Origin of the sequence: Paenirhizobium naphthalenivorans (assembly GCF_007992095.1) — a bacterium.
In the GTDB taxonomy this organism is placed as follows: Bacteria; Pseudomonadota; Alphaproteobacteria; order Rhizobiales; family Rhizobiaceae; genus Allorhizobium; species Allorhizobium naphthalenivorans.
Genome location: NZ_BJZP01000023.1, coordinates 1 through 56,848, shown reverse-complemented (window position 1 = coordinate 56,848; position 56,848 = coordinate 1). Strand labels below are relative to the sequence as shown.

General features: G+C 58.7%; 53 protein-coding genes and 3 pseudogenes (1 of these 56 cut by a window edge). 25 read left to right on the top strand and 31 right to left on the bottom strand.

What is annotated here, in order from left to right:
- A protein-coding gene (locus RNA01_RS18360) for a nucleotidyl transferase AbiEii/AbiGii toxin family protein (RefSeq protein WP_147181628.1) crosses the window boundary here: on the bottom strand, positions 1–289 show its start. The gene continues 629 nt to the left of window position 1, outside the view; only the first 289 of its 918 coding nucleotides appear in the window; the start codon lies at positions 287–289; the stop codon falls past the left edge of the window.
- Positions 279–1,124 carry a type IV toxin-antitoxin system AbiEi family antitoxin domain-containing protein gene (locus RNA01_RS18355; RefSeq protein ID WP_147181627.1) on the bottom strand — a complete coding sequence of 282 codons (846 nt, stop codon included), beginning with the start codon at positions 1,122–1,124 and terminating at the stop codon, positions 279–281. Before RNA01_RS18355 ends, RNA01_RS18360 begins: the two co-directional genes overlap by 11 nt.
- A 542-nt stretch (positions 1,125–1,666) precedes the next feature.
- On the opposite strand from RNA01_RS18355, the gene RNA01_RS18350 reads away from it, so the two are divergent.
- The 4 genes from RNA01_RS18350 to RNA01_RS18335 all read left to right on the top strand — a co-directional run bounded on the left by RNA01_RS18350 (position 1,667) and on the right by RNA01_RS18335 (position 8,870).
- Entirely contained in the window at positions 1,667–1,846 is a 180-nt protein-coding gene (locus RNA01_RS18350; protein ID WP_113552888.1) for a hypothetical protein, read from the top strand.
- Between the two features lie 174 nt (positions 1,847–2,020).
- Positions 2,021–2,956: a DUF3991 and toprim domain-containing protein gene (locus RNA01_RS18345; RefSeq protein WP_147181626.1), complete on the top strand. Its 936-nt coding sequence runs from the start codon at positions 2,021–2,023 to the stop codon at positions 2,954–2,956.
- A gap of 129 nt (positions 2,957–3,085) precedes the next feature.
- Complete coding sequence (locus tag RNA01_RS18340) at positions 3,086–3,691, top strand: DUF1419 domain-containing protein (RefSeq protein ID WP_147181625.1); 606 nt, start codon at positions 3,086–3,088, stop codon at positions 3,689–3,691.
- A gap of 97 nt (positions 3,692–3,788) precedes the next feature.
- The gene (locus RNA01_RS18335) at positions 3,789–8,870 is read left to right on the top strand and encodes a helicase-like domain-containing protein (RefSeq protein WP_147181624.1); all 5,082 of its coding nucleotides are present in this window, start codon (positions 3,789–3,791) and stop codon (positions 8,868–8,870) included.
- 210 nt (positions 8,871–9,080) lie between these two features.
- Here the strand turns inward: RNA01_RS18335 and RNA01_RS18330 are convergent, their stop codons facing one another.
- From RNA01_RS18330 to ligD, 3 genes are all read right to left on the bottom strand, one after another.
- Positions 9,081–9,458: an XRE family transcriptional regulator gene (locus tag RNA01_RS18330; protein WP_147181623.1), complete on the bottom strand. Its 378-nt coding sequence runs from the start codon at positions 9,456–9,458 to the stop codon at positions 9,081–9,083.
- Positions 9,451–9,822, bottom strand: coding sequence for a type II toxin-antitoxin system RelE/ParE family toxin (locus RNA01_RS18325; RefSeq protein ID WP_147181622.1), 372 nt, complete (start codon positions 9,820–9,822; stop codon positions 9,451–9,453). Before RNA01_RS18325 ends, RNA01_RS18330 begins: the two co-directional genes overlap by 8 nt.
- Before the next feature lie 241 nt (positions 9,823–10,063).
- Positions 10,064–11,110 (bottom strand): non-homologous end-joining DNA ligase, encoded by a 1,047-nt coding sequence (gene ligD / locus RNA01_RS18320; protein ID WP_147181621.1) that lies wholly within the window; start codon positions 11,108–11,110, stop codon positions 10,064–10,066.
- Between the two features lie 316 nt (positions 11,111–11,426).
- Here ligD and RNA01_RS18315 point away from each other — a divergent pair, with 316 nt between their 5' ends.
- A complete protein-coding gene (locus RNA01_RS18315; protein WP_235916758.1) occupies positions 11,427–11,744 on the top strand; it encodes a ParB N-terminal domain-containing protein in 318 nt (105 codons plus the stop codon).
- A 47-nt stretch (positions 11,745–11,791) separates the two neighbouring features.
- Here the strand turns inward: RNA01_RS18315 and RNA01_RS18310 are convergent, their stop codons facing one another.
- The gene (locus tag RNA01_RS18310; protein WP_147181620.1) at positions 11,792–12,493 is read right to left on the bottom strand and encodes an IS6 family transposase; all 702 of its coding nucleotides are present in this window, start codon (positions 12,491–12,493) and stop codon (positions 11,792–11,794) included.
- 44 nt (positions 12,494–12,537) lie between these two features.
- On the opposite strand from RNA01_RS18310, the gene RNA01_RS18305 reads away from it, so the two are divergent.
- The 6 genes from RNA01_RS18305 to RNA01_RS18280 are packed head-to-tail and all read left to right on the top strand — an operon-like array spanning position 12,538 to position 19,224.
- Positions 12,538–13,392: a branched-chain amino acid ABC transporter permease gene (locus tag RNA01_RS18305; protein WP_147181641.1), complete on the top strand. Its 855-nt coding sequence runs from the start codon at positions 12,538–12,540 to the stop codon at positions 13,390–13,392.
- Between the two features lie 7 nt (positions 13,393–13,399).
- Positions 13,400–14,383 (top strand): branched-chain amino acid ABC transporter permease, encoded by a 984-nt coding sequence (locus RNA01_RS18300; protein ID WP_082186308.1) that lies wholly within the window; start codon positions 13,400–13,402, stop codon positions 14,381–14,383.
- 24 nt (positions 14,384–14,407) lie between these two features.
- Positions 14,408–15,841, top strand: coding sequence for an aldehyde dehydrogenase family protein (locus RNA01_RS18295; RefSeq protein WP_046802312.1), 1,434 nt, complete (start codon positions 14,408–14,410; stop codon positions 15,839–15,841).
- Between the two features lie 12 nt (positions 15,842–15,853).
- On the top strand, positions 15,854–16,600 hold the full coding sequence (locus RNA01_RS18290) for an electron transfer flavoprotein subunit beta/FixA family protein (protein ID WP_082186144.1): 747 nt from the start codon (positions 15,854–15,856) through the stop codon (positions 16,598–16,600).
- Between the two features lie 24 nt (positions 16,601–16,624).
- The gene (locus RNA01_RS18285; protein WP_062654024.1) at positions 16,625–17,563 is read left to right on the top strand and encodes an electron transfer flavoprotein subunit alpha/FixB family protein; all 939 of its coding nucleotides are present in this window, start codon (positions 16,625–16,627) and stop codon (positions 17,561–17,563) included.
- Complete coding sequence (locus RNA01_RS18280; RefSeq protein ID WP_082186145.1) at positions 17,560–19,224, top strand: electron transfer flavoprotein-ubiquinone oxidoreductase; 1,665 nt, start codon at positions 17,560–17,562, stop codon at positions 19,222–19,224. The genes RNA01_RS18285 and RNA01_RS18280 overlap by 4 nt, the downstream gene beginning before the upstream one ends.
- Before the next feature lie 30 nt (positions 19,225–19,254).
- Here the strand turns inward: RNA01_RS18280 and RNA01_RS18275 are convergent.
- Positions 19,255–19,695 (bottom strand): annotated as a pseudogene (locus RNA01_RS18275) (hypothetical protein); the annotation flags it as partial.
- Between the two features lie 330 nt (positions 19,696–20,025).
- Between RNA01_RS18275 and RNA01_RS18270 the strand changes: the two are divergent.
- Positions 20,026–21,384, top strand: coding sequence for an ISNCY family transposase (locus RNA01_RS18270; RefSeq protein WP_147181619.1), 1,359 nt, complete (start codon positions 20,026–20,028; stop codon positions 21,382–21,384).
- Positions 21,385–21,579: 195 nt separating this feature from the next.
- Complete coding sequence (locus RNA01_RS18265; protein ID WP_062653207.1) at positions 21,580–22,326, top strand: helix-turn-helix transcriptional regulator; 747 nt, start codon at positions 21,580–21,582, stop codon at positions 22,324–22,326.
- Between the two features lie 12 nt (positions 22,327–22,338).
- Here RNA01_RS18265 and RNA01_RS18260 read toward each other — a convergent pair whose 3' ends face one another.
- Positions 22,339–22,815 (bottom strand): Lrp/AsnC family transcriptional regulator, encoded by a 477-nt coding sequence (locus RNA01_RS18260; protein WP_055971936.1) that lies wholly within the window; start codon positions 22,813–22,815, stop codon positions 22,339–22,341.
- A 154-nt stretch (positions 22,816–22,969) separates the two neighbouring features.
- On the opposite strand from RNA01_RS18260, the pseudogene RNA01_RS18255 reads away from it, so the two are divergent.
- The 4 genes and pseudogenes from RNA01_RS18255 to RNA01_RS18240 all read left to right on the top strand — a co-directional run bounded on the left by RNA01_RS18255 (position 22,970) and on the right by RNA01_RS18240 (position 27,987).
- A pseudogene (locus tag RNA01_RS18255) lies at positions 22,970–23,988 on the top strand (1-aminocyclopropane-1-carboxylate deaminase).
- Between the two features lie 46 nt (positions 23,989–24,034).
- Positions 24,035–26,426, top strand: a pseudogene (locus RNA01_RS18250) (thiamine pyrophosphate-binding protein).
- A gap of 166 nt (positions 26,427–26,592) precedes the next feature.
- On the top strand, positions 26,593–27,258 hold the full coding sequence (locus RNA01_RS18245; protein WP_055972026.1) for an acyl-homoserine-lactone synthase: 666 nt from the start codon (positions 26,593–26,595) through the stop codon (positions 27,256–27,258).
- 96 nt (positions 27,259–27,354) lie between these two features.
- A complete protein-coding gene (locus RNA01_RS18240) occupies positions 27,355–27,987 on the top strand; it encodes a hypothetical protein (protein ID WP_055971933.1) in 633 nt (210 codons plus the stop codon).
- Positions 27,988–28,006: 19 nt separating this feature from the next.
- Here RNA01_RS18240 and RNA01_RS18235 read toward each other — a convergent pair whose 3' ends face one another.
- From RNA01_RS18235 to RNA01_RS18215, 5 genes are all read right to left on the bottom strand, one after another.
- Positions 28,007–30,013: a relaxase/mobilization nuclease domain-containing protein gene (locus RNA01_RS18235; protein WP_235916756.1), complete on the bottom strand. Its 2,007-nt coding sequence runs from the start codon at positions 30,011–30,013 to the stop codon at positions 28,007–28,009.
- Positions 29,979–30,371: a hypothetical protein gene (locus RNA01_RS18230; RefSeq protein ID WP_055971929.1), complete on the bottom strand. Its 393-nt coding sequence runs from the start codon at positions 30,369–30,371 to the stop codon at positions 29,979–29,981. Before RNA01_RS18230 ends, RNA01_RS18235 begins: the two co-directional genes overlap by 35 nt.
- A 5-nt stretch (positions 30,372–30,376) precedes the next feature.
- Positions 30,377–30,778 (bottom strand): hypothetical protein, encoded by a 402-nt coding sequence (locus RNA01_RS18225; RefSeq protein WP_055971927.1) that lies wholly within the window; start codon positions 30,776–30,778, stop codon positions 30,377–30,379.
- 3 nt (positions 30,779–30,781) lie between these two features.
- Positions 30,782–31,567, bottom strand: coding sequence for a ParA family protein (locus tag RNA01_RS18220; protein ID WP_235916754.1), 786 nt, complete (start codon positions 31,565–31,567; stop codon positions 30,782–30,784).
- Between the two features lie 103 nt (positions 31,568–31,670).
- A complete protein-coding gene (locus RNA01_RS18215) occupies positions 31,671–32,066 on the bottom strand; it encodes a hypothetical protein (protein WP_235916752.1) in 396 nt (131 codons plus the stop codon).
- Here RNA01_RS18215 and RNA01_RS18210 point away from each other — a divergent pair.
- The 6 genes from RNA01_RS18210 to RNA01_RS18185 are packed head-to-tail and all read left to right on the top strand — an operon-like array spanning position 32,038 to position 35,373.
- The gene (locus RNA01_RS18210) at positions 32,038–32,880 is read left to right on the top strand and encodes a thermonuclease family protein (protein ID WP_235916750.1); all 843 of its coding nucleotides are present in this window, start codon (positions 32,038–32,040) and stop codon (positions 32,878–32,880) included. The two genes, RNA01_RS18215 and RNA01_RS18210, sit on opposite strands and share 29 nt — an antisense overlap.
- A 17-nt stretch (positions 32,881–32,897) precedes the next feature.
- Entirely contained in the window at positions 32,898–33,533 is a 636-nt protein-coding gene (locus RNA01_RS18205; RefSeq protein ID WP_055972016.1) for a thermonuclease family protein, read from the top strand.
- Positions 33,530–34,153: a thermonuclease family protein gene (locus tag RNA01_RS18200; RefSeq protein ID WP_055971916.1), complete on the top strand. Its 624-nt coding sequence runs from the start codon at positions 33,530–33,532 to the stop codon at positions 34,151–34,153. Before RNA01_RS18205 ends, RNA01_RS18200 begins: the two co-directional genes overlap by 4 nt.
- Positions 34,154–34,468, top strand: coding sequence for a hypothetical protein (locus RNA01_RS18195; protein WP_055971913.1), 315 nt, complete (start codon positions 34,154–34,156; stop codon positions 34,466–34,468).
- 8 nt (positions 34,469–34,476) lie between these two features.
- Positions 34,477–34,848 carry a lactonase family protein gene (locus RNA01_RS18190; protein ID WP_055972013.1) on the top strand — a complete coding sequence of 124 codons (372 nt, stop codon included), beginning with the start codon at positions 34,477–34,479 and terminating at the stop codon, positions 34,846–34,848.
- Positions 34,849–34,881: 33 nt separating this feature from the next.
- The gene (locus tag RNA01_RS18185; protein ID WP_055971910.1) at positions 34,882–35,373 is read left to right on the top strand and encodes a hypothetical protein; all 492 of its coding nucleotides are present in this window, start codon (positions 34,882–34,884) and stop codon (positions 35,371–35,373) included.
- A 3-nt stretch (positions 35,374–35,376) separates the two neighbouring features.
- On the opposite strand, the gene RNA01_RS18180 is transcribed toward RNA01_RS18185, so the two are convergent.
- Positions 35,377–35,718 (bottom strand): helix-turn-helix domain-containing protein, encoded by a 342-nt coding sequence (locus RNA01_RS18180; RefSeq protein ID WP_055971907.1) that lies wholly within the window; start codon positions 35,716–35,718, stop codon positions 35,377–35,379.
- A 300-nt stretch (positions 35,719–36,018) separates the two neighbouring features.
- On the opposite strand from RNA01_RS18180, the gene RNA01_RS18175 reads away from it, so the two are divergent.
- The gene (locus RNA01_RS18175) at positions 36,019–37,365 is read left to right on the top strand and encodes a DUF8535 domain-containing protein (RefSeq protein ID WP_055971904.1); all 1,347 of its coding nucleotides are present in this window, start codon (positions 36,019–36,021) and stop codon (positions 37,363–37,365) included.
- 29 nt (positions 37,366–37,394) lie between these two features.
- On the opposite strand, the gene RNA01_RS18170 is transcribed toward RNA01_RS18175, so the two are convergent.
- From RNA01_RS18170 to RNA01_RS18095, 16 genes are all read right to left on the bottom strand, one after another.
- Positions 37,395–37,730 carry a hypothetical protein gene (locus RNA01_RS18170; protein ID WP_055971903.1) on the bottom strand — a complete coding sequence of 112 codons (336 nt, stop codon included), beginning with the start codon at positions 37,728–37,730 and terminating at the stop codon, positions 37,395–37,397.
- An 82-nt stretch (positions 37,731–37,812) separates the two neighbouring features.
- Positions 37,813–40,599, bottom strand: coding sequence for a type IV secretory system conjugative DNA transfer family protein (locus RNA01_RS18165; RefSeq protein ID WP_055971900.1), 2,787 nt, complete (start codon positions 40,597–40,599; stop codon positions 37,813–37,815).
- Positions 40,568–41,617: a P-type DNA transfer ATPase VirB11 gene (gene virB11, locus RNA01_RS18160; protein ID WP_055971897.1), complete on the bottom strand. Its 1,050-nt coding sequence runs from the start codon at positions 41,615–41,617 to the stop codon at positions 40,568–40,570. The genes RNA01_RS18165 and virB11 overlap by 32 nt, the downstream gene beginning before the upstream one ends.
- Positions 41,614–42,948 (bottom strand): type IV secretion system protein VirB10, encoded by a 1,335-nt coding sequence (gene virB10 / locus RNA01_RS18155; protein ID WP_055971895.1) that lies wholly within the window; start codon positions 42,946–42,948, stop codon positions 41,614–41,616. Before virB10 ends, virB11 begins: the two co-directional genes overlap by 4 nt.
- Before the next feature lie 9 nt (positions 42,949–42,957).
- Complete coding sequence (locus RNA01_RS18150; protein ID WP_055971892.1) at positions 42,958–43,791, bottom strand: TrbG/VirB9 family P-type conjugative transfer protein; 834 nt, start codon at positions 43,789–43,791, stop codon at positions 42,958–42,960.
- Positions 43,788–44,522 (bottom strand): VirB8 family type IV secretion system protein, encoded by a 735-nt coding sequence (locus tag RNA01_RS18145; protein WP_055972011.1) that lies wholly within the window; start codon positions 44,520–44,522, stop codon positions 43,788–43,790. The genes RNA01_RS18150 and RNA01_RS18145 overlap by 4 nt, the downstream gene beginning before the upstream one ends.
- Positions 44,523–44,628: 106 nt before the next feature.
- The gene (locus tag RNA01_RS18140; protein WP_055971886.1) at positions 44,629–45,702 is read right to left on the bottom strand and encodes a TrbL/VirB6 family protein; all 1,074 of its coding nucleotides are present in this window, start codon (positions 45,700–45,702) and stop codon (positions 44,629–44,631) included.
- Positions 45,702–45,920, bottom strand: a complete 219-nt coding sequence (locus RNA01_RS18135; RefSeq protein ID WP_055971883.1) for a hypothetical protein — start codon at positions 45,918–45,920, stop codon at positions 45,702–45,704. Before RNA01_RS18135 ends, RNA01_RS18140 begins: the two co-directional genes overlap by 1 nt.
- Complete coding sequence (locus RNA01_RS18130) at positions 45,917–46,708, bottom strand: hypothetical protein (RefSeq protein ID WP_055971880.1); 792 nt, start codon at positions 46,706–46,708, stop codon at positions 45,917–45,919. The genes RNA01_RS18135 and RNA01_RS18130 overlap by 4 nt, the downstream gene beginning before the upstream one ends.
- Positions 46,709–46,733: 25 nt before the next feature.
- A complete protein-coding gene (locus RNA01_RS18125; protein ID WP_055971878.1) occupies positions 46,734–47,906 on the bottom strand; it encodes a lytic transglycosylase domain-containing protein in 1,173 nt (390 codons plus the stop codon).
- Positions 47,884–50,403: a VirB4 family type IV secretion/conjugal transfer ATPase gene (locus RNA01_RS18120; RefSeq protein ID WP_147181617.1), complete on the bottom strand. Its 2,520-nt coding sequence runs from the start codon at positions 50,401–50,403 to the stop codon at positions 47,884–47,886. The genes RNA01_RS18125 and RNA01_RS18120 overlap by 23 nt, the downstream gene beginning before the upstream one ends.
- 3 nt (positions 50,404–50,406) lie before the next feature.
- A complete protein-coding gene (locus tag RNA01_RS18115; protein ID WP_052820915.1) occupies positions 50,407–50,733 on the bottom strand; it encodes a VirB3 family type IV secretion system protein in 327 nt (108 codons plus the stop codon).
- A 2-nt stretch (positions 50,734–50,735) separates the two neighbouring features.
- The gene (locus tag RNA01_RS18110) at positions 50,736–51,095 is read right to left on the bottom strand and encodes a TrbC/VirB2 family protein (RefSeq protein ID WP_051517880.1); all 360 of its coding nucleotides are present in this window, start codon (positions 51,093–51,095) and stop codon (positions 50,736–50,738) included.
- Positions 51,092–52,231, bottom strand: coding sequence for a lytic transglycosylase domain-containing protein (locus RNA01_RS18105; protein WP_147181616.1), 1,140 nt, complete (start codon positions 52,229–52,231; stop codon positions 51,092–51,094). Before RNA01_RS18105 ends, RNA01_RS18110 begins: the two co-directional genes overlap by 4 nt.
- A 135-nt stretch (positions 52,232–52,366) precedes the next feature.
- A complete protein-coding gene (locus tag RNA01_RS18100; RefSeq protein ID WP_147181615.1) occupies positions 52,367–52,828 on the bottom strand; it encodes a hypothetical protein in 462 nt (153 codons plus the stop codon).
- A gap of 10 nt (positions 52,829–52,838) precedes the next feature.
- A complete protein-coding gene (locus RNA01_RS18095) occupies positions 52,839–53,711 on the bottom strand; it encodes a hypothetical protein (protein ID WP_235916748.1) in 873 nt (290 codons plus the stop codon).
- Positions 53,712–54,243: 532 nt separating this feature from the next.
- Here RNA01_RS18095 and RNA01_RS18085 point away from each other — a divergent pair.
- A protein-coding gene (locus tag RNA01_RS18085) for an IS5-like element ISKpn12 family transposase (protein ID WP_085947932.1) occupies positions 54,244–55,004 on the top strand; the annotation gives its coding sequence in 2 pieces (ribosomal slippage) (positions 54,244–54,568 and positions 54,568–55,004; 762 coding nt in all).
- Between the two features lie 1,380 nt (positions 55,005–56,384).
- Here RNA01_RS18085 and RNA01_RS18080 read toward each other — a convergent pair.
- Entirely contained in the window at positions 56,385–56,708 is a 324-nt protein-coding gene (locus RNA01_RS18080; RefSeq protein WP_055971852.1) for a hypothetical protein, read from the bottom strand.
- Positions 56,709–56,848 lie beyond the last annotated feature (140 nt).

Here is a 56,848-nt window from a genome sequence, read left to right as displayed (position 1 = left end):
GCGTGTCATTGTTGCCGCCACCGGCGATACGCTGGACTTCGACGCCGCGCAGATTTTTCAGCAGGTCGTCGCGAATGCGGTCAAGCGCGGCGTCGATACCGCTGAGCGTCGTGTCGCGATCCTGGATGGGAAGGTAGGTGAGGTCGATATCGACCGACAAGCGAGGCATATCCCTGTAGAACAGATTGATGGCCGTTCCCCCCTTGAGGGCGAAGACATCCTGCCGAGCGATGTAGGGCAACGTCCGAACAAGCAGCTCGACCTGCCGCATATAGCGATCACGCGCCATCCATACTCTCCTTTGGCAACAGGTCTGCAGGGACCGTTACGCGATAAATCGGGTGAAGCCTGCCGCCTGGGGCAAGTGCCCGATCGCCGCGTCCCATATCGATCTCCGATCTGTCTATATGCTTCAGCCACGCATGCGCGTGCTTGTCGGCATAGACGAAAAAAAGGCGCTTAACCTTTACGCTGCGGCACTGGCTCAACAGCGTCGTCAACATTTTCGGGCGCAGATTGACCATTCCCTCAAACACCATGTCGATGTTGTGAAAGCTCTCGTTCTTCGGAAGTTCATCGAGAATCTCCAGTATAGCCCGCTCTGCAGACGACATTTTGATGGGCCAGCGCCACGGGCTCATCGCCAGTTCCTCATCTGGACTATCGGAGAGGCTGAATTCGCTGTCCTCGACGCCGTTGTTCTCGTCGAGGAACAGTCCATGACCTCGTCGGACGAACCTGGCATCGGTTGTCAATGTCATAAGCCAGTCAGGAATATCGGAGCCATAGAGGTACACGCGTGTATCACCGCCAAGCTGCACGTAGTGAGAATGGCCCCGCAATCCAAGCGCGGTCAGACCTCCGACATGAAATGCATGTCCCATGATCCATTGCGCGGATAACAAGGGAATCTTCCAGCCCGTGGCGGCTTCCGACGTTTCTCTTGCCGAAAATGGGCGTCGGTAGACGCCTGTCGCGATCCGCTGGAGCCAGCCCTGCTTGATATACGCCGATACGGATTGGCGTGAAATCGCATGACGTGCCGTCCAGGCCGCATCGACGATGAAGCCCGGTGGGACTGATTGGATCAGGTACTTTAGCTTCGGCGTTGTCTGTTCATCCATAATGGACATTATGGCCAGAGTTCAAAGTAAATATCAAGATGACTTTAAAAACTATTGAATTTGTCAACTTGTAATTGACAAAAATCGATAGTGTCAAAGTCCCGTGTCGGTCCAATATGACAGCGCCCTGTTCGTCGGGTTTTAACCCTCCACGCCAAGGGTTCAACCTGCGCGCCGTCGCACTGATGCGATCGATGATCACCTGGCCGACAAAGCGAACGCTGTTCCTGTGCCGAAGTCTCCCATTGGAAGACAAAGCCGTTCCTTATTTTCACGTCATTCCGGTTGATGGCAGTCCGGATGATCTGGACGAAGGTCAGTGCGGCGAGATCGAATACCAATCTGCTCCAACCATTGGCGTTGCCAACCCAGCTCTCTTGTCTGGCATCCCTAATCCAATCCCGACCTTGGACGGTCAACCCACAAGGGGTTCGCAGTTCCTGCGACCTCTCTGTCTGCGCCGCCGAGGTGACCGCGGCCGGGTCCGGATCAAACGGACGCCATCGAGCGGGGATTGGCCCCGCCACCGGATGGAGCCTCACATGTCGGATCTCAGCCTCGCACAAAACCACGCATTCGATCTTGCCCGGACCCTAATGGTCCCGGTCACCCTCTTCGAAATCGATGGCGAGATCGGCGTCATGCCTTCCGCCGAGTATGACGGCGATGAAGACGCCATCATCAACGAATATGACCCCTTTGCCTATGGATCGGCTCATTGAGCCGATCACCCCTTCGACGGGAAGGCGTGCCGCTTGCGCTGATGCGCGCGCAAGGGAGGCTTCGCCGCGAGCTTGTCCGGCAGATCTGCACATTGCGAACCGCGCCCTTGCACGCTTCCATCTTCGCGGCCTGGGCGCTGCCAGTCCGAAAAGTCAGAAAGCAGAGGAAGCGAAATGAATAAGAATGACATTGAGGAACTGCGAGCCCGGGTGGGCTGCGCAGCCGTCCTTGACCATGAGGGCTTCGCGATAGACCGGAAAGAGAGCACACGCCGGGCGGTCAAATTCCGGCGCGACGACGACATCGTCATTGTGATCCACGATGACAGGGGATGGTTCGACGCCCGATCCGAAGCCAAGGGCGACGTTTTCGCGCTCGCAAGCTATCTCCACGGGATCGGCTTTGCCGAGGCCTTGGCGGTGGTCGGCGATCTCGTCGCGTTTCAGCCCACCGCACCGACCTGGGAGAAGCCTCTCCGTCAAACACAAACGATGGCTTCGATCGCTGACCGCTGGAACCACAGGAAAGGGCCGTGGCGCGCATCGGCGACATGGAACTACCTTCGAGAGGGCCGGGCGTTGCCATGGCAGGTTATCTCCGTGGCAATCGAAGCGGATTTGTTGAGGGAAGGGCCTTACGGCTCTATGTGGGCAAAGCATGTCGATGAGGCGGGCACCGTCATCGGCTGGGAGGAGCGCGGTCCGGACTGGCGCGGGTTTTCCACTGGAGGGGCCAAGGCGCTGTTCCGTTTCGGCAGTGACACAGCACGTCGGATTTGTGTGACGGAGGCGGCGATCGATGCGCTCAGCCTGACCGCAATCGAGCAGACACGATCCGACACACTTTATGTCAGTACAGGCGGCGGCTGGTCGCCGCTGACCGCGCAGGCGTTGGAAAACTTAGCGGCGGGGGAGGGCGCGTGGCTTGTGGCCGCAACCGACAACAATGTTCAGGGTGAGGTTTTTGCCGATCGTCTGCGCCAGATGGCAGATCGCGCTGCTTGCGATTTCTCGCGGCTACGGCCGGAAGCTGAGGATTGGAATGAGGAATTGAAGGAGAGGAGGGAGAGAGGAGAGCTGCCGCATACGCGGACAGCGCATCAAGGGTGAAGCTGCCGCCCGCCTGACGGCGGCCCTTGACCCGCTGCCCGCGAAGCGCCGGCTGAGGAGGGGTGATCAAAGGACTGAACAGAGAGGTCGATCAGGCTTCGCTTCAGTCGCAACCCCAAGGAGCCGCAGATGTTTAATCCTCCCACCATCCGCAAAGTATTCGAAGGCGTCGCCACCCGCCACGAGATGTACGCCCTGTTCAACCGCCACAGCCAGTCGCCATTCGACGATGACCGTATTTCCGGCAGGCGCTATGTCGGCGAATGGTTCGAAATCACAGAAGCGGACCACGATCATATGTTCGAGATCTTGCCGCCGCTTTTCTATCGCGGGGACATGTTCGCCATGCGCGAGTTTCTGGCCGCCAGCGTCACCAGCGTGTTCTTTGCGCTGACGATCGACGATCGCTCCCGCTGGTTTCACGGCTATTGCGACCTGGGCGATCGCCAGTCGCCCGCCCGGATGCGCGCCGAGATCATCGCCCGCGAATCCCGCCCGGTGCGCGCCATGAACCGACAGGAAAAGCTCGATCATATTTGGAGTGCGACAGGTCCGGATTTCCGCGGCTATGCCGACAAGCGCTTTCCAGCCGATCTGCGCAATCGCCAGATCGTGCTCGTTTACCCCTCTGCTGAAGGCAAGATCTGGAAACTGCTCGACGATCTGACCGACGAGGAGATCGCTGCCAAGCTGCCTGTACAATTCCGTCTTTTGCCGGAAACCATCGCTGCCTGACGGCAGCCTTCACTTCCAAACCTCCACCATCCGCAGCCTGGCAACACCGCTTCTTCCCGCGAGTGTGCCTCGGCGCGCCCACTCACAGGAGTTTCCAATGGCGCATAGTGATCCTTTCACCATCGACCTGTTCGGCAATACAGCTCTCGCATCCGGTTTCGATCTCTGCCTGCCGGGTTTCGCAGCAGAGTTCGGGGCCGATATCGACCCGCCGCCGTCGACGCCGGCGCTGACCGCACATGTTCGCAAAGAACCAAAGTCCAAAGCGCAGACGCGGGCGAAGGTCGATTTTCGGCTGGAGGGTTCTCGCGGTCTCGCAAAATCGTGGCGCGACCGGGCACGAGACAATATTGCCGCCATCCTGCTGGCCAACGAGATCGAGCGTCAGGGCCTGCCGGCTCGTCCTGACCAGCAGGCCAGATTGATCAAGTTCACCGGCTTCGGCGCGTCGGACCTGGCCAACGGCATATTCCGGCGTCCGGGCGACGAGGCATTTCGCAAAGGCTGGGAGGAGCTCGGCGGCAATCTGGAAAGCGCCGTCGCGGCAGGGGACTACGCATCTCTGGCGCGCTGCACCCAATATGCCCACTTCACGCCGGAGTTTATCGTTCGTGCCATCTGGTCGGGCCTGGTCCGCATGGGGTTCGATGGTGGACGGATCCTGGAGCCGGGTATCGGCACGGGCATGTTTCCGGCGCTGATGCCGGATGCTCTCTCCAAGGTAAGCCATGTCACCGGTATCGAGCTTGATCCGGTCACCGCCCGCATTGTCCGCCTGCTGCAACCACGGGCCAGGATCATGTCAGGCGATTTCGCCCGGACGGAGTTGCCGGCGCATTTCGATCTGGCGATCGGCAACCCGCCGTTTTCCGACCGAACGGTGAAGAGTGACCCGGCCTTCCGCTCTCTCGGCTTGCGGCTGCATGACTATTTCATCACCAAGTCCATCCACCGGCTGAAGCCTGGCGGGCTTGCCGCCTTTGCGACGTCGTCCGGCACCATGGACAAGGCCGACGCCCGTGCCCGCGACCACATCGCCGGCATGGCCGATCTTGTCGGAGCAATCCGCCTGCCCGAGGGCAGTTTTCGTGCAGACGCGGGCACGGATGTTGTCGTTGATATCCTCTTCTTCCGGAAGCGCCGCGCCGACGAGCAGGTTGGAGACGACAGATGGGTCGATCTCGCGGATGTAAAGGTGGAAGGTGAGGGCGACAGCGTCCGTATCAACAGGTGGTTCGCCGATCATCCCGAGATGGTGCTGGGACGCCATGCGATTACGACAGGTCCCTTCGGCGAAACATACACATGCCTCCCGATTGGTGATGATCTTGAAACGAACCTGAACGCCGCAATCAGTCAGCTCCCGGCCGGGGTCTATGACGGTGAGGCTTCCACAATCGACTTCGCCCTTGAGGATGAAGTCGCGGAAGCCATGACAGAGCGCCCGGATGATCCCAAGGTTCGCGAAGGCAGCTATTTCATCGGCAAGGCCACGGCGCTGATGCAGGTGGTGGACGGGCTCGCTGTTCCGGTCGAAGTCAGGAAAGGCCGCAGCACCGACGGCATCTTCGCCAAGCACGCCCTGATCATCCGAAAGCTCATCCCGATCCGCGATGCGGTCCGGCTCATCCTCAAGCTTCAGGAGCGCGACCAGCCCTGGCAAAAGGCGCAGGTCGCGCTGCGCATCGCCTGGTCGAGTTTCGTGCGCGAATTCGGCCCGATCAACTTCACCTCCGTTTCGACATCGGAGGATCCGGAAACCGGTGAGGTCAGGGAGGTCCATCGCCGGCCAAATATCGCGCCTTTCCTCGACGATCCCGATTGCTGGCTGGTGGCCTCGATCGAGGACTACGATCTCGAGACCAACACCGCCAAGCCCGGGCCGATCTTTACCGAACGCGTCATCGCTCCGCCTCCGGCACCTATCATTACTTCGGCGCTTGATTCGCTCGCCGTGGTGCTCAACGAGCGCGGCCATGTCGATCTCGATCATGTCGCCGAGCTGCTGCACCTCCACGTTGAGGATGTTATCAGCGAGCTGGCGGACGCAATCTTCCGCGATCCGTCCAATGGCTCCTGGCAGATGTCAGATGCCTATTTGTCCGGCGCAGTCCGCTCGAAACTGGTAACTGCACGCGCCGCCGCGGACCTAGATCCGGCCTTTCAGCGCAACGTCGCAGCGCTGGAGCGCGTCCAGCCCGCCGATCTCAGGCCCTCGGATATCACCGCACGCCTCGGTGCGCCCTGGATCCCGTCCGGTGACGTCGTGGCCTTCGTCAAACAGACGATGGACGCCGACATCTCCATCCACCACCTGCCGGAACTGGCGACCTGGACGGTCAATGCCCGTCAACTCGAATGGTCGGCTGCTGGCACGACGGAATGGGGCACGCACCGCCGCCATGCCGGCCAGCTTCTCTCCGACGCCCTGAACTCGTCTGTCCCGCAGATCTTCGACACCGTCCGCGACGGCGAGACCGAGCGACGAGTGCTGAACACGGTGGAGACGGAAGCCGCCAAGGAAAAGCTCGCCAAGATCAAGACCGCTTTCCAATCCTGGATCTGGTCGGATCCAGATCGCACCGACCGGCTGGCGCGCGTCTATAACGACACCTTCAACAATATCGCGCCGCGATCTTTCAACGGTGATCACCTGCAACTCCCCGGCGCCTCAGGCGCCTTTTCTCTTTATAGGCATCAGAAACGCGGCATCTGGCGGGTTATTTCGGCAGGCGCCACCTATCTCGCCCATGCCGTCGGTGCCGGAAAGACGCTGACCATGGCGGCTGCGATCATCGAGCAGCGCCGGCTCGGGCTGATTTCGAAGGCCATGCTGGTCGTGCCCGGCCATTGCCTCGCCCAGGCGGCGCGTGAATTCCTGGCGCTTTATCCGAATGCCCGCATCCTGGTCGCCGACGAGACGAATTTCGTCAAGGACAAGCGCCAACGCTTCCTGTCGCGGGCAGCGACCGCCAACTGGGACGCCATCATCATCACCCATTCGGCGTTCCGATTTATATCGGTGCCCTCGGCCTTTGAAGCGCAGATGATCCAGGATGAGCTCGAGCTCTACGAGGACCTGCTGGTCAAGGTCGATAGCCAGGATCGGCTGTCGCGCAAGCGCATCGAGCGCATGAAAGAGGGCCACAAGGAACGGCTCGAAGCGCTGGCAACGCGCAAGGACGACCTGCTGACCGTCTCGGAGCTCGGGATCGACCAGATCATCGTCGACGAGGCGCAGGAATTTCGAAAGCTGTCCTTTGCCACCAATATGTCGACGCTGCGCGGTGTGGATCCGAACGGCTCGCAGCGGGCCTGGGACCTGTTCGTCAAATCCCGCTTCATCGAGACGAAAAACCCCGGCAGGGCGCTGGTGCTGGCGTCGGGCACGCCGATCACCAACACGCTCGGCGAAATGTTCTCCGTGCAGCGGATGATGGATCCGGCAGCATTGTCGGAACGTGGTCTGCATGAGTTCGATGCCTGGGCCTCGACCTTCGGCGATACCTCGACCGAACTCGAACTGCAGCCGTCGGGCAAATACAAGCCGGTCACCCGCTTCAGCCAGTTCGTCAATGTGCCGGAACTGATCGCCATGTTCCGGTCGTTTGCCGACGTTGTGCTGTCAGCGGATCTCAGGACCTATGTGAAGGTGCCCGACGTCTCCGGCGGCAAGCGCCAGATCGTTACCGCCGAGCCGACGGCCGCTTTCAAGTCCTACCAGAAACAGCTGGACGCTCGGATCAAGGCGATCGAGATGCGCGATGGCCCGGCCAAGCCCGGCGACGACATCCTGCTGTCGGTCATAACCGACGGCCGCCATGCGGCGATCGATCTGCGGCTGGTCGATCAGGCGATGGGCAACGAGACCGCCAACAAGCTGAACGCGCTGGTCACGAACACCCACCGGATCTGGCAGGAAACCGGAGAGGCGGAGTATCGTCGCAAGGACGGCAAGCCGTTCGAACGGCCGGGCGCCGGCCAGTTGATCTTCTCCGATCTCGGCACGATCAATGTCGAGGCGACGCGGGGCTTTTCCGCCTATCGCTGGATGCGCGATGAACTCGTGCGGCTTGGCGTGCCGGCCTCTGAGATTGCCTTCATGCAGGACTACAAGAAGTCGGACGCCAAGCAGCGGCTGTTTAACAACTTCAATGCCGGAAAGGTGCGCGTGCTGATCGGCTCGTCGGAAACCATGGGCACCGGCGTCAATGTCCAGGCTCGTTTGAAAGCCCTGCATCACCTTGATGTGCCATGGCTGCCATCGCAGATCGAGCAGCGCGAGGGCCGCATCATCCGCCAGGGCAACCAGCACGATGAGGTCGACGTCTTCGCCTACGCAACGCTCGGCAGTCTCGACGCCACCATGTGGCAGAACAATGAGCGCAAGGCTCGTTTCATCGCCGCCGCCCTGTCAGGCGACACCAGCGTTCGACGGCTTGAGGATATGGGCGAGGGGCAGGCCAACCAGTTTGCCATGGCCAAGGCCATCGCGTCCGGCGACGAGCGGCTGATGCAGAAGGCGGGACTGGAGGCCGAGATTGCCCGTCTCGACCGACTGCGGGCCGCCCATATCGACGATCAGCACGCGATCCGCCGACAGATCCGTGACGCCGAACGGGACATCGAGCTTTCCAGCCGCCGGATCGAGGATGTGGGCAAGGACATAGAGCGGCTGGTCCCGACAACTGGCGACGCCTTTGTCATGCAAGTCGGTGAAGACACATTCGACGAGCGCAAACTCGCTGGCCGCGCGCTGATGAAAGAGATTCTGACGCTGGTTCAGCTTCAGGAGGAGAAAGAGGTGATCATCGCCACGATCGGCGGCTTCGATCTTGCCTATCATGGCGAGAGGTTTGGCAAGGATGGTTATCGCTATGACACCCTGCTCCAACGCACAGGTGGAGACTACGAGATCGATTTGGCCGTCACCACCACGCCGATCGGCGCGATCTCGCGGCTCGAACATGCGCTTGGCGGGTTTGAACAGGAACGCGAGAACCATCGCAATAGGCTCGTCGATGCGAAACGACGTCTCGCCTCCTATACGCCGCGTTTGGGAGAGAGCTTCTCATTCGAAGCCGAGCTCGAACTCAAACTGAGCCATCTGGACGAGATCGAAAGGGATCTTGCGGCAACCGCCGATGAAACAGAGGAGGATCGCCAGGAAGCCGCATAGAAAACGGCATATTCACCGTCACTTGAAACGGGGTCGGACCATACACATCTATCGGTCATCACCCGTTTCGATGGTTTCCTGCAGTGGCGATTGCCGCGCGTTTGAAACTGTCCGGGTCGGAAAGGGCGCTCCCCGAAAGGGTCGAGCGCCCTTTCGGTTTCAAGTGCGTGGGCACTTTTTGCCATTGGACCTCAATTCTTTAGCCGCCAGTCAGGCAGCAGAGCGCTGTTTTTTGGCACGAGATCTTGCCGGGTTTTTTGTGACAGGCCCTGCATCATCATCGAACAAGGAGGACAGGACGACCGGATGCCTATCCGGGAAACGGGCGACAAGTTCCAGGGTGCCGCCCATGGCCCCGACATAACTGCGCAACGTGGACAGAAGCAGATCGCTTCGCTTTTCCAGACGCGAAATATTTTCCTGTTTTACACCGAGCGTTTCGGCCATACGGACCTGGGTGAGGTCGCGCGCCTTGCGCAGATCCTGCAGCGTCCGGTATTCCTCAAGCCGCTCATTACCCAGCTGTTCGAGCCGTTCGCGACGTTTCGCAGGAAGGCCCTGAAGGACGTCATCCAATGATCTAGCCATTCTTTTTCTCCTTCATTGCGTCGAGGTGCTGTGTCAATCGCTGATCAGCTTTTGCGATCAGCACTTTGTAGAACCGCGTCTGGCTACGGCCCGATTTATTGCCTGCGACCAGAAGGATTGCCCGGCGCTCGGGATCGAACGCGTAAGCCAGTCGCCAGACACCGTCTGCAGCCTTGAACCGCAATTCCTTCATATTCGCGTGTGCCGATCCCTTGAGCGTATCGGCGTATGGACGACCCAGCTGCGGACCATAAGCTTTCAGAAGCGGCAGTGCCGCGAAGATTTCGTCCTGGACTTCCTCAGGCAGCGCCGAAAATTCCGGGTCGAACTCGTCGTGGAGCAGAACTGCCCATTCCTTTGTCATAATATGATCTCAGAGTTATATGCTGTCAAGGTTATACCCGCGGTTAGTTGTGAGGTCCAGCCTCATACCCCAACTGCCGCGAACATCCAATCCTGCAGGTATCATCACACCTTTGTCCCAATAGGCCGCATGACCACCAGTCCCGTGTCGGGTGAGATATTCAGCGTCCGACACCTGCTTCTACGCTTCGAATTTGTGGTTGTGCACAAGTCTGCTGCGACACGGACGCTCCGAGCTGATGCTAATCCGCGAGTTTGTAGATCGCCGCGTTGTCCTGCAGCTTCCGCAGGCCCTTGTACGAGCCATGTCGCAATTTGCCGTCGTCGGTCCAGGCGCGGTATTCGATCTCGGCAATCAGTGTCGGTTGAACGAAGACGACCCCCTTCTTGTCGACCGCAATCGGAGCACGCCTGGTCTTCAGCGTGTCCAGCATCCGGCGCAGTTCCATTGCCTCTTTCTCTTTGAAGCCAGTCCCGACCGACCCGACATAGACGAACGCAGCACCCTGGTAGGCCGCGAGCAGCAGGCTGCCGATCCCGCCGCGTGCCGCGGTGGATGGTTCGTATCCGACAATCACGAAACTGTCGCTCTGGATGCATTTGATCTTCAGCCAGTCGCCCAGGCGACCCGAGCGGTAGGTGCTGTCGCGGTGCTTGGCGATGATGCCTTCCAGACCGTGTTCGCGCGCGGCCGCCAGAAGTGTCGCGCCATCGGCTTCGAGCACCTCGGAGACGCGGATCGCTCCTTTGCTTTCGCCAATCAGGTGTTCCAGCAGGTGACGACGTCCAGAAAGCTCCATCTTCGTCAGGTCATGGCCATCGAAATACAACAGGTCGAATGCGTAGAGGATAGCATCGCCCAACGCTTGTCTGCCCCCGCGCCCGCCCAGTGAACGCTGCAGCGCCACAAAATCCGAACGCCTCTCTGGATCAAGGACGACGGCTTCCCCATCGAGAATGGCGGTCCCGACGCCAAGCTTGCGCGCAGCGGCGGCGATTGCCGGAAACCTATCGGTCCAGTCATGACCGCCACGTGTGATGATCCGCACCGAGTTCGGCTCAATGTGAACAGCCACACGATAGCCGTCCCATTTGATCTCATAGATCCAGTCCGGTCCCGGTGGCGGTTTTGCTTTCAAGAGCGCCAGGCACGGTTCGATGCGATCGGGCATCGGGTCGAAGGGAAGCTGCGGCTGCGCTGGGTCGCGTGGTTTGCGCGGTCGCGAGCGGATCGGAGCGTCCGTCTCCCGCAAAAGCGGCTGGGATTTTTTGCGCGGCGGCTTTGTCATGGCCAGAGTTCAGCAGCAATTGCTTAAAATCGTATGACATCGTCGGGGAATGGAGAAGGGGAGGAAAAGATGGGGGGAAAAGGAGACGGAAACCGGTTCGCAAGGACGGTCCAACGGCTGACGGTTCCCTCAATCGCGTCGGTCGCCGAGACCGGGCCAGCGTGCTTCGCAAGGCAGGTGTGCCTCGCTTGCGCGCAAGCCAGGTCTGCTCCGGCGCAATTGCAGCCGCCGTCCCGCCCTGCGGTTCGGGAAATGTCTTCGAAAAGAAGATGAGGCAAGGACAGTCCGTCCGCCCGAAGCTCAAGAGGTAATTCCCATGCAGTTGACTACAGCCGATCCGCGCAGCCTGAAGGACAATCCTGACCGGTCCCGTCATTCGAAATCATCACCCCAGTCCGACGCGCTGTTGTGCGCATCGATCAGGGCCATCGGCGTCGTTCAGCCACCGATCGTCAAACTCGATCCGGAGGGCGGCAACAGCTATATCATCGTCTTCGGACATCGCCGCGCCGCCCAGGCTATCGCCGCGGATCTCTTGGAAATTCCGCTGCTGCTGGCCGATCCCTCCGACGATCTGGGTGCCATGCAGTCGTTTGCGGAAAACATCGCCCGCGAGCCGTTAAAGGCGTCGTAAACTTAACGGCAACGAGGGCAAACCATGGCGCCGGTCGAGTTCGTCGGTCATGCTCGGGCGATTTTCGCCCACAGGTTCATCGCCGCTGAACGCAATTCGCGATAATGGTTGGAAGGGATGTCGTGGCGCGGGATGTGGAATAGGTTGGCGATCGGGTCATGGATAGAGACGAAACGTTGTAGATGTCGCTGTGACTTGAAGCGCTTCATGATCCGTTCTCGCCGCCGGACTGGCTGGTGAGAATTCTCCGCCCGATTATTCAACCCTTTGTGGGAGCGATGCTCGACACCCGGCATGATCTCCCGCTTCGCCGCGGCGTAGGATCGCAGCTTGTCTGTGATCATCACCCGCGGCGATCGTCCCTGGCCCTTCAAGAGCTTGCGCATCAGGCGCTTGGCGGCCTTGGCATTTCGGCGGCTTTGCACCAGCACCTCCAGAACAAATCCGTCCTGGTCAACGGCGCGCCACAGCCAGTGCTTCTTGCCTCGAATCGAAATGACGACCTCATCGAGGTGCCACTTGTCTCCAAGCTGGCCGGATGAGCGACGACGGATGTCTTTGGCGAAATGCCGGCCGAACTTCTCCGCCCACAGCCGGACCGTCTGATGCGAGACAATGATCCCACGGGCAGCCAGCAAGTCCTCAACCATCCGCAGGCTAAGAGGGAAACGGAAATACAGCCAAACGGCGTGGGCAATGATTTCAGCCGGAAAGCGATGGCGGCGATAGAGTGGATCACGGTCTGTCATCGCCCGTCATCGCACATCGAATTCCACATTCCGTTAAGTTGACGATGCCCGGGCAACTGTTACTTGGTCTGATTAACGGGGCCTTCTACGCGACTTTGAGCCTTGGTTTGGCAATCATATTTGGATTGCTAAACATCATCAACTTTGCCCATGGCGCACAATACATGATGGGTGCGTTCATGGCGTGGCTGTTGTTGAATTATCTTGGGATTGGCTACTGGCCGTCCCTGATCATAGCGCCGTTGATCGTAGCTGTTCTGGGCATGATTATTGAGCGGTTGTTGCTCTCAAGACTTTACAAACTGGATCACCTTTACGGTCTCCTTCTCACGTTTGGTCTCGCATTGATAATAGAGGGCCTGTTCAGAAACGCATACGGCGTGTCGGGCTTGTCATATCAAGTTCCCGCAATGTTGAGTGGGGGCGTAAATCTCGGTTTTATATACCTGCCGTACTACCGCGGTTGGATAGTTGTCGCCTCATTGTTGGTATGTATCGCGACGTGGCTCGTGATCGAGAAGACCAGACTTGGGTCGTTCCTTCGCGCGGCTACTGAAAACCCGGAGCTCGTGCAGGCGTTCGGTATCAATGTACCGTTGATCATAACGCTCACCTACGGTCTTGGAGTGGCGTTGGCTGCTTTCGCAGGTGTGTTGGCCGCACCTGTATATGCCGTAAATCCCAACATGGGCGCGAACCTGATTATCGTTGTATTCGCGGTGGTGGTTATCGGTGGAATGGGGTCGATTTTCGGCGCGATTATTACTGGCTTGAGCCTGGGAATTATCGAAGGTCTTACCAAGGTTTTCTATCCCGAAGCTGCATCTACGGTGATCTTTGTGATCATGGCTATTGTCCTGATGATCAAACCATCAGGTTTGTTTGGCAGGAGCGTTTGAGATGGCTATGAACATCATTTCACAGGAAAATGCAGGCTCTAAAAATTGGCTTCAAACGAGCTCATCCACGCTTATCAAGTTTGGAATACTACTCGTTCTGCTCTTGATGGCACCGCTTGTCGTATATCCAATATTCGCGATGAAGATCCTATGCTTCGCATTGTTCGCAGCGGCATTTAACCTTCTCCTCGGCTACGGAGGACTCTTGTCCTTCGGCCATGCCGCCTTTTTCGGATCGGCGAGCTATATCACCGCATATTCTGCAAAGGTTTGGGGGATGTCTCCCGAAGTTTCAATCCTCATCGGCGCAATAGCGGCGGGGGGGCTGGGCCTAGTCTTTGGTAGCTTGGCTATCCGCCGACAGGGCATCTACTTCGCGATGGTTACCCTCGCCCTAGCGCAAATGGTTTACTTTGTCGCTCTACAGGCTCCGTTCACCGGAGGAGAAGACGGTATCCAGGCTATACCCCGCGGAGCGCTCTTCGGCATCGTTGATCTAAGCAGTGACGCATCGATGTACGCCCTGGTAGCAACGATATTTTTCGGTTCTCTACTCGTCATCCATAGGATCGTGAATTCGCCGTTTGGACGAGTGCTGCATGCAGTCCGTGAAAACGAGGCACGCGCGATCTCGATGGGGTACGAGGTGCAGAAGCATAAGCTAACTCTGTTCGTCCTTTCGGCAGTTCTGTCCGGCTTGGCGGGGGGAATGAAGGCGATCGTCTTCCAGTTGGCTTCTTTGACCGATGTTTTCTGGACTATGTCCGGCGAGGTGGTGCTCATGACGCTGATAGGCGGAGTCGCGACATTCTTTGGACCACTGGTCGGAGCGGCTCTTATTGTCGCACTTCAAAATTATTTAGCCGACTTTGGAAGCTGGGTGACGATCACCCAAGGTGCCATCTTCGTCGCCTGCGTGCTTCTGTTTCGCAAGGGTATTGTCGGATTGGCTATCGAACGGTGGACGAAGCGCTCTTCCACAGCGTCTTAACTTTCAGTCATATCGGAGAATATCGTGACTTTTTTCCAGAACTTAGTCGGTGGCGCATGGGTCGGCAACGAAGCGTCCAAAAACGTGAACCCATCCGATATCAATGACGTAGTTGGCGAGTTTGCTCGCGGCTCCGCCGAGGACACCCGGGATGCTATAGCTGCGGCGAAGGCTGCCTTTCCGGCATGGTCTCGTTCCGGCATTCTAGAGCGCCACGCGATCCTTCGAAAGACATCAGATGAGATCCTCTCGCGAAAGGACGAGCTCGGCCGCCTGCTTTCGCGCGAGGAAGGCAAGACCCTGGCGGAAGGAATTGGCGAAACAGTGCGGGCCAGCCAGATATTTGATTTCTTCGCGGGTGAATGCTTGCGGCTTGCGGGGGAGGTGCTTCCCTCGGTGCGCCCGGGCGTCGGAGTGGAAGTCACGCGCGAGCCGATTGGGGTCGTCGGAATAATCACGCCCTGGAACTTTCCGATCGCAATCCCTGCATGGAAAATTGCTCCGGCGCTCTGCTACGGCAACACCGTTGTCTTGAAACCAGCCGACCTCGTACCAGGCTGCTCTTGGGCCATAGTCGACATTCTGATGCGGGCCGGGTTGCCTGAAGGCGTTTTGAACCTTGTTATGGGGCGTGGGTCAGTGGTGGGGCAGGCCATGCTCGACAGCTCAGATGTGGATGCATTGAGTTTTACCGGATCTACCGCGACGGGTAAGCGTGTGGCGCTCGCTTCTATTGAGCATAACCGAAAGTTTCAGCTTGAGATGGGCGGGAAGAATCCCTTCGTTGTGCTCGACGATGCAGATCTCGATGTTGCGGTGGAGGCTACCGTCAATTCGGCGTTCTTTTCCACCGGTCAGCGGTGCACAGCCTCGTCTCGCATCATCGTGACGGAAGGCATCCATGATCGCTTTGTCGCTGCCGTCTGCGAGCGACTGAAGAGGGTGGTTGTGGGTGATGCGCTAAATACAGGAACTCATATCGGCCCTGTTGTCGATGAGAACCAGCTTAAACAAGACACTGATTACATCGAGATCGGCAAGGCAGAAGGGGCGAAGCTTGCTTTCGGTGGCGAGCTACTGAAACGAGAAACGCCTGGCTTCTACCTATCACCAGCCCTTTTCACAGAAGCGACGAATGAGATGCGCATCTCGCGCGAAGAAATCTTTGGGCCTGTGGCCGCAGTTATCCGCGTCAAGGATTACGAGGAAGCACTCGCAGTAGCTAACGACACGTCCTTCGGACTGTCCTCGGGCATCGCGACCAAGAGCCTTAAGCATGCGATGCATTTCAAGCGAAATGCGGAAGCAGGCATGGTCATGGTGAATTTGCCGACAGCTGGCGTAGACTTCCATGTTCCGTTCGGCGGTCGCAAGGGATCGTCTTTTGGTCCCCGCGAGCAAGGCCGTCACGCCGCCGAGTTCTACACAACGGTGAAGACCGCCTACACGCTGGCCTGAGGAGAACCCACTATGAAAGTATTGGTCGCAGTTAAACGAGTTGTCGACTACAACGTGAAAATCCGCGTGAAAGCAGATGGCACGGGCGTTGAACTTGCCAACGTGAAAATGTCGATGAACCCGTTCGACGAAATCTCCGTCGAAGAGGCTCTTCGCCTGAAGGAGGCTGGCAAGGCCGAAGAAGTGGTTGTTGTGTCGATTGGTCCGGCCAAGGCGGAAGAAACGTTGCGTACGGCGCTCGCCATGGGTGCTGACCGCGCCATCTTGATTGAAACCGATGAAACGGTTGAGCCGCTGGCGGTTGCCAAGCTGTTGAAGGGCGTGGTTGACGCTGAAACGCCGGATCTGGTGATCCTCGGCAAGCAGGCAATCGATGACGACAGCAACCAGACCGGCCAGATGCTGGCAGCATTGCTCGGCTGGGGTCAGGGCACCTTTGCCTCCAAGGTCGAGATCGCGGACGGTTCCGTTGCGGTCACCCGCGAAGTCGATGGCGGTCTGCAGACCGTTTCCCTGAAACTGCCTGCCATCGTCACCACCGACCTTCGTTTGAACGAGCCACGTTACGCGTCGCTGCCAAACATCATGAAGGCCAAGAAGAAGCCGCTGGACAAGAAGACCCCGGCTGATCTCGGTGTTGATATTGCACCGCGCCTCAAGGTTTTGAAGACCGAAGAACCGGCTGGCCGCAAGGCTGGCGTCAAGGTTGGCTCGGTCGCAGAGCTGGTATCGAAACTCAAGGCCGACGGCGTATTGTAAGAGACGGATAAGGGAGATTTTATTATGGCCATTCTTCTTCTGGCAGAACACGACAACGCAACCCTTTCCGACCAGACAGCAAAGACGCTGACCGCAGCTGCCAAGATCGGCGGAGACGTGCATGTGCTGGTGGCTGGTTCCGGTGCCAAGGCTGCAGCCGATGAAGCAGCAAAGCTTTCCGGCGTTGCCAAGGTACTTCTTGCTGATGACGCATCCTACGCAAACCAGCTGGCAGAACCGCTTGCTGCATTGATCGTATCGCTGAGCGGTTCCTACGATGTCATCATCGCACCTGCGACGGCATCGGCCAAGAATGTTGCGCCACGCGTTGCAGCCCTGCTCGACGTTGCACAGGTTTCGGAAATCACCGAAGTGGTGTCCGCTGACACCTTCAAGCGTCCGATCTATGCTGGCAACGCCATCCAGACCGTACAGGCAACTGACGCCAAGAAGGTCGTCACCGTGCGTACGGCCTCGTTCGCTGCGGCTGCTGCCGGTGGTTCTGCTGCCGTTGAAGCGGTTGCTGCTGCTGCCAACCCGGGCGTTTCGTCCTTCGTATCGGATGCGCTGGCATCGTCTGACCGTCCTGAACTGACATCTGCCAAGATCATCATTTCCGGTGGCCGTGCACTCGGTTCGTCGGAAAAGTTCAAGGAAGTTCTTCTGCCGGTTGCTGACAAGCTGGGCGCTGCCGTTGGTGCATCGCGTGCGGCTGTTGACGCCGGTTACGCACCAAACGACTGGCAGGTTGGCCAGACCGGCAAGGTGGTTGCACCGCAGCTTTATATTGCCGCTGGCATTTCCGGTGCCATCCAGCACCTGGCCGGCATGAAGGACAGTAAGGTCATCGTGGCCATCAACAAGGACGAAGAAGCACCGATCTTCCAGGTTGCTGACTACGGCCTGGTCGGGGACTTGTTTGACATTTTGCCCAAGCTAGAACAGGCGGTCACAGCCTCATGACAGATCAAGCTGTCCGCTTTCCTGAACGCGAGTCGATGGAATTCGACGTTGTGATTGTGGGTGCCGGTCCTGCGGGTTTGTCAGCGGCGATCCGGCTGAAGCAGATCAATCCTGAGCTTTCAGTTGTCGTTCTGGAAAAGGGCGGCGAGGTCGGCGCGCATATCCTGTCGGGTGCGGTGGTCGATCCTGTCGGTATCGATCGCCTGCTGCCCGGCTGGCGTGAGGAAGAAGGCCATCCCTTCAAGACTGAAGTCAAGGACGACCAGTTCCTGTTTTTAGGCCCTGCCGGCTCGATCCGCCTGCCGAACTTCGCCATGCCGCCCTTGATGAACAATCACGGCAATTATATCGTCTCGCTCGGCAATGTCTGCCGCTGGCTGGCGGGCCACGCAGAAGCACTTGGCGTCGAGATCTATCCGGGCTTTGCCGCCAGTGAAGTGCTTTATAATGATGAGGGTGCCGTCATCGGTGTCGCCACCGGCGACATGGGCATCGAGAAAAACGGCGAGCCCGGCCCGAACTATACACGCGGCATGGAACTGCTTGGTAAGTACGTGCTGATCGGTGAAGGCGTGCGCGGGTCGCTGGCCAAGCAGCTGATTGCCAAGTTCAACCTGTCGAAAGACTCGGATGTCCAGAAGTTCGGCATTGGCCTGAAGGAACTCTGGCAGGTGAAGCCGGAGAACCACAAGCCGGGTCTGGTGCAGCACTCCTTCGGCTGGCCGCTGGGCATGAAGACCGGTGGCGGCTCGTTCCTCTATCATCTGGAGGACAATCTGGTGGCCGTCGGTTTCGTGGTGCACCTGAACTACAAGAACCCCTATCTGTTTCCGTTCGAGGAATTCCAGCGCTACAAGACGCATCCGGCGATTGCGCCAACCTTCGAAGGCGGCAAGCGCTTGTCCTATGGCGCCCGCGCCATCACCGAAGGCGGGTATCAGTCCGTGCCGAAACTGACCTTCCCGGGCGGTGCGCTGATCGGCTGTTCGGCCGGTCTGGTCAATGTGCCGCGCATCAAGGGCAGCCACAATGCGGTTCTGTCCGGCATGCTGGCGGCAGACAAGATCGCCGAGGCGATTGCCAGCGGCCGCGCCAATGACGAGGTGATCGAGATCGAAAACGAATGGCGCGCCAGCGATATCGGCAAGGATCTGAAGCGCGTTCGCAACGTCAAGCCGCTGTGGTCGCGGTTCGGCACGGCAATCGGCGTCGGGCTTGGTGCTCTGGATATGTGGATCAACCAGATATTCGGCACATCACCCATCACGCTGAAACACGGCAAGACGGATGCTGAGAGCCTTGAGCCTGCGGCAAAACACAAAGAGATCGATTATCCGCGCCCGGATGGTGTTCTGACCTTCGACCGCCTGTCATCGGTGTTCCTGTCGGGCACCAACCATGAGGAAGACCAGCCGGTGCATCTTCATGTCAGGGACATGGATCTGCAGAAGCGCTGCGAGCATGATGTCTATGCCGGCCCGTCGACACGTTACTGTCCGGCCGGGGTTTACGAGTGGGTGGAGAAGGACGGTCAGGACGTCTTCATCATCAACGCGCAGAACTGCGTGCACTGTAAGACCTGCGACATCAAGGACCCCAACCAGAACATCAACTGGGTGCCGCCACAAGGCGGCGAAGGGCCGGTCTACGCCAATATGTGAACCCTAAAAACGAGATGGTGGCGGTTCTGCGCGCCACCAGCGTAGCCGTGCTCGGACCTCCTCTTCCCGTTCGGCGTCGTGGACATAGGAATAGAGATAATCCGTGGCGATCAGATCAAAGAAGGCGTTCGGGTCCAGCAGAAACTCCCGGCCGCGTTTGGTTGGCAGCAGCACATCCTTTTTCCGACGCAACAGCTTCAGATGACGGGTCATGTCGCGCACGACCCAGAGTGGCGGCATGTCGCGTTCATTGAGCACCTTGTGCATGCTGTAGAGATCTTCGGCTGTAAAGTCGGGCCAGAGGAAGTTAACAGCGGCCCAATGCACGAACTTGCGGTTCATGGCGCCGGTTGCCGTCAATCCTATGCCCCCCTCACCGTCAGCATAGGCAACCGAAAGAAGCATGCCGCGAAGAAGTGGTGACAGCGCGGCGACATCGACGTCACCATGCAGCTTGATTTCCGGAAGCATCATGTCGCTTTGATCCCTACCCGCCTGATGCAGGTGCAAAACGATTATCCGCTGGCAATGAGATAATTGCTACTGAGGAAGCTAAAGCCGAAGAGGGAGTTCCATCACCCGCCCCCTCCCTACCCTTGCAACCCGGCCCAGCCGGTACGGTCGGGGGCTGATTGTCGGAGCCAGTGTCGCATTTCTAACGGGCTAGCGGCGTCGCATCTCTAATCAGCTTTGACAAGGATTGTAGCCGCAAAGTTAAAGTGTCCTGTTTCTGCAAAGTTGGAATGTCACACTCCCCGGGTCTGATTGGCATCTGGGAGATTGCAGAAGGGATTGATAGCGATGAGCGAGCGCGATCTTCAGCGGATCGAGGTTTTGTCGAAGGTTGTTTCCGGTCGGATGACGACTGTGTCAGCGGCGCATGTTCTTGATCTGAGCGAGCGCCAGGTGCGTCGGCTGCTGGAGCGTATGCGGACTGGCGGCGCGGCGTCGATCCGGCACAAGGCGATCGGCCGACCCTCTAACAACCGGATCAGTGACGGTGTTCGTGATTATGCGGTGGCGCTGGTTCATGAGCGTTATGCGGATTTCGGGCCGACATTGGCGACGGAGAAGCTGGCTGAGCGCGATGGCTTGTTTGTGTCGCGCGAGACGGTGCGCAACTGGATGGTCGATGCTGGCATTTGGCTGTCGCGCAAGCAGCGCCGGACGTTTCATCGGCCACGGTTGCGGCGCGAGGCCTATGGCGAACTGGTGCAGATTGATGGTTCGGAGCATCGTTGGTTTGAGGATCGCGGACCACCCTGCTCACTGCTGGTGTTCGTTGATGACGCGACCGGCAAGCTGATGCAATTGCGCTTTGTGCGGTCCGAAAGTGCCTTCACTTACTTCGAGGCATTGGAGCTCTATCTCCAGTGCCACGGCGCGCCGATTGCCTTTTACTCAGACAAACATTCGGTGTTTCGGGTGGCAAAGAAGGATGCCAGAGGTGGTCAGGGCATGACGCAGTTCGGGCGAGCGCTTTGCGAGCTAAGCATAGAGATTCTCTGTGCAAATTCCAGCCAGGCCAAGGGTCGTGTCGAGCGGATGAACCGGACGCTGCAGGACCGCTTGGTCAAGGAATTGCGGCTGGCCGGCATCGACAGCATGGAGGCTGGCAATGCTTTTTTGTCCGGCTTCATGGAGGACTACAATGCCCGTTTTGCGGTTTGCCCTGCCCGATCCGAGGATTTGCATCGACCGGTGAACCTGGCACCGGATCGATTGAAGGAGATCCTGTGCAAGCGAGAACAGCGTTATGTCGGATCGCAGCTGACATTTTCGTATGAGCGACAGCGGATCATGCTGGAGGAAACCGACGTCACGCGTGGCCTTGTTGGCAAATATGTCGAGACCTACGCTTATGCCGACGGTCGATTGGATGTGCGCTGGAAAGGGCATCGCCTGCCCTACACGGTGTTTGCCAAGGATCAACGTGTGACACACGCGGCGATCACCGAGAACAAGCGGTTGGGTGATGTTCTTGCCTATATCAAGGAACGCCAGGAGCAGCAGGACAAGCCGAAGGTGAAGAGCAACAGCGACAAGAATGGTTATGTCAAACGCGCTCGTGGGCCTGGTCGCCGCAAAGACTTCACCAACGATCCGGCTGTGATTGCGCGGCGAAAGAAGGCGCTGTCGCGGCAGCAGGCTGCTGAGTGAGGCGTCTCAAAGCCAAAGCCGAAGAAGTGGTCCCTCACCCGCCCCGATCTGATCTTGCAACCGGTATCAGCCGCTCAGATCGGGGCTGATCGGACAGTTCTACTTTGCAAACCGGCGGACGTTTCAACTTCCCCGCCACAAGGATTGTTTGTTAAATGTAATACCTTTAATGATTGCTCACAAGGGGGAAGATTGATGGGAGTGCAACAACCAAACAGGGTGGAAAAACTTCTTGCAGACGTCGGAGCGGCACCGACCGTCGAAGATGCCCTACCAATCTTCCAGCGCGCCTATGGTCTGGACTTCGTAACCTACCATCTCGCATTAACGGTGGCCGATGTTGTCGACACCCCGTTCGTCCGGACCACCTACGGGCCGACATGGGTTTCCCGCTATCTGCTGCGCGATTATGTCAAAATCGACCCGATACTTCGTGAGGGCCTCATCAGGCAAATACCGTTCGACTGGCGTGAAGTTGAAGTGCCGATAAATGCCCGAGACTTCCTGCTGGATGCCTATAATCACGGGATCGGTCCCAACGGCTATTCCATTCCCATACTCGACAAGGCGCGCAGAGCACTCTTCTCGATCAATTCACACCAGTCTACATATCAATGGAGCGAGACCGTCAGCCGATACCGGAGTGAATGGGCAGATGTCGCCTTTCTCATCCATCATAAAGCTATCTTTCAGCTACACGGCGAACACGATCCGGTTCCGCAACTCTCGAGCCGTGAAATCGAGTGCCTGCATTGGACGGCCTTGGGCAAAGACAGCATCGACATCGCGGTCATGTTAAAATTGTCGGAGCATACTATCCGCGCCTATATCAAGTCAGCCCGCCACAAACTCGGAGGCGGCTCCATAACCTTTACCATCGCGCGGGCGATACAGATGCGCCTGATCAAACCTTTTGGGGGTGCGGCGCCGCCATACCTGTGAAGTGACCCAACCTTAGAATGGAAGGCGCGCATTGTCCTTGACTTTCTTCATGACAAAAAACGTCCGTGTCTGTCGGACACCGGGCAGTGCGATCAGCTTGTTGCCGTGCAGTTTGTTGAAATCCGCCATGTCGCGCACGCGGATCTTCAAAAGATAGTCGAAGTCACCAGCCACCAGATTGCAGTCCAGCACTTCCTTCAGTTCGAGGACCGCCCCCTCGAATGCGGCAAAGCTGTCCGGGGTCGATCGATCCAATACGACGCCGACCATAACGAGTGCCCCGAGGCCAACCGACGCCGGTGCGATTTCGGCACGAACGCCGGTAATGTAGCCCTCTTCGAATAGGCGCTGGGTGCGTCGATGGCAGGTTGCTGCGCTGGCATTGACCCGGGTCGCCAGTTCCGCATTGGTCAGTCGTCCTTCGGCCTGAAGCGTTCGCAGGATGCGCAAATCCGCGCGGTCCAATAAGCCCTTGAGAGATTCTTCCATATTTTTACCTATGATGAGATCATTCTCTTCATTAATTCGCCCGTTCATACAATAGGCTACATAAGTAGGGCTGATTTCGGAAGCACCTTTCAGCAAAGGTCCATTACTCTGTGGGTGACGTGCAAACACCGATCCACCCTTTCCGGAGCCCCCGATGTCCCTTCTCGCAAGTTTTGAACGCTACCCCCTCACCTTCGGGCCGACTCCGATCGAGCATCTGCCACGCCTGACCGAAGCGCTGGGTGGAAAGGTGCAGATTTACGCCAAGCGTGACGACTGCAATTCGGGCCTCGCCATGGGGGGAACAAGCTGCGCAAACTGGAATATACCGTGCCGGACGCAATCGCCTCGGGTGCGGACACGCTTGTCTCGATCGGTGGGGTGCAGTCGAACCACACACGAATGGTCGCCGCGACCGCCGCCAAGATCGGCATGAAATGCGTGGTGATCCAGGAGAATTGGGTGCCACACTATGACGCCGTTTATGATCGCGTCGGCAACATCCTGATGACCCGCCTGATGGGCGCCGACAGCCGCCTTGTCGACGACGGCTTCGACATTGGCATCCGCAAGAGCTGGGAGGACGCTATCCAGTCCGTCAAGGATCAAGGCGGCAAGCCCTACCCGATCCCCGCCGGTGCATCGGTGCACAAATACGGTGCGCTCGGCTATATCGGTTTCGCCGAAGAGGTCGCGGAACAGGAAGAGGCGCTCGGCTTCAAATTCGACTACATCGTCGTGTGCGTCGTCGCGGGCTCCACCCAGGCCGGCATGATCGTCGGTTTCGCCGCGCAGGACCGCGCCGACCGGGTGATCGGGATCGATGCCTCCGGTACGCTCGACCAGACCCGGGCGCAGGTGCGGGCGATCGTCGACAATACATCGGAACTGGTCGGCCTGGGGCGCAAGGTTCGCGAAGACGAGATCGTCATAAATCCGGACTTCGCCTATCCGGCCTATGGCGTTCCCTCGGAGGAGACGAACGACGCCATCCGCCTCGCCGCTCGCACCGAGGCAATGATCACCGATCCGGTATACGAGGGCAAGTCGATGCAGGGAATGATCGACCTGACGCGCAAGGGCTTTTTCCCGGAGGGATCGAGAGTGCTCTATGCCCATCTCGGCGGCGCGCCGGCGCTCAACGGCTACAGCTATTACTACAGGGAGGGCTGAGCCCTCTTTCCGAGCCCGACCCCTCACCGCAGTTGTGGACGCACCGATGATAGATTTCCGACGCCTGCACCTCAAGACCATCGAACAGCGACTGCTATGGTTGTCGCACTGGATGATCCACAACGCCAATCATGTCCGGCCCAAGGTCGACGGCATCAAGATCGGCGGCCATCAGGCCAGTTCGGCCTCAATGGTGTCGATCATGACGGCGCTCTACTTTTCGGCGCTCCGGCCCGAGGACAGGGTCGCCGTCAAGCCGCATGCCTCGCCGGTCTTCCATGCCATACACTATCTCATGGGAAACCAGACGCGGGAGAAGATGGAAAACTTCCGTGGCTTGGGCGGCGTGCAGAGCTACCCCAGCCGAACCAAGGATATAGACGATGTCGATTTCTCGACGGGTTCGGTCGGGCTTGGCGTCGGCATCACGGCGCTGGCCTCCATCGTCCAGGACTTCATTCGGGCGAAGGAGTGGGGGGACGATCTGGCATGCGGCCACATGGTTGCCTTGATGGGCGATGCCGAGCTCGATGAGGGGAATATCTACGAGACCCTGCAGGAGGGCTGGAAGAACGACCTACGCAATTGCTGGTGGATCATCGACTACAATCGCCAATCCCTCGACGGCATCGTTCGCGAGGGACTGTTCGAGCGCATCGAGAAAATTTTCGATGCCTTCGGCTGGGATGTCGTTCGCGTCAAATACGGCGCCCTGCAGCGCACAGCCTTTGAGGAGCCGGGTGGAGACCGGCTGCGGGACTGGATAGACCGGTGCCCCAACCAGGACTACGCGGCGCTGACCTTCATGGGCGGCGCGGTGTGGCGGAAACGCCTGATGGACGACCTCGGCGACCAGGGCGACATATCCTCTCTCATCGACCGCCGCAGCGACTCCGAGCTTGCCGCCTTGATGGAAAATCTCGGCGGCAACTGCGTGGAGACGATGGCAGATGCCTTCGCCCGGATTGATCCCGATCGCCCGACCTGCTTTCTCGCCTATACGATCAAGGGCTGGGGCACGCCGATAGCCGGTCACAAGGACAACCACGGCGGGCTGATGAACAGCAAGCAGTTCGCCGACTGGCAGGCGCATATGGGCATTGCCGCCGGGCAGGAGTGGGAACCGTTCGCCAGTGTCGGCGACATTCCCGGCCTGAAGCAGTTTCTTGCGAACGTGCCTTTCTTCTCGAAGGGACCCCGGCGCCACGATGACGCGCACATCGACGTCCCGCCGATCGAAATCGACAGCGCGCGCGAGATATCGACCCAAGCCGCCTTCGGCAAGATCCTCGACGATCTCGCCAAGGGCGAAAGCAAACTGGCCGCTCGCATATTAACGACGTCGCCGGACGTCACCGGCACGACCAGTCTTGGTCCTTGGGTCAACCGGCGCAAGCTCTTTGCCCGCGAGGCCATGGCGGATGCCTTCATCGAGTACCGCATCCCCTCGACCGCGAAATGGGAATTTACGCCGAAGGGGCAGCATGTGGAACTGGGCATCGCCGAGATGAACCTCTTCCTGCTGCTCGGCGCGGCCGGCCTCAGCCACTCCCTATTCGGCAAGCGGCTGATACCGATCGGCACAGTCTACGATCCCTTCGTGTGCCGCGGCCTCGATGCGCTCAACTACGCCTGTTATCAGGATGCGCGCTTCATCATCGTCGGCACGCCCTCGGGCATAACACTGGCTCCCGAGGGCGGTGCGCACCAGTCCATCGGAACGCCCTTGATCGGCATGAGCCAGGATGGGCTGGCGGCGTTCGAGCCCGCCTTTGCCGACGAACTTGCCGTCATCATGGAATGGGCTTTCGACTATCTACAGCGCGACGGTGAAGGACAGAGGGACGAGCGCACATGGCTGCGCGACGAGACCGGCGGGTCGGTGTATCTGCGCCTCACCACCAAGCCGCTCGAGCAACCGGCAAAGCGCGTCGACGACGACTTCCGGCAGGGCGCCATCGATGGCGCCTATTGGCTGCGCAAGCCGGGGCCGAACTGCGCTGTCGTCATCGCCTATCAGGGCGCGGTCGCCGACGAGGCTATCGCCGCTGCTGGTGTGATCGGCGAAGCGAGACGGGACATCGGCGTGCTCGCCGTAACGTCGGCCGACCGTCTCAATGCCGGGTGGACGGCCGCGCAGAGGGAGCGCGCGCGGCAATCCGAGAGCGCGGAGTCATATCGAGACGCTGCTCGATCCCCTGCCTCGCGACTGCGACATCGTTACCGTCATCGACGGACACCCGGCGACCTTGTCTTGGCTGGGCGCCGTTGCGGGGCACCGGACGATCTCCCACGGCGTCGAGCATTTTGGACAAACCGGAACGATCCGCGATCTATACCGCCATTTCCGCGTCGACAGGCAGTCGCTGATGCAGTCAGTCAACCAGTTGACTGCTGGGAAACGGCTTCCGGACGGTCTAACACTCATTTTCCCTTAGCAGGCACGAAACGCTCGCGGATGAAAGACACATTTGCTGGCTTTGCGACGGCCGTTATCGAATATGGGCGTTTTCGCAATACCCCTAGTTGGGGGTACCATCTTGGGGTATTTATCGTTATCCGAGCAATCTTCATGTTGCTTACCATCAAACGATGGAGGCAAAGATGTATCTTCTTGTGCAAGCCCACGAATTCGACAGGTACCGGCATCTGCTTGATCAATCGTTTCGACTGCGCAAGAGAGTGTTTGCGGATCAATTATGCTGGAAGGTTAGCGTATCCGGCGCTTGCGAGCGCGACCAATATGACGATCTGCATCCTGCCTATCTGTTCTGGTGTGATGACAGCACAGAGAAACTCTACGGATCGGTCCGCCTCATGCCGACGACGGGTCCCACACTTTTATACGACGTCTTCCGTGAGACATTCCCCAATGCATGCGATCTCATCGCACCGGGAATCTGGGAAGGGACACGTATGTGCATAGACGAAGAGGCAATAGACCGCGATCTCCTTGACCTACGTCCTGATCGTGCCTTTTGTCTGCTCCTTCTGGCGCTTTGCGAAGTTGCCCTCGATAACGGCATCGATACCCTGATCTCGAACTATGAACCGCAAATGCGGAGATTGTACAAGCGCGCCGGAGCTGAGTTCGATGAGCTCGGTCGCGCAGATGGCTATGGCAGATTTCCGGTGTGCTGTGGAGTGTTCGAGGTCTCACAGCGCGTGCGGGCGCAAATGCAACAGAGCCTGCAGGTCAGCGTCCCCCTGTATTCGGGCCGTTCGTTTTCCAAGCGGGAAGTCGAAATGCCAGCGCTCATGACCGCTTGACCGGTATTACTGGAAGCCAACCAGAACCGGGAGGGACGGACTGAAGTTTTTCGTTTCAAGAAGGCAAAGCTGGCGGCCAGCTTTGATCGCCAGGCAATGAACATCAGCGACAGCATTTTGCGAAGAATTGGTTCAACGGGCCTTGTCATCTTTGAAAGAGATGGCACCCTTTTGCGACTGAATAATTCCACCCGCGACTTTATGTTGGGGGATGTCAGCAACGTGTTTGTCCAGATGCTGCAGCAGCTTCGTGAGGCGGGGGTTCGTTTCGGCTTTATTTCGGACACAAGGGGCATGGACGGCGGAACCCACGGCAGCTCTGAATTCGTGGCTCTGACCCGGATACTCGACGATCTATTGAAGACTCGAGGCGCCGTACCGGACTTCTGGATGCGATGGGGCACTTTTTTGCAAGAACCCGCGCTCCTTCAAGTTCGAGATGGGCGGCGCCGCAGGGTTACCGCTAATACGGTGTTGCGTGCGATCGAGTGGTACGGTGTCGAAAAGAAGGAGACCATATTGGTCAGTAGCACCGCCGCGGGACTGCTTGCAGCAAGTGAGGCGGGCATAACCGGCATCCACTATTTTGGGGTGCAAGGTGATCAACCTGTTCCTTCTCCGCTCGAAACGAATCCGCAATTTCCCTATCCCTCTGAAACCATGGAAGCCCGATGGCTCAACGACGAGATCCAAAGAATCTTGAGTTCGAACCGGCGTCGCTCAGCCTAGATGCAGGGTGGAGAACGTTTCAGCGACTGCGGTCCCGATCTTTTTCCTGAGGAGCGCGAAGCTTGACCGATTTTTGCGCCTCTCGCGTACGTTGTTGGGTCTTGTCACGGTCGCGATCGGCTTCGGGCCTGTCGTGCTCGGCATTGGACCGGGCAATGCGCGTTTGATCGATCGTCCGGTTGTTCGAACTCTTGTTGACGACACCCTGCTCTGCAACGTGATCTCGACCGGCCGCAGATTTCGTCGCCAAACTATCAAGGCCGCTTTTGTCTTTCCCGACTTCACCGAGATCGCGGTTTTTGGCCACGCGTGAGTCGAGTTGGAGCCCAACGACTTTCCCAATGATCTTGGTTGCCTGCTCGAAGATCAGCCGATCGGATGGATTGGCAATCTTTGTAGCCAGGCTAACGGCGGTGCTCGCCAGAGTCTCCTTCGCGGCCTTCGCCTGGGCGGCGCTTATAGGTGTGGATCTCAGCATGTGCTCTGCTCCTTTTTCGTTTGTTGGGTCACGACCGGCACGGACGGCTGTTTCAAGCCGCTGGTATTCACGTTGGAGCCCTATAGACAGGTCCTGACTAAGTTCGCGCGCCGTGCTGGGAGCGGATCGGTCCTTTGCTATCCCGTCCAGCATCTTCAGAACAAGTCCGACTGAGCGCCGGCTCTGATCGAGCCGCTTTTGAGCATCCTGCAATCTGGGAGAAGTCGGTGTATCTCGAATCTTTGCCAGGACTTTGTCGACGACGTTGCTCGGAGCCGTGGCTCCCATCCGCCGGAACATCTCCCATTCCCAACGCTTCACGGGAGGCGGGCCGGCCCGCTCGAGGCGCTTTTGACGATCGATCGGGATGCCACGTTCACGGGCCTTGTCGGCGAAACGGAGCCGCCATTCGGTAAAATCGCGGATGTTCGGATTGAGCATTTTGCCATTGGAGTTACGCAGGGCGACAATCACATGCATGTGTGGATGCTTGTCGAGATCGCTGCGATTGTGGACTGCCGAGGCATAGCGGTGCCCTGAAAATTGCTCTCTCAGGAAATCACGGCCAGCGTCAATAAGCTTTTCGCGATCGACATTTGCCGGTCCTGACAGCAACAGGTGCATGAAATCCCGCGGCTGTCGGGTCTGCATCAGAGCGCCAACGACTTTCCCTTCTGCCGCAAGCTGCTTGTGATCAGCAGTGGTGATTTCGCGCCGCTCAGTGCCATGGAGATAACGTCCGCTCCTGCCAGGGCGCTCCTCGACATGCGTCGTCGTCGAAAGCGTCACCTCCGCGCCCTTGCGCTGCATGGCGTGCAGCGTCGCCGTTAGCCCTTTCGGGCCTGACGAGAACTCGGCGGGGTATCGCGAGATCGGGGTGAGCCCCTCTTTCCGGAAAGCTTCATCCAGGCGTGCATCGATCGCATGCGCCACATCGAGTTCTCCTGGAATGCGATTGCCGGTGCTTCGATCCGACCTGTCCTTCTTTTCATGAGCAATAACGAGTGCGAAATGCAATCTTGTTTGCCCGTTTACGCCGTCGCTCACACTGAAGGCGTAGGTTCTTGCAGGGTCGCCGGCTTTATGAAAACCGTCGGCGGCGAGTGAAGCAAGTGCGCGGGCTACGCCTTCCCGGCGGGTGTTTTCAAGCTCGTAAGTCAGACGCAGCACGTCGCTGCTCCCCTTGCGATTGCCGAAATCCCTTTCCCATGAACGCACCGCTTCGTTCAGATCCGATACTTCGCGACCGTCCTGATCCTGAGCCTTTTCTTCCTTGCTCTGGTAGGCAAGCACGTTACGGGCGGAACCAGCACCGGCACCATAGGACAGGACCTTGACCACCACAGCATTGTTGCCCGCGGCCCGGCTAATCGCCGAGGCCGCGCCGGCATGCTTGGTCGACGGTCTCTTGCTCTGGCCGGCCGGCGATGGTTTTCCGCCTCCGCCGCCGCCACGTCGGCGCAGATCGTCTTCGATCAAATCAAGATAGCTCGGCAGTCGCCGACCTTCAGGTCTAGACTTCGAGGGATTTCTGGAGACCTTGTTCATCGTGTTTCCTGATGAGCTCGACAATGTAAGACGACGGCCGAACAAAGGCGGCATCGCGGATGGCGTCGATGGACCCCATCACCTCATCCAGCTTCTGTGCAATCAATCTGGTGCCCTCGGCGTGTCCGACCTCTTGCGCTAAAAATGCCTCATTGCGCCAGGCAAGTTCGCGGAGAAACTGATGCATGTTCGCCATTTGCCGATCATGTTCCTCGAGCATTGCGGGAACGTGCATGATCTCCCTGGTGACGATCAGCTTGGCGACGATGTTGACGGAGACGTCGAGCCGCCCGGCGAGAGCGTCGACATTCCTCAGGACGTGATCTGGTAGGCGAAACATGATGGGCGGCTGTCGCATGCGATCTACAGCCCCCTCGCCTTCAGCGCCTCCAGGATGAGCCTGTGCGTTGCCGACGACAGTTGCTCATGGCTCTCCAACGAAACCCTGAAAATCTTCGTCAACACGTCGTCTTCGAGATAGAGCGATATCCGTTTTCGTTTGCTGGACACGCCATCCGCCTTGGCCGGCGCCGGCGCCACAGGTCGCCCCTTGCGTTCTTGCCTGGCTGGCGTGTGGGCCTTAGGCACATCGGCCTCAGAAGACGCTGTTTCCTCTCGTTGTGCATCACCATCGGGCATGAGTGTGTCGAGGTCGATGGTCGTCGGCATATACGATGTCGCGGCCTCCTCCACGTCCTTAACCTGCTCTTCACGGGATCGGGCAAGGGCGAGAATGTTTCCGGCAGGCGTTCTTTCCCTCGACATCGTTTAGGCGGCCTCCGCCTGCAGAAGTCCGATGAACTCGTTGTTGATCCTCTTCACCAGATCGATTGCGTCGAGCACGCTTTCTGACGCCCGCTGTTTGGCCGACGGCGTCAACGACGGATTGTCTGCGATACCCGCAAGCTTGGAGTAGAGGGAACCATAACCCGCCCCGACATCGCTGAAATGGTTGCTCTTGCGGATGACTGTCTCAACCATCGGAATCCGGCCGCTCGCCAGGATGGCATGAACCTCGGGAAGGGATCGATTATGTTTGAGCGCAATCATGTCCACGTAGTTCCAGATCGCCGCGTAGGGGATCGGCCCACGATCCCGCTTCCGGCCTATCTCCGTCAAAATTGTAGCGACTTTGATTGCCGATGTTGCAGCCGTCGGCTCAGGAATGACCGGAATGAGGATTGCATCGCACTCGTGGTAAACCTCGATCGCACGTTGATGCACATAACCGCCGACATCATAGATCCGGATATCTGCCTCCGGAGCCTTGTCGAGTCGCTCACGGAATCTGTCTCCCGGCGCTACGCGCAAATGTAACAATGTTCCGTCGGTCGGTAACAGCCCCCGCTTCATGGATACATTAAACCAGCGCGTCGACGATTCCTGCTCGTCGCAATCGATCAGAAGCGTCCTGTGACCTTGCTGGGCGAACTCCGCAGCAAGATTGACGTTCAGGGTCGACTTTCCGGCCCCGCCTTTGAAGGTCGATATGGCGAGCGAGAGAGGTTTGACTATCATTGGATTTCTCACCCTTTGAGCCGAAACCGATGTCACGATCAACCGATCCCGCCCACACGTTCGCATGCGGAAGATCGAAATCCATCCGATTCGGCAAGTTGCCTTCGCTCCCCACCTGACACGAGGGAAACGCTTTCTCTTATCGGCCGCGAAGCTTTGCTCTTACTTCTTCCTGTAGTCGGGCTGCGACTACGCCCTCCTGAAACCGCCTCATGTCGCGCTCACGTAACGCCTCGACAATCGGATCTCCGCCCGGCCAAAACCGAAGGATCGGGAGGATGAGCAGCAAGAACGCGGCGATTGTCGCCGCCTTGAACCAAGCCAATCGATCATAGAGATTGGAAGCCCACGCCCAAATGTTCTCGGTCGTTTCAAGCGGCAGAAAAGCATAGGAAACCGTCAGGACGATCCAGTAGCCGACGAAGGCCGCAACCAGAAGGCATGCCGCTGACACCAGCAAAAAGCCTGCAATCTTGATCAACAACCAAACAGCGCGGAATGGAAGAGTGAAGACCGTGAGCGCCTTCCGATACATCGCCATCCTCTTATCCCCACACACAAATCAAACGTCTGAACAACCTTACCTCAATTTTCAGAGCTTTTCCATACTTGCACTACAGTACAATTTCGTGCATGTTCAAAAAAGTCAACAGGTGACGGATGCGAACATGAAGAATGGCGCATGGCGATCTTCTCGCCACCTCATTTATGGCCTTTTTGGTGCTCTGGTCTCACTGCCCGAAACAGTGAGGGCGGATGCGGCTGGGGAGTTCGTGAGCTACTACCAGCAGGCCTATGTTCAGGGGCAGGACCTGGTCCCCGCGTCGCCAACACCACTCGATACATCCTCGATCACAACGCGACTCGATCTTCAAAGTGTCAGCCCGAAAGCCGCGTTGGGCGGCAGCGCGTTTCTCGCTGCGGATGGAACGATCATTAAACTCGCAGGCCTTCAGGGTTGCCTTTCGACCGAGCCACTCGAATATTCGGGTGTCAGAGCCACCTGTGCCATGATCTCGCTTGCCGCGATGACGGCGACCATCGGCGAGGTACAGGCTATCGCTGGCACTGCATTCCCCTGCCATGAGCTCGGGCGGACCCCAGGCGAGCCGACGGTTCGATATGCGGAATGCTTTTTCATGGACGGAGACACGGTGCGATCACTTTCCGAGGTGCTGATCAGCAAAGGAGTGGCGTTTGCTTTCCGTGATCGGACTGGCCAGCCCATCTTCCCGGAATATGCTCGGGCGGAACAAGGCGCGCGAGGAACGAAAGCCGGTATCTGGGCCAGCGCCCATTTCCTCCATCCCTACGGCGAGCGTTACCGCGCAAATCCGACAATGCACTGATGCGGATCGGAACTTTGATGCTTATTTCCACGATCGCAGTCTCCGGCTTCTACGCAGGCTTCGTCATAATGCCGATGCTCACCGGTGGCGAGTTAACACAAATGCAGCCTTCTAGGCTGCCGGTCGTTCCCGTCCAGGCATCGCAAGCTGATGCTCCTCCCACGGAAGACGCGGCGCTTCCGCCATCTTCCGCATTCACACCATTCCCGACGCATGCGCAGTTTGAGACCGGCGATAGCTGGGTCTCAAACGGGCGACGGTACCGGCTCTATGGTCTACAGTCATGCCTGCGCGGGACTACCGTTGCCCTATCTCAGGGGACTTCGCGCGACTGCGGTGAACTCAACGTGATCATGATGCAGGCGTTGGTCAGGGACACAAAGCCCGTCTGCGCCACCATTCAGTTGGTCGACCAGAACAATGCCGTGGTTGCATGCCAGACGACTGCCGGGGAGCACCGATATGATCTTGCGACCTACGTTATCGCGCAAGGATGGGGATTTGCGGCAGTCGACAGCACTGGCCAGGTCATTGTTCCCGGATATAGAGTCGCCGAGGAAAGCGCCCGCACCGCCCGCGCGGGTCTTTGGGACTATTCCGATTTGCCGCACCCCGTCTCTGTTCTGATGCAACAAGCCGGAGTGTCGCGATGAAGCTTGCCACCATCTTGACGATTGTCCTCGCCCTCATCCCGACAGGGACGCTGGCGCAAGCCCGCCCATCCGACGTTCCCCGTCAGATATACGGCAAGGTTCAGGTCATTGATGGCACCACATTCGAGTTCGTCAAAACGCGTCAGCTTATCCGTCTGGCTGGATATGAAGCCCCCAGACTGGCGCAGAACGCAACGACCGAAGGTGTGACATGGCCTGTCGGTCAGGTCTCGCGTGCCTGGATGATCCTTCGAACTCTTGGCCAGGACGTCAACTGCGCGCCTATAGGTCGCGACAGCAACAAGAACCTGATCGCGCATTGTTTTGTTGGCGAGACAAATCTTGCAGCGACGGCAATCGCGGAAGGGATCGGCTACGCCTTCAACTATCGTAATGAACCCCAAGTCCCGGCCTATTTCGATATTGAAAGAAGGGCGAGAGGGCTTGGTTTCGGCATCTGGTCGTCGCCTGACCTGTCTCCTCCCTGGCTCTGCAATGCATCGCCAGAGCCTGGTGATGTGTCTGATGGCCCCGCGTCGGCCACAGAAGAGGGGCTTCCTCTGCCCCTGCCCGTCACTCCCGACAAAGCACTGTCGTTCACGCAGGTGCACGGAGGTTAAATGAAACGCCCTTTCGAAACTTCGACCATTATTGCCATTCTACTGGCTGTTTCTCCGGTTGCCGCCGGCGCGCAGGACGGCGCCACCCAAACCCAGATCGAGCAACGCGATCCGGACTTTTGCGGTGCGGGCGGTGCTGGTTGTGATCCGGCAGACGTGCAGCAATGGAAGGCGGTTGGCAACAGGCTTGCAGACCTGTCTTCGGCCGACCTTAGCCAATACGCCTACGCCTGCGCCAAGCATCGCGAATGGAAATCGGAGTGCGAAACCAATCCGATCGCTATCCTGAAGCGCCTCGGGATCGAAGGATATTGAGGTTGCCGATGAAGAAGCTCGACTACGGATCGCTTGTCGCCGCCGGCATTGCTTTCGTCGTGGGATCTGCCGGCGGGTACACGATCAACGAGTTTGAACGGGCCGACAGGATGGCGGAGCTTGAACAGGAGGTCGCGCGGCTCGAGAGTGAGCTTCAACGGCAGCCGACATTTGACTTTCCCGACGACAGTCAAGCGAGTGCCGCGATCGCCAAATCGGGCCGCTCGATCCGCATCTCGGAGTGCAAACCTCGTCAGGCCGTACCCGGTGTCACCTGTACCGGCATCATCACAACAACAAGCGGTTCCTTCGCGGGTACGACGCAGCCCGGCACCCTGTCTTTTGCGAAAATCGACGGCACCTGGGTGCAGATCCAATAGATCACTCAAAGGAGACGGACGGTGAAAGCGATCATGTTCTTGGCCGCAGGCTTGATAAGCACGTTTTCTGGGGTGTCAGCAAAGGCACAGGACGCCGAATGGGGATGTCAGGTTCTGCTGTGTGCCGCATCGAAAAGCCCATCCTGGCATGGCGTCCCCTATTGCGTTCCACCCATGCAAAAACTCATCACCGCCATGTCCAAGCCCGGCTTCTCCTGGCCGATTTGCCACGAGGCCAATTCCGGTAAGCCGGGCCACGAAACCTACGAGGATTGCCCCGCGGGAACGACTGTCGGCTACTCTTCTTCAGGCGGCGACAACAATTGGCGGGGTGAACCCAACCAGTGCATCAAAACGGTCAATGTCTGCGGGACCTCGGGCCACTACTTCAACAGCAATCGGGATGGCGAAAGCTGCATACAGCAGGTCGCCACTCCGCGCCCGCGGCGCGCGGATCCCTACTATTTCGATATTCCAAACGAGGACGGGGTGAAAGAGAGGTTCTGGTTCAACCTGAACCACTAGCGCTCACTGGTCTGTCTCGGCAGATTTCTGTTTCTTGCGGCGGGCTTTCCAGACCGCTACCCGAGGGAGGTCGGCTTCGGTGATCTTGAGTAAATCCTCGATGACAACATCCCACTCACGCTGCATCTTGTCGAGCGTCGACAGCTTGACGTCCCGCAGCGCACGCGTCACCTGCGATATATATGCTTCGTGCACGCCGAGTTGCTCGGCCAGATCCCGATTTGTCAACTTGCGCTGGGCCTTCAACCGTTCGAGGCCAATGGCAAGCCTCTCCTGGAACGACAGGGAGTCGAGTACAGAAATGTCGACGGCCTCGACAGGCGGCTCGCGTTTCAGACGAGGCATCGGCCACCATCCCCGGACAGGACCGTACTTACGCAGCGACAGACGCACATGCCGACAAGGTGACGGCAAGGCGCGCCATGGCGGCGCATTGGAAATATCCTTGAAACTCTTTTGCTCATCCGTTACCCGTCGACTGCAAACCACACCGCCCAAGCGTAAACCAATTGTTGTCCATATTTTAAACGGGGCAGTTCACAAGCTTGTTATGCTTCCTACACCGGCCCTATCCGCCCATGCAAGTGGAGCTGCTTGGTCCGCAGGACCGGAGGAAGACCTGCATCCTGTGGGTTCGCAAAATTCATGCGGATAGTTGTCAGAAACGGCCCCGCTCACTGTCTGGCAGAGCTCACCGAGGAAGAAGCCGCAGCACTGCGCGCCTGGTACGGCGACGCTGCTTCCAATGCCGATAAGGCAATCGCTCTCGCTGTGATCCGGCAAGCCAAAGTGATGAACGGCTGGATCGAGTGCGACTGTCTCGCCGGCCGGTTCCAGCCACTACTTGCCCCGATCCGGCAAGAGCATACCTATACGCTGCGACGACTGACATCAAAGGACGAGGACCCTCTTCGACATGAAGAGCGGCCAAATCATACAAGCACCTGCCCATTTCACGTGGATAAGGACGCCACGCCGGCGCTCATCGACCGTAGCTATCACATTCGGCCTCTCCGAAAAACTGATCAGAGTTACATCGATGCATTGCCGGCCATTCCAGACCGCCTTGCTGACGTCGCAAACCACGAGATTAACCGCTCGACGGAACGCAACGACAGGCCGTCCAGGCTCGGCGGCATCCTATGGCGCCTGCTTGATGACGCTGGCATGAATGCCGTTCCGCCACTGCAGGATGACCACGACCCTTCGCTTCGAAATCAGCTGTCAGAGCTGCGCGCCGCTGCCAGGCACCTTCGGGTCTTGAGAACATGGTCTCTCAACGCCTTGCTGTCGACGTGGGCGGCCGACTACTGGGCATCAGGTAGCCGCTGGCAACGCCTGCTCGAAACCTCACGTCCGGACTGGCCCGGAACGCTTCGCCGAACCGGCTTCATGCTGCTTTTTGCGAAAAGCGTTTCCGCGCAGGCAATCATGCCCGCCTCGTCCTCGCGTTCAATCGAGGTGCTCGGGAAAGTGCGACAACCCTTGCGCGGCGACCCGGCACATCGAGGCCCCTTCCTCGGTTTGCTTAACGTGGACTTCGGCGACGACGACGAAGGGCCAGCGCGGGCTGTCCAGGCCTACGCCCAGCCGGTCTACAATGGCGACACGCTGTTTCCGGTGGAATCCGGTTTCGAAAGAGATGTGTGCCATCTCCTCTTCTGGCTTCAGGGGTCGCTATTTGAAAGCATTCCTGATCTCCGAATCAAGATCACCAAGCCGCTCTTTGCAATCGAAACACCGCTTGGGCCCTGCCGGCCGGATTTCATCCTGGAAGCAACCTACAAGGACCATGGAACCGCTATTTTGATCATCGAGGCCTTCGGTATGGAAACGGAAGAGTATCGCGACGCCAAGGACAAGACCGTTCCCCGCATGAAGCATCTCGGCCCGATGTTCAGTATTTTTCCCCAGGACCTCGGCGAGGCGAACGCACAAAATACAGCGAAACGGCTGCAAGAGTGGGTGATCGAGAAGGTTCGACATGTCTGAAGTGACGCCTCGGAGGCCATGCGGGTTCTTCAACCCGGCGAGGCATCCAGGTCGTGCCTTGCGGCAGCAAGCAGGGTATCCTGAACCGGAGCCAGCATGTCTGGAGGGCAGCCTCCGAACATGCGTGAGACGAGATCGTCGGCAAGTTCAGACAGGGTTGGCTTCAGCCGTTGCGGAAACAGATGGTCGATATCGCCCTCCTTCGCACCGAGACGCTCTAGTTCGGCCCGCATTGTTCTCAGCTCCATTTCTCGCTCCTTTATCATCAGCCACAGCCCCGGTTCGGCCCTGGCCGCGGCCACGATCCGTTCGAGGCTACGATCACTGGAAACGTGCCGGGTTGAGAGACGTTCGATTTTGGCCATGGTTGCCGTTGTCCTTGCGCTGGGGAGCACGACCGCTTCTTGTCGAGCCCTGTAAACTGGGGTTTGGTTTGACGCTGGCCCACTACGTGCGGCCCGGCACGCTGTCGGGCTCCGCATCTTCTTCGCCCAGCGGATCGCGCGCCGTGTCCGCGAACTCGCGCAGCCAGGCTCTCGAACTATCCTCCGACAACCTGCCTGAAAGCGTGTCTATCAAGAGCTCGACGTCCGCATTCAAATCTCCTGGTTCAACCACATTTTCGCCGGCCTGCTGGAAGATGACGTCATTCAGGGCTTTAAGATCACCTCCGAATGCTTCCTTCACGTCCTGGCGTTTCAGAATGGGCAAACCGGACGACCGTTCGCCGGCAGCACCTGTAGGAACGCCTGAGCCATCCCGTTGACTGCGCCGCTTTACTGGAGATCCGGAATAGACGCTCTGGCCAAGCTTTTCTTCATCGATATCAAGATCGACGTCGTCAGCGGATTCGGTGTGCGCATCTTTTGTCTCGCCCCGCTTTGCTTTCCGGCTGGGCGGACCATGCGCAGGCTTACGAGCCGGCTGCGGTTGCCCGCCGCCGAGGTCTTCTTCGGCGACACCTGCCGCGCGCGTCTCATCGAGGTCGAGCCGCCTCCGTAGCTCATCGAGGGAAGAAATATAAACGTGACGAATGCCTTCCTTGACCACAAAGCGCAAATCCTGGGGCTTGCGGACGCGCTCGACCGCAGCAAGGTCTAGGTCAGCTCCGGGTTCGGAATTACCGCCCTGATCACCCGGCGCGGAGCGCGCGAGAGATCCGAAACGGTCACTGTCAGCAATCGTCCACTCAACGGGCTTCATACAGGGCTTCGGCACCATCTTGAACTTTCGCACTTTCGCAAACATCCGTTCGCCGCCAGCATCCAGTTTCATGATCCGCATCACCGGCATGCCGGTGACCTGCAGGATCGCCTCCTCTGGCTTCATCATCATCAGCGTGTTGACCGGCAGGAGGTCGACGGAGACCGGCACTTTCGAGATCGAGCGCTGACGGCGACCGTGGCGATGGGAGTAAGACGATTGCTCGACCCATTCCGTCGTCTTCCCGGCCGCCAACGAGACCGCCATCGCATCGTCCTGGTTCTGGAAATTCATGAAGACCTTGATCGTCGATGCCCCCATCAGGATCTTCTGTCCAGACCGCTGGTACAACCGCTCCAACTGGGCGCCGTCCTGGAGAATGAAGACGAAACGCACACCGTTCTTTCGTATCAGGGGCGCGAGCGTCAGCACCGTGTCGATGCGGCCGCCATTGCCGAACTCATCAAGCATCATCATGACTTCGTGCTCACCGTTGGGCAACGGACCCATCTGAACCAGCTTGTCGGCCATTTGCTGGATGAACATCGAGATCAGGCGCTCGTAGATCTGGATGGCATTCCAGTCGGCCTGGATATAGATCACCAGCTTGCGCTTCCGTATGGTATCGACCGGAATGGTGGTGATTGATGTCAACGCCTCCACGAGCGGGTTCTGCAGGAAATTGAGTTTGGCGACGATTTCGGCCGCAATCCCCTCACCCAGCTTTTCATGCCGGCCGGCAAATTTGGTAAGCTGCATGCGGGTCTGGTCGGAGAGGACCGTTTCGTAGTTCTCCAGCAGCTGGACGATCGCCGTGCGCTCGTCGGACATCGAGTTGAGGATACGGTACAGTTCGCTGAGCGACTTGCGGGTGTCGGGGCATTCGAGCACGAAGCCAAGCATGGCGGTGAGCAGGATCCGGGCGCTTTCCTCCCAGAAATCGGAGGAATCCGAGCGCAATCGTTCCGGCAGCAGCATCTGTGTCAGCTTCTGGAGATCGGTGATGCGCTGGTGCGGATCGGTGCTGATCAGGTCGAGCGGATTGTAACCGTCGGTGAATTTCGATCCCGGCGCCAGCAGGAAGGTCTCAAAGCCCTTGTCCTTCAGAAAACCGGAAGTCTCCTCGAACAACTCACCGCTCATGTCGAGCACGACCTGCGACCCCTCGAAACTCATCATCGAGGGGATGACAAAGCCGCGTGATTTCCCCTGCCCCGGCGAGCCGATCAGCATCACATGCTGGTCACCGTCGTTGCGCAGAAGAAGCCCTTGTTTCAACCCGAGCACGATCCCGTGCTTGTCGCGCAGGCGAAAGTCAGCCGCATCCTTGAGGGTCGCAAGGCGGGCCTTGCCCATGATCATCTGCTGGCGCTTCTGGATTGCTGCACCGATCGGAAACCCCACCAGCGCGCCGGCTGCGGCGAGCCCCGCAAGTGTGGCCTGGACCGTCTGCCGGGATGGCCGCTGGTAGCCACCGGCTGCATCGGTCGTGCCGAACGGTGCCTGATACATGGCGGCAAGATGGCTACCATAATAGCTGGCAATGTCGGCATGTTCGCCAGCTTTCGTGGCAACGAGATAAAAGGCGAAGCCGTAGATAAAAGCGCCAGCCCAGGCGGCGGCAAGTATCATCACGGTGAGGGCAATCAGACTGAACATCGAGCGGACATGCAGGAGGTAGAGGATTTTGCGCGATAGCGCCCTGCCTCCTTTCAGCATCCAGATGCACATCAGAAAGAATAGGAAGGGTGACGCAAGCGTGAATGCCAGAAGCGACAAACCGACCGTGTTGCGCGTATGGATGATCGACCAGGTGTAGCGAGCAGCATCACCGAACCGTACCCGGCTCACATAGTCGAAATACGACGTCGATCCGAACGACACCACGTAGGCATCGTAAATCAGCGTGAAGAAGGCGAGCCATATGCAGACCACGCCAAGCAGCGCGACCGGCAATGTCAGGTAAGACAGCTTCTGGAGGCCCGTCCATTTCGGGCGATCAATCTCTCCGTCCGTGTATACGCTGGCCATGTTCATCAACCTCGTCGGCAAAATAGATCTCGCTGACACCGCGACCGCCGGCGGCATCGCTCTTCTTCAACTGGACTACGATCGGGATGATCGAGCGGATATAGCGAATGATATCATCGCGTTCCATGCGGACATTGCTGTTCAGCACCAGCGTCGAGAGGCGGTTGAAGGCATGGTGCGGCGAGTTGGCGTGGATCGTTGACATCGAGCCAGGGTGACCGGTGTTGATCGCATTCAAAAAATCGAACGCCTCGTCGCCGCGCAGCTCCCCCATGAAGATACGGTCGGGACGGAGACGAAGCGCCGTCGCCAGCAGGTCGCCCATTGTCACCCTCGCCTCCCCTTGTCCGCCCTTCGAGACCAGCAACGAGACGACGTTTTCCTGGCGGGGTTCGAGCTCGGCCGTGTCCTGCATGAGGATGAAACGCTCGTGGTTCGGGATTGCCGTCAGCATCGTGTTGAGAAAGGTCGTCTTGCCGGTGGAGGTGCCACCCGAGATCAGCATGCTGCGATGATTGGCGGCTGCCAGCTCCAGAAAAGCCCGCGCCTTTCCGATCCGCAACAATCGCGAGAGCTCGATATCAACATCATCGAGATAATCGTCACCGGTGACCTTGGTGAAACGGAAGGCGCCCGCTTCCTCATAGTCGTTGAGGTCGAACCGTCGGATGAACTGCTTGCGGATCGAGAAAGCGTGACCGGTTGCCGAGGTCGGGCTCAGAACAAACTGAACGCGCTCGCCGCCTGTCAGTGTCGCCGACAAAAGTGGATTCTCCGCATTGATCGTCTGCTTTGTGAAGGAAGCGGCGCGAGACGCCATGTGGCGGATGACATCCTGGTCCAGTCCGGAGATTTCATGGCGCACCATCCGGAGCTGGCCGATCTTCTCCAGCCAGACTTCGTTGCTGCGCTGGCAAGAGATTTCGACGACAGCGGGGTCGTCGAGGAACAGCCGGATCGGCTCGAGCGCCTCGGTCAGAAAGTGCTGTTCGGCGGAAATCTGGGGGCGGGCATTCATTTGCCGTATCTCACTTTGCGCAACCGCTCGAACTCTTCGCGCACCGGGTCAGGATAGAGGCCGGCAAAATCGAGATCGCGCGTCACGAAGACATTGATATCGGAGCCCTGCGGAATGTGAATGGTCGGACGGATGTTGCGGGAATCCTCAAACGCCGTTGCTGCCATTTGCTGGATACCCGATGCAATGGTTTCTGCGGCTATCGAGCGGGCGCGGTCCTGAGAACTTTCCCCATTATCCTGCGGGATACGGGTGACCGTGCCGTTGTCGTTAACGATGGTGATGTAGCTGTCTTCCTTCTGGCCAAGCTGCGCGATGTACTGTGTCGCGCCGCCGATCAGCGTCATCAGCGCCGGCGGTCCGAACCGCTCCCAATTCTTTCTGTCGACCATGCCGGTCATGCCCGAACGGCCAAGACGGTCCGTCCCATAGGAACCGAGCTGCACCGAGACGCCGTCGCCGCGGATCATCCGCGTCCAGACAATCAGGATCCGCTCCTGCCCCCTCTGGACGCCGGACTTGTAATCACCGATCAGCGAGGATCCGGCGGGGATAAGAATACGACGGCCATCGAAGGAATAGACGTCCTCACGCACAATCCCCTTCACCATCCCGGCGAGATCGGAGTTGATGGCTGTTTCGAGCGTACCGCGGATCATCGTGCCCTGCGGTATCCAGGCATCGGTACGGCGATTTTCTGTGGCGGCCGACACCTCCACCCCCTGTCCGCCCATCGCCTTCAGGAAGGCCCGATCGCCATCGACAGCCCCGCCGCCATCTCCAGTAACGGTATTTGATGCACTGGCCGTGCTACTCGCCCCAAACGGACCTGCGCCAGCAGCGTCGGACGACGTCGCCGAAGCGCTTCTCGTCTGGTCGGATTGGTCGAAGACCATGGCGGAGGAGCGGACGCGCTCCAGCAACTTCGCCTTCCGCTCCAGCTCAATGCATTTCGGGTCGTCGGGATTTTTGCCCCGGGAGCAATCGATGTCCGCAGGCGGTGCGACAGGAGCTGAGGCCGGCACCCGCGGCGCCGGTGGTGGCGGAGGCGGAGGTGGTGCTGCGGGGACTTCGACCGTGGGCAGCGGTGGCGGTGACGGCGTCCGGAACCCTTCATTTCTCGGTGTCTGGACCGGCCGGAATTCCTCGCGAGGGGTCGTGTCGATCGGCGGCTCTGCCTCCCCACCCGCCAGAAGGAAATACAGGACGACACCAACGCCGGCGATGCTGGCGACGACTGCAAACGGGCGCATGAGGCCTATACCACCGCGCCTGACCTGTCCGCCGATGGATGCATCAGCGTCGATGGAATGGTAGTTGGGATCCGACATGAGCGCCTCCTATCTTGATTGCGATTGTTGGTTGGATGTCCCGCTGCCAATTCGCTTCGGCGATACCGCGCCCTCGATCGGCGCCGGTATATCGGCAGGCGTTGTCCTCAGATTGAAAAGGCAGGTTTCGGCTTCGGTACCAAAGCGCAGCGTCCATTGCCGCGAGACCTTGTCGATAACGATGTAGTCGGCCTCGCGGCGATAATTCACCAGGCTCTCGCGGCGCCTGCCATCGACGATGAAGATTGCCGGGATGTCACCGGTGAATTTCATGAAGGTCTTCAATCCATCGTCGAAGACCCAGAGCGGTTTGGCTCCGTCGCTGCCCTTGAACCCGTAGTCGTAATTGACCTTGTCGCGGCGGATATTCTTGATGTTGGGATTGCGCTGCGCATCCTGCGCCTGTTTCCAGAGCTCCGCCGTGCCTTTGAGACCCGCGTCTTCCGGATAGGTGAAGCGCAACTTGAAGGTCTGGTTCTGCATCGCTTTGGTGTCGTTGACACGCAGGTCGAAGGAATAGGTTCGCTTCGTCGTGACCACCGACAGGTTGGTGGCCGCGTCCTTCTCCATCGGTTTCAGGGTGAGCGAGCGCCGATCAGCCGAAGTGAGGATCTGCCAGGAGACTGTATCGCCGGCGACGACCTGTGTTATGTCCTCATCGGCGCCGAAGAGGATCGTCGTGACCAGCCCGTAGGTGCCCGTTACGAGGAAGACCTGCTCGGCCGAATAGGGAAGTGACCGGATTCTTGGGTCGAGGCGTCCCGGCCGGGCGACCAGTTCAGCATGTGCAGCCAGCGGCCCGAGCAGTACCAGGAGGGAAATTGCTGCCGTCCGCCTCATCATGGCGTGATCCCCGACGGCATGGTTTCGGGGACCCTTGCATATTCGGTCACGACAAAGCCGAGAGGATTGAAGAGACGGACCCGGTTGCTGGCGGGCAGGTTGATTTGCCGGTAGCGTATCGTCGCCGACCAGCGCGTGACGACATCGCCACCACGGCGACGTTCCCTTGTTTCGAAGCGAACAGCCATGGTCGATGGATTAAGCGGATTGACCGAGAGGATTTCCGGGCGGATTTCTCCGGTTGCGCCGAGCATCTTGACCGGTCCCCTCGGATTGGAGGGGTTCATCCAGGTCTCGTAATCCTTGAAGGCCTGTGAGCCCGGTTCTGACCACAGCGCAATCATGTCGAAATTATCCGATAGATAGCGGGGATCGTAGGTCTCGCGGCGAATGACGTAATTGCCGGCGAATGCTGCGCGCACGGCCTGGTTTTCCGAAACCGTCGCACGGTCTTTATCGAGCGTGGTTACCGTCTCCATGTAACCCGTGTTCCGATCGACGATCAGCGGAACGACCTCGGTGCGAACAAGCGGAAAGAGCTGCGCCACCGAAAACGACAGCACACCTGCGACGGCCCAGCCGGCCACGGCAAACCCCAGCAGGATGACGCCGATCAAGGTACGAAGTGATCGGTTTTTCTCACCCCAGGAAAGGTGCTGATCGTATATGTCCTGCGGACCGGCGACCTGGTCGGTCGGTGTGGTACGCAATTGCTTTCTGAACAATGCCAAGTTCAATCCCCAAAATCATGTTCGTCGTTAAGGTTTGCGAGTTGCGTCGTCGGTCAGACCCGGCTTACATCTGGAAAAGCTGGATTCGACCCGCGCATTTCTCGCCTCATTCACCGCTACGCCGGCGCATGGTCAGCATCCGGCCGAGCGCGCCGGCACCCGCCATCGTGCCGCGGCTGGCGAGGGCCGCCGCTGCGGCCGCGCCTTTCGGTCCGGCCAACATCCCGAGGGCCACCGCGGCGGCCTGTCCGCTTCTGGAAGTGCTGGAACCGAGTCTCGCGCGGGCAGCGCCGTACATTGTGCTAACACCGCCGCCACCAGGCGTATTCGCTGTCATCGAGCTATAGGCAAATGTCCTCGCGAATTCAGGTACCTGGAAAATGAAATAGGAGATCAGCGCCAGGTAGAGCACCATGGCCACTACGATGGCGAGCGCGTTTTCCTTGGTTGCCATTTCGCCATTGATCGTATCCATCATGCCGATCAGGAAGCCGAACGACAGTCCGGCCATGACGTAGGTGAAAAGCAGCATGAACATGCCGTAGGCGATGCCCCTGACCCAGGCCTCGAAGACAAAACGCGTGATACCGAAGAAATAGGAAAGGATGGCGATCGGGCCGATAGCCAGCATGACTGCGGTGATCATCTTGGCGAACAGCGTCACTCCGGTCAGGATCAGCAACATTGGCAGGAGTCCAAAAACGAGAACGATGAACACCACCACCGCGCCGGTGACGTTCGGCATCCACCCGGATTCGTAGGAATTGAAGAGCTGCATGGCAAAGTCGTAGACCTTGCGGGACATGCTCGCGACCTGAGAGGCAAGATCGGAGCCGGCCGCCTGCCCGCCCATCGCCGAGGAAATGGCAGCACCGAGGTCCTGTGGTGACGTCAGAACGATCTGGCCGATATTGTCGTAGAAGGTGGCCCAGGACATGACCAGCGCATAGGCAAACGCGAGTTTCGAGGCCGTGATCGCCATGTCCTGAAGAGATACGCTCGACAGGCCGAGCGCGCCCCAGAGAAAATAGAGAATGAGAAACAGTGCCAGGATCGATGAGACCAGATTGCTGTTCTCGGCGAACAGCCCCCAGGCTTTCTCCAGCGACGCCTCGTTGATCTTGTCGAAGTATGCGAGTGCATCGCCATAAAAATTCACGGCGTAGCTGACCGGATCCATCATTCCCCCTGGAAGGAATTGACGGGTCGCATCGGACCGCAATCACTGCTGACGATTTCCGTGAGCGCCTGTTGCGGCGCCGTCGGTTCCTGCTGTGCCTCGTAGCCGAGCGCCGGCACGGGGTTCTCGTCGGCTGAGCATTTGGCCAGCTGTTCGTACTTGCTTGCGCATCCGGACAAAATGATAAGGGCGATGACCAGCACAGGGATAAACCTCACTGGTTCTGCTCCTCGAATGCCTGCAGCTGCTCGCGAATCGAAGCCTCGCCCGCGCCACCACCGCCATCGCGCATCACGCTGTCGGGAAGCGTTGCGAACGTCTTGAGGTTCTGGGATGAGGTTGCAAGCGCCGCCTTATACTGCTGGTTCAGCAGCATCACCTGGTTGTTCAGCGAGCCGACGGCCTCGTTGGCGGTCTGGTTACCCTGCAGCACCATCTGCGTGTTCTGTTCCAACGCGCCCTTGAGATCCTGCGCCGTACCGATCTGCTGCGTCGCCTGCATGAAAGCGTTCTGCCGGTCCTTGGTGGCGCTGTTCATTGCGTCGGTCAGGGCAGTCAGCGTCGTCAGCGCGTTGATGCCTTGTGAATAGGCCTGGTTGGCGCCTGAAAGCTCGCCGCCCTTGACGGTATCGACGACCATTTTCACCAGATTGAGCCCGTTGATGAGCTTGGCGGCCGTGTTCTGGAATTCACCGCTGATGCCGCCGAACAACGCTTCGTTTCCCGACAGGATGCTGTTGAAATCAGGCGCCTGGCCCATGCTGAACCCATTGCCGGTGGCGAGCTTGGCAAACTGGCTTGCATCCTGTGACCGGTCGCCAGTGATCGCCTGAAGCGTCTTGATCGTATTGTCCTTGACGATCGACGTGTCGCCCTGGATCTGCTTCGAGAGCTTTTCGATCTCCTGGCTTATCGCGATATTGGCCGCGTCTTTGACCGGGACCTGCGCAAGGGCGTGCGACATGCTGGTGATGCTGAGCGCTGCGGCAACAACGATTTTCTTCATCTGCCTGTCCTCTCTCTCTTCCTGTTCAATTTGCCGTTGGCCTGGCGTCGACGACTGTCACGAGCCCGAGCGCCGGGTCCTCCAACACCGAAAAGGTCGCGACATCGCCACTGGCGCGTGCCTGCTCCTGAAGGTCCTCGAGCCAACGCTGAATCTGATCTGTGGTGGCGGTCGTTGGCACCGCAAAGCATCGGGTGCTGCCGGTATCAATGATGGTCGAGGGGCACTGGACTTCAGCCATGACGAGCGAACCATCGTGGTCCTTGGCGTTGCCGCCTCCCGAGCCGCGCAAGGCCGCGGAAGAAGACTGGAGCCCAGCCTGCAGACGCTGCAAATATTGCTGGTTTGCCGCAAGCGATTTTCCCAGGAGCTCGTTCCAGACTGAACCACGTTCGACCTGCGCCTGAGTATTGCGGTCGACCGCCTTTTTCAGCTGCTCCCCGCATCCGCGTGCATCACTGACGGTTTCCGTCTCGACATCATCGCCCGACGGGGTCCGGTCGCCGTTCTCAGCCTTGTTCCGGCTGTAGTAGGCCGAGACTTTTTTGACGTAGTCCTGTGTCTCGGGAATATTGGGTATCCGTCCGTTCTGGAGGGACTGACGATAAGGCCCAGCATTGTATCCGGCGGCGATCAGGTCGTAGCGATTACCGAACATGCCCTGCAGTTGCTTGATGTATTTGACCCCGCCACGAATATTGTCGCGCAGATCGTAGGGATTGACACCAAGCCCAGCTGCAGTCCCCGGCATCAGTTGCATGACGCCAGTGGCCCCCACAGGAGACCGCGCCGATTGGCGAAAGCGTGACTCCTGCTCGGCGATCGCCAGCGCGAAATTGGGATCGACCCCCTGGCGGATCGCTTCGTCGGCGACCATACGGGCGACCTCCTGCTGGCTATGCGTGCGCTTCGACGGGCTGGCAGGCGTGGTCTCACCGGCCATGCCATCGGCCGAGCAATCCGCCGGCGCACCGGATCCCTGCCCGGGCGCTACGCTGTCTGTCGTGCCGCCTGACGCACCCTTCAACGCTTGCGTGTCCGACTGATAGGTCTTGTACCAGTTCTCCGTCGCCTGCTGGATCTTCCGGCGGGCGTTATCGATTACCGGCACTTGCGCAAAGACGGGTGCGGATGTGAGTAAGGTGGAGAGCACGATAGCGCCAACGGTGGCCAGCTCAGGAATTCTTGCGTTGGTCATCGGATACATCCCCCTCCCAGTCACAGAATTTCGAAAGCCAGTTCTTCGGATCGTTGCCATATTCGTCGAGCAGCATCTCGACCTCGCGGACGGTCTCCTCGCGACCGGACAGGACCTTGATGAATTCCGGCATATGGGACATGTCGACACGGGCGATTACGCTGCTCTTTGCCTGCTTGATCAGCATGAAGCGCGAGGCCGGATCGCCATTCTTGACCCAATCGAATTCAGCCCTGGATAGACCGAAATGCTCCATGTAGGAGTTTTCGTCCGCCTTCGGATTGGCGAAAAAGATGTTGGTCGATGTCTGCTCAATGATCGTCCGGCTGACGCTCGACTGCACCACGTCGTCGGCCGACTGCGTGCCGAAAATGACGAGACCATTCCGTTTCCGGATGGTCTTGAAATAGTCCTTCATGGTGCGTTTGAATTCGTCGTCGTCGAGCAGCTTCCAGGCCTCGTCCATGAGGTTGATGATCGGCGCCTTGCCGTCATAAACCTCGTCGAGCCGATGGAACATGTAGAGGAGTGCTGCGGTTCGCACCGGTGGATCGTCGAGGATAGACGTCATGTCGAAGCCGATCATCGGCCGGGAGACGTCGAGATTGTCGTCGGCATTGTCAAAGAGCCAGGCAAAGGGTCCGTGATCGACCCACTTGTCGAGCCGCGCAATCAGGCTTCCCTCCGTTCGCTCGCTGCCTGCCAGCAGGGCGCGAAGTGACGACAGTCGGCGATAGGACCGGTCCTTCGTTTTCAGGACCGATTTGATCGCGGTGCGGATGATGGTCTCTTCCTGTGGCGTCAGGCTTTCGCCTTCCTTCGCCGGCTTTAGCATGAAGCTCAGGAGACGATAGAGGAAGACGCGGTTCTCCTCGGTATCGTCGAGGAGCAGCGGGTTCCATCCCGACGGTTCGCCGGGTTCGAGCGTCATGTAGGTTCCGCCCGCCGCCCGTACCATGATGTCGAGGCCGCGGTCCTTGTCGAAGACGATCGTTTTCAGGCGCGGGCTGACGCGGTAGGCCTGAAGGATCAGGAAGGCCATGATCACGGTCTTGCCGGAACCCGTCGGTCCGAACACCGTTGTGTGCCCGACATCGCCCTGGTGAAAGTTGAAGAAGAACGGCGTGCCTGACGTCGTTTCGAATATGGTGATCGCTGGACCCCAATGATTGCCGTCCGGCTTGCCGTAGGGATAGGCGTGAAAGCTGCTCAGGCCCGCGCAATTGAGCGTCGAGATTACGGCACGTCGGGCGATATAGGCCTGATTGCCAGGGAGCTGCGCCCAATAGGCCGGTTCCGCGTTCAGATCCTCGCGGACATAGGAGGCACCCAGCGCACCAAGTTCGTTGCCGATCAGGGCGACACCATCGTCGAGTTGGGCCGCCGATCTCGCCACTGGCATGACGGTGAGATGATGCTCGGCGAAGGCAACGCGTTTCCTCGCCAGTTCGTCACGCGCAAGATCGAGATTGGCCTGGACGCTGGAACCACCCTCGTCTGCCTTCGACAGCTGCCGGTCGAGGCGCTCGATCCTGCTTCTCGCGGCCATGTCGTCAATGAAAGACATGGATTGGGCAAGCACCATCTCGAATGGGAGCTTGAGAATGTAATCGAGCATGCCGGCGCCCGTCTCGGGCGGATATTCCTTCAAGGACACCACCGCGGCATAGCGGTCATCGCCAGGCGTATCGCCCTGAAGATGGATGGTTCGGTTGCCGATCGATGTGCGGCGCGCTGGCAGCATCGCGTCTATGGGAAGGTTGCCGAGCCGGATCGGTCGGACACGGCCGCCATTCAGCAGCGTGTAGAAGAATTCGCATTGTTCCGAAAACCAGATTTTGGAGGTTCCCTCCTCGACCTCCATGCTTTCAGAAAAGTCGCGGTAGATCGTCTTGCCGTTGCCAAGATCCACCTGGATGCGCTGTACGTCGCGCAGGACTTTGGGACCGTAAGCGGCAAGCGACTTCTCGAGCGCCTTGGTGGCTTCAACCAATTTGTCTCGCATCGAGCGAAACTGCTCCTTGCGAACGACATCGCCACCGATGCCCATGATGCGGGAAAGCGCGGATCCTTGTTTGAACAGCGGGCGCACGACGAGCGAGATGTAGGTGTCGTTGACGAACATCTCGTTGCGCGAGATGCTCGCCTGATAGACATCGTCCAGACGCTGGATAAAGGGGTCGGTAAAGGTTGCCGGCAAGGACGGTGCGACCTTGCGCCTGACAACATGGGTGTAGAGCGCAAAATTGCCAATCGAGGAAATGGCGCGGAAAGCCGAGTTTCGCTGCCGCTGCAGCATGTTGATCGTTTCGATGTCGGCCGTTTCGAACGAAAAACCTGTGAGACGCAGGGTCGAGACCAGGCAATCGTTCTTCAGCCGGATAATGCCGTTTTCGATCGGAACGTAGAAGGGAACATGGGTCGAGATACTGCGATCGGCGAAGATCTCCCAACCCTTCGACAAACTTCCCTTCAGCGATCTTGCCATCGTGCTCATCGGTCAGGCTCCGTAGGTCCGGATACCCCCGCCAAGTCTGCGGCCGAGGGGATTTATGCCGCACATGCTGAGACGGCCGAGGATGTCGAAGAACCAGAGATCGAGTTTGACCGTCAGCACATAAAGAATCCCGTGCAGGATGACGAAGGAGACGGGAAACCAGAGGATGGAGCCCAGCACCATGAACACCATCAGCGAGACAAAGCATTCCGCCAGGAAGTAGGTGTAAGGGATCCCCATCACCGTCGGCGGCCGCGTGAGGGCCAGGATGACGGGATAGGATTCGATATAGTCGTCACCGCCTGACGTCTTGTTGCCGGAGTTCGCCATGATTACGATCCCGCCCCAGCTAAGAAGTCGACAAGCTCAGCGGCAGCGAACATGCCGGCGAGGCTTCCACCGACCCGCAGAAGCGCGCCCCAGGACCAGAAGCCAAAGGCCGCTGCCAGGAACATACCGATGAACGCGATCGCGCCGACGGAGCGACCGAATGCGCCAGTGAAGAACTGTACCAGTCTGTCGGCAGCATTCTCCAGGGCATCAAGGCTCTGCGCTGCCGCCGGCTCGTATTGACTGACGAACAGCACCGAGGCGGCAAGCAGCACCATCGCGGCATGGCCGGCCCACTTGCGTTTGACCAGGGAGCGGCAGGTTACGCTGCCAACAAGAATTGCCATGACCACTATGTTCATTGAAGTACCTCTTCCTTGACGATTTTGACCGGACCGCCGAGTTGCGCCGCTTTCAGCGGCTGCGGGTAGCGGCTGTCCAAAGCGAGCGGGCTTGCAGCTGAGAAAACAAGCATCGGGGACCTTGCCCGGTCGGCCGGGCCTGATCGGCGGTTCTGATTGGATTGAGAGTCAGGTGTCGGAGCAGGTGTCGGAGGCTGGGAGCTTGCCGACTTGCCGGTATAGTAGCCGACAACACGTGTCACATAGTCCGCGGTTTCGCGGATCAGCGGCAGGGATTGATGCGCGTCAACGCGGGGTTCTCCAGCATTGTATGCGGAGGCGATCAGCACAGGGTTGCTATACTTGTCGATGAGCACCCGCAGGAAACGCGTGCCCGCGCGAATATTCGGTTCGGGGTCGGTGAGGTCATGGACGCCAAAGGCCTCGCCGATCTTCGGCATGACCTGCATCAAACCGATGGCGCCGGCCGAACTGACAAGGCCGGGATCGAACCTTGCGTTTTCCGCCCGCATGATCGACAGAACCCAGTTAGGATCGACGTCCTCCTCAGCAGCGATTTCCATTGCAAGTGCCGCGTAGTCTTCGGGCACGCCGGAAAGCAGATCGGGACGGGCTGGCGTCCTTGTGCGATCGGAAGACGTGCGGGGTTCGATGGCCGGATTGGCAGACCGACGGACAGTGCCTGCGTCAGACGAGAAAACGCTGATGGGCGAGAGCACGGCGCGGTCGCGCCGTGCTCTCATGCTGCCGGCCGCTTCTCCCGGTAGCTCTGTGTTACTGTCGTCGGTTTCAATCGCTGCTTCTGCAACAAATGAAAGAATTGCGGGAATTGCGTTGGTATTGGCCTGTCCCCCAAAACGCTCATTGAAACTGGTAAGGTCGATGCTTGGCGGTGGGTGTGGGTCAGCGTCGACGGCGAGTGCTGACAGCGCACCGGGCTCACTTGAGGTTTCACCCGCGAACCGGAACGACCAATCGGTATGGTCATGATTCTCGCCGATCTTGAGTGGGTCGCTCTCGGCGGACGTTGCGGCAAGACATGTAGCCAGGAGCACAGACGTCACCACAGGCCAGACTGCCCTTCGTAACACTCTGGATCGCGGTCTAATCACAGAAGAAAGCAGGCTGTCATCCATTCCGAACCAGTCCATAACTTGTACTTCAATACAAGTTATGGACTGCAATCCGCGCCGGAAATCAACTGAAAAATATAACTGGAGTACAAGTTTTATCCCAAAGGCCGATATCGCCTTCAGAAATACTACACAAAATCAATCCTTTAGCCGCGACCACCGATCCGGCTTCCATCGATACTCGATCTGGTCTCGATCGCCAAGAATTTGAGCCAAACGAACAGCGGTTCCCCCTTTGACCAGCACGGAACCGGCGTCGGCACCTGACTGTCCTTGATAGATTCGGCACGTAAAATTTGGCAGTTCCCGCTGGATCCTGGATACCGGCCAGCAAGAAGAAACCTGATAACGAGAACCATCAAGATTCGGCGCGAGGCCACGTGAGACCTGCTGCACCGGCCCAAGACGATGGCGCCCGAACGACGTGCCATACTCCAGCTGGCACTCGGTGATATTTCTGGGATAATTCCTGCAGGCTGTGAGGCTGAGATAGGCATACGGCGCTGGCGGCAGCGGCCGGGGCGGCTGCTCAAGCCGCCCGCATGCGGCCAAGGGAATTGCGACGGCCATAGGCCAAAACAGCGCCTTCAAGATTTGCACGGCTCACCTCCTAAGTTTCCTGCTGATATCCGGCATGTTCGAGGGCTTCGAGAAAGAGATCCCTTGCGAGCCCGCAATAGGGCGACGAAGGCTGCGCCAGATGCAATTTGGTCAGGACCAACCCAAGCGTTCCAATGGTCGTGGTTACCTCTTTGAGGTCATCATTCAGGCCATCGCGAAACAGTTCACGTCCATCATGGCCCTTGACGACGATCGCATAGTCGTTGCGGGCAATGCTGTGCCACAGTTCGACGGTACCGGTTTCGCCGTCCTGGGTTTCCGTGTCGCAGGTGAGCATCATCGCGTAGTCTGGAAGAGGAACGTCGCACTCCTCGATCCAGGTCCCGCAAGCAAACTCCGTAAGAGCCACCACAGACGAGAACAGCAGCAAACGTTCGTTTACCAGCAGCCGCCGTTGCCCGAGGCGCACGAAGCCGTTCATAACACCCGAACGGATGAGATTTGGCGCGAGACCTTCCTCGCAGTGCTCGCAGATCTGCACCAACTGATCGTTCCGGACAGAGAACGTGTTGTGAAAACGACCGAGAACCAAGCGTTCGATGTTTTCGGTGCGGCCGCCAAGCGACTCGACGAATGCGAACGCGCCAAACCGCGTCCAGGCTTGCTTGACATCACTCTCAGCCGATAACTCTGCGGTGCTCACCAGACTGGATGGGCCAGCCACGATACCTGCGGTCCGCGTCTCAGCACCGCAGTGCGGGCAATCAATGCTGACCGGTACACGGTACCATTCCTTCGTCAGTAGAGATCGGTGGCTTGTCAGTGGGAAACCCGTCTTGCTATTTTGCTGGTGGGACTTGCGGATATCAGTGCATAGCCGGCGCTCATCGCCTTGCAGCAAGAAAGAAATGTCATCGAACATAGTGAGAGCACAGCGACGCGACTTGCACTTCAATACAAGTTTGTAGCAGTCATAGTCGAAACGCTCAAGATGGGGAAGTCAGGTTTGGTGGTGGAACCGGCCAAAGCAATCCGGTCGTGTCCCCCCTGAGATTCGCGGGTGGTTGCACCGACCGCCTTGGCGCTGGAAAACTACCGTTCGGACACATCCTCGACAGCTGCGCATATTACCGGCCAACGCGGCTCGCCCGACGGAGTTCGCCGGACGTCAATGTCTCGACCTCAAGCCCAAGCTGGACAGCACATTCAAATAGCAGCAGAAACATTCCTTCCAGAACACTGGGTCATTTCAGGTCGAACTGAACTAACGGATCGGAAACAAGAACGGCCACCGTTCAAGCCGCCACCTGGTCCAGCCTCCGGTCGAGTTCGCGAACGGAAATACCGAGCAGTTCAGCAGCCCGCGATTCACCGATTACCCCCTCAGCTAGGGTCAGGACCCATTGATTTGAACTGACGGCTGTGATTCAGATGGGCGTATAGGAGCCCGACTGATGAGTAATTTGTTTTGGCTGACGGACGAGCAAATGGCTCGTCTTCAGCCCTATTTCCCCAAGAGCCATGGCCGCCAGCGCGTTGATGATCGACGCGTTCTGAGCGGCATCATCTTCGTCAACCGCAACGGGCTGCGTTGGCGTGATGCGCCGAAGGAATATGGCCCGGCGAAGACGCTTTATAACCGCTGGAAACGCTGGGGCGACAAGGGCGTATTTATCCAGATGATGGAAGGTCTGGCCGTGCCTGAAGCCGCAGAGCACAAGACCATCATGATCGATGCGACCTATCTCAAGGCCCACCGCACGGCTTCCAGCTTGCGGGTAAAAAAGGGGGCGCGGGCCGCCTGATTGGACGCACGAAAGGCGGCATGAACACCAAGCTTCATGCCGTAACGGATGCGAGTGGTCGCCCGATCAGCTTCTTCATAACGGCAGGCCAGGTCAGCGATTACACCGGTGCTGCCGCCTTGCTTGATGAACTTCCCAAGGCCAAATGGTTGCTGGCCGACCGTGGCTATGATGCCGACTGGTATCGTGACGCTTTACAGGCGAAGGGGATCACTCCCTGCATTCCAGGTCGAAAATCCCGCAAGAAGACCATCAAATACGACAAACGCCGCTACAAACGGCGCAACCGGATCGAGATCATGTTCGGGCGTCTCAAAGACTGGCGGCGTGTCGCTACGCGTTACGACCGGTGCCCAATGGCCTTTCTCTCCGCCATCGCTCTCGCTGCGACCGTTATCTTCTGGCTATGAGCAATGAGTCCTGACCCTAGACCAGATCCCCGAGAAGAGCTGGGTGGAGAGGCCGCTTCAGGCAACCGTTTCGCCACGCCCGCTTTCCGCGCTCAACGGATGCGTTCAAAATCGCAAGCCACATTTTGTGATCTGTTGCTGTCGATCGTTCCGGCGGAGATGTTTGGGCCTGTCGTATCAAAATGACGGTTCGCTCATTGACCTATTTGCCGATTGGACCGTTCGCCGGTTTGCTCAATGACAGAACAACCTTTTGACGGTTTCACCTCTTCGCCCAACCGGTGCTTCACCGCTTCACCGCTTCACTGCTTCACCGCTTCTCTTCTTTGCTGATCGACCGATTCTCCGGTTGGCGTAAACACCGATTCGCTCATTCACCGACTTGCCCAATCACGGATTCGCCTGGTCGCGCATACACCGGTTCACTCCTTCACCTATTCGGCGAATAGGCGTTGCGTCATTTCGCCGATACGTTTCTTTGCCGATCTGCCGATTTACCTATTCGGCCAAGCACCGCGCCACTCATTCGCTTATTTGCCGATGCACTCACTCGGCAAAGCACTCATTCACACCATCGCTCAGCCGCGGATTCGCTGACCCACCTGCCCACTTATTCGCTTGTTCACTTAACTGCACAATCGCCGATCACCGGAATTACGGGATATCTCCAGCCGGATGAAGGCTCCGGGAACCCCTCAAAACAGGCGCAACCGCCCTCCTCACTTCCGGCCGGACATCGATCGCTCACACCCGTCGTTCTTGTCCAATACTGGCAAAAGTTTGCAGATCACGGAGATGCCCGGTCGCTCTGGCGACCATCGCCCCTCGGGCTAAACGGCTAATGGTATACCATTAGCCTATCCTGCCATCTTCCACCACCATGTCCGGACCACGTGCCCGACCCGCCAATGCTGTTGCGAGTCGTCAGACGATGCGACAGCGATCACAGGTGTACCACCTGTGATCCGCGGAGGAGGAATAGCACGTGGTCCGGACATGGTGGTGGAAGATGTTGAAGCGAACCGCCCTCGGGAGCAGTCGGGATGCCCGTGACCGAAGGGAACGGGCATCGATGACATGCGAACGACGGGGCGGCGAGCGCACCGCAGGAGAGGATGATCGTCTGGAGCGGATGCCCGAAGCATGAGGGCGCAGCGCAGGACGATCATCCTCTCCGTATTGTTTGGGGAAGTCGCGGCAGCGTCCGTTTACCGGCCCGAAAGGCCGGGCGGGGCTTGCCACGCACAATAGGGAGAGGGGTGTTTGAGGGGAGAGGCGGCAAGTCTCTCCCCTCAAGACCGCGCCCAGGCTCGATGCCGGCAAGCGGTCAGGACCACGCGGAAAAGACGAGAGGCGATCGTGCGGCCTCTCGTCTGCATGTCAGTCGGTCCCCAGTTCGCGGATCACGGCGGCGACAGGCCAGTCGCCGAAATGGGTTCGGCGTTGGGCAACGAGGATATCGACGGCCGTCTCATTGGCCTCGATGGCTCGGATTGCCTCATCCATATCGTCATAGGGGCCGAGATTTTCGACCGGCTCATAGTCGCCATAGTCGTCGTCCCAGCTGCCGGCAATGTATTGCGGCGCGTTTTTGACACGGACCAGTGCCCGTTCTGCCTCGCGGATGAGACGGAACCCCTCGGTACGCTGCCGCCAGTATTCCGGGCTTCCACCATCGATGTATTTGATCTTGCGCTGTGTCATAAGAAGTCTCCTTTCGTTTTCTGACGGAAGGAGACCGCACGATAGCCGCGAGGGGTCAGGGAGCGCGGCACGCGACCGCCGGAGGCGGCAAGCGGGGGAGCCGATTTTCTGACGACGCCCGCAGGCGGCGGCTGAAAATT

What these genes read in the sequence shown, in the direction of transcription:
- RNA01_RS18175 (WP_055971904.1), top strand. Translation starts at nt 36,019, where the DNA reads ATGCGGATAGTTGTCAGAAACGGCCCCGCTCACTGTCTGGCAGAGCTC.
- RNA01_RS18125 (WP_055971878.1), bottom strand. Translation starts at nt 47,906, where the DNA reads ATGACCAACGCAAGAATTCCTGAGCTGGCCACCGTTGGCGCTATCGTG.
- RNA01_RS18215 (WP_235916752.1), bottom strand. Translation starts at nt 32,066, where the DNA reads ATGTATCGGAAGGCGCTCACGGTCTTCACTCTTCCATTCCGCGCTGTT.
- RNA01_RS18235 (WP_235916756.1), bottom strand. Translation starts at nt 30,013, where the DNA reads ATGAACAAGGTCTCCAGAAATCCCTCGAAGTCTAGACCTGAAGGTCGG.
- RNA01_RS18265 (WP_062653207.1), top strand. Translation starts at nt 21,580, where the DNA reads ATGGGAGTGCAACAACCAAACAGGGTGGAAAAACTTCTTGCAGACGTC.
- RNA01_RS18355 (WP_147181627.1), bottom strand. Translation starts at nt 1,124, where the DNA reads ATGGATGAACAGACAACGCCGAAGCTAAAGTACCTGATCCAATCAGTC.
- RNA01_RS18305 (WP_147181641.1), top strand. Translation starts at nt 12,538, where the DNA reads ATGCCCGGGCAACTGTTACTTGGTCTGATTAACGGGGCCTTCTACGCG.
- RNA01_RS18245 (WP_055972026.1), top strand. Translation starts at nt 26,593, where the DNA reads ATGTATCTTCTTGTGCAAGCCCACGAATTCGACAGGTACCGGCATCTG.
- RNA01_RS18140 (WP_055971886.1), bottom strand. Translation starts at nt 45,702, where the DNA reads ATGGATCCGGTCAGCTACGCCGTGAATTTTTATGGCGATGCACTCGCA.
- RNA01_RS18335 (WP_147181624.1), top strand. Translation starts at nt 3,789, where the DNA reads ATGGCGCATAGTGATCCTTTCACCATCGACCTGTTCGGCAATACAGCT.
- ligD (WP_147181621.1), bottom strand. Translation starts at nt 11,110, where the DNA reads ATGACAAAGCCGCCGCGCAAAAAATCCCAGCCGCTTTTGCGGGAGACG.
- RNA01_RS18180 (WP_055971907.1), bottom strand. Translation starts at nt 35,718, where the DNA reads ATGCCTCGTCTGAAACGCGAGCCGCCTGTCGAGGCCGTCGACATTTCT.
- virB11 (WP_055971897.1), bottom strand. Translation starts at nt 41,617, where the DNA reads ATGAATGCCCGCCCCCAGATTTCCGCCGAACAGCACTTTCTGACCGAG.
- RNA01_RS18110 (WP_051517880.1), bottom strand. Translation starts at nt 51,095, where the DNA reads ATGAACATAGTGGTCATGGCAATTCTTGTTGGCAGCGTAACCTGCCGC.
- RNA01_RS18345 (WP_147181626.1), top strand. Translation starts at nt 2,021, where the DNA reads ATGAATAAGAATGACATTGAGGAACTGCGAGCCCGGGTGGGCTGCGCA.
- RNA01_RS18310 (WP_147181620.1), bottom strand. Translation starts at nt 12,493, where the DNA reads ATGACAGACCGTGATCCACTCTATCGCCGCCATCGCTTTCCGGCTGAA.
- RNA01_RS18315 (WP_235916758.1), top strand. Translation starts at nt 11,427, where the DNA reads ATGCAGTTGACTACAGCCGATCCGCGCAGCCTGAAGGACAATCCTGAC.
- RNA01_RS18230 (WP_055971929.1), bottom strand. Translation starts at nt 30,371, where the DNA reads ATGCGACAGCCGCCCATCATGTTTCGCCTACCAGATCACGTCCTGAGG.
- RNA01_RS18330 (WP_147181623.1), bottom strand. Translation starts at nt 9,458, where the DNA reads ATGGCTAGATCATTGGATGACGTCCTTCAGGGCCTTCCTGCGAAACGT.
- RNA01_RS18240 (WP_055971933.1), top strand. Translation starts at nt 27,355, where the DNA reads ATGAACATCAGCGACAGCATTTTGCGAAGAATTGGTTCAACGGGCCTT.
- RNA01_RS18260 (WP_055971936.1), bottom strand. Translation starts at nt 22,815, where the DNA reads ATGGAAGAATCTCTCAAGGGCTTATTGGACCGCGCGGATTTGCGCATC.
- RNA01_RS18120 (WP_147181617.1), bottom strand. Translation starts at nt 50,403, where the DNA reads ATGAGCACGATGGCAAGATCGCTGAAGGGAAGTTTGTCGAAGGGTTGG.
- RNA01_RS18185 (WP_055971910.1), top strand. Translation starts at nt 34,882, where the DNA reads ATGTTCTTGGCCGCAGGCTTGATAAGCACGTTTTCTGGGGTGTCAGCA.
- RNA01_RS18170 (WP_055971903.1), bottom strand. Translation starts at nt 37,730, where the DNA reads ATGGCCAAAATCGAACGTCTCTCAACCCGGCACGTTTCCAGTGATCGT.
- RNA01_RS18080 (WP_055971852.1), bottom strand. Translation starts at nt 56,708, where the DNA reads ATGACACAGCGCAAGATCAAATACATCGATGGTGGAAGCCCGGAATAC.
- RNA01_RS18290 (WP_082186144.1), top strand. Translation starts at nt 15,854, where the DNA reads ATGAAAGTATTGGTCGCAGTTAAACGAGTTGTCGACTACAACGTGAAA.
- RNA01_RS18115 (WP_052820915.1), bottom strand. Translation starts at nt 50,733, where the DNA reads ATGGCGAACTCCGGCAACAAGACGTCAGGCGGTGACGACTATATCGAA.
- RNA01_RS18225 (WP_055971927.1), bottom strand. Translation starts at nt 30,778, where the DNA reads ATGTCGAGGGAAAGAACGCCTGCCGGAAACATTCTCGCCCTTGCCCGA.
- RNA01_RS18340 (WP_147181625.1), top strand. Translation starts at nt 3,086, where the DNA reads ATGTTTAATCCTCCCACCATCCGCAAAGTATTCGAAGGCGTCGCCACC.
- RNA01_RS18105 (WP_147181616.1), bottom strand. Translation starts at nt 52,231, where the DNA reads ATGGATGACAGCCTGCTTTCTTCTGTGATTAGACCGCGATCCAGAGTG.
- RNA01_RS18350 (WP_113552888.1), top strand. Translation starts at nt 1,667, where the DNA reads ATGTCGGATCTCAGCCTCGCACAAAACCACGCATTCGATCTTGCCCGG.
- RNA01_RS18300 (WP_082186308.1), top strand. Translation starts at nt 13,400, where the DNA reads ATGAACATCATTTCACAGGAAAATGCAGGCTCTAAAAATTGGCTTCAA.
- RNA01_RS18200 (WP_055971916.1), top strand. Translation starts at nt 33,530, where the DNA reads ATGAAGCTTGCCACCATCTTGACGATTGTCCTCGCCCTCATCCCGACA.
- RNA01_RS18130 (WP_055971880.1), bottom strand. Translation starts at nt 46,708, where the DNA reads ATGAAGAAAATCGTTGTTGCCGCAGCGCTCAGCATCACCAGCATGTCG.
- RNA01_RS18270 (WP_147181619.1), top strand. Translation starts at nt 20,026, where the DNA reads ATGAGCGAGCGCGATCTTCAGCGGATCGAGGTTTTGTCGAAGGTTGTT.
- virB10 (WP_055971895.1), bottom strand. Translation starts at nt 42,948, where the DNA reads ATGTCGGATCCCAACTACCATTCCATCGACGCTGATGCATCCATCGGC.
- RNA01_RS18205 (WP_055972016.1), top strand. Translation starts at nt 32,898, where the DNA reads ATGCTTATTTCCACGATCGCAGTCTCCGGCTTCTACGCAGGCTTCGTC.
- RNA01_RS18325 (WP_147181622.1), bottom strand. Translation starts at nt 9,822, where the DNA reads ATGACAAAGGAATGGGCAGTTCTGCTCCACGACGAGTTCGACCCGGAA.
- RNA01_RS18150 (WP_055971892.1), bottom strand. Translation starts at nt 43,791, where the DNA reads ATGATGAGGCGGACGGCAGCAATTTCCCTCCTGGTACTGCTCGGGCCG.
- RNA01_RS18095 (WP_235916748.1), bottom strand. Translation starts at nt 53,711, where the DNA reads ATGTTCGATGACATTTCTTTCTTGCTGCAAGGCGATGAGCGCCGGCTA.
- RNA01_RS18165 (WP_055971900.1), bottom strand. Translation starts at nt 40,599, where the DNA reads ATGGCCAGCGTATACACGGACGGAGAGATTGATCGCCCGAAATGGACG.
- RNA01_RS18195 (WP_055971913.1), top strand. Translation starts at nt 34,154, where the DNA reads ATGAAACGCCCTTTCGAAACTTCGACCATTATTGCCATTCTACTGGCT.
- RNA01_RS18190 (WP_055972013.1), top strand. Translation starts at nt 34,477, where the DNA reads ATGAAGAAGCTCGACTACGGATCGCTTGTCGCCGCCGGCATTGCTTTC.
- RNA01_RS18280 (WP_082186145.1), top strand. Translation starts at nt 17,560, where the DNA reads ATGACAGATCAAGCTGTCCGCTTTCCTGAACGCGAGTCGATGGAATTC.
- RNA01_RS18285 (WP_062654024.1), top strand. Translation starts at nt 16,625, where the DNA reads ATGGCCATTCTTCTTCTGGCAGAACACGACAACGCAACCCTTTCCGAC.